The sequence below is a fragment of the Microbispora catharanthi genome (genome assembly GCF_006334915.2).
Classification (GTDB): Bacteria; Actinomycetota; Actinomycetes; order Streptosporangiales; family Streptosporangiaceae; genus Microbispora; species Microbispora catharanthi.
In genome coordinates, this window is record NZ_VDMA02000010.1 from 170,778 (window position 1) to 228,448 (window position 57,671).

The 57,671-nt window shown below is 71.3% G+C and carries 47 protein-coding genes and 1 pseudogene (2 of these 48 cut by a window edge); 28 read left to right on the forward strand and 20 right to left on the reverse strand.

The features are described from left to right. Both FH610_RS20460 and FH610_RS20465 read right to left on the reverse strand, forming a co-directional pair. Positions 1–179, reverse strand: the beginning of a protein-coding gene (locus tag FH610_RS20460; RefSeq protein WP_139576129.1) for a multicopper oxidase domain-containing protein. It extends 799 nt beyond the left edge of the window; the window shows 179 of its 978 coding nt (coding positions 1–179); the start codon lies at positions 177–179; the stop codon falls past the left edge of the window. A 149-nt stretch (positions 180–328) separates the two neighbouring features. Then, positions 329–1,564 (reverse strand): multicopper oxidase domain-containing protein, encoded by a 1,236-nt coding sequence (locus FH610_RS20465; protein WP_139576130.1) that lies wholly within the window; start codon positions 1,562–1,564, stop codon positions 329–331. Positions 1,565–2,370: 806 nt separating this feature from the next. Here FH610_RS20465 and FH610_RS20470 point away from each other — a divergent pair. After that, complete coding sequence (locus FH610_RS20470) at positions 2,371–3,660, forward strand: OmpL47-type beta-barrel domain-containing protein (protein ID WP_139576131.1); 1,290 nt, start codon at positions 2,371–2,373, stop codon at positions 3,658–3,660. An 87-nt stretch (positions 3,661–3,747) separates the two neighbouring features. Here FH610_RS20470 and FH610_RS20475 read toward each other — a convergent pair whose 3' ends face one another. The 4 genes from FH610_RS20475 to FH610_RS20490 form a co-directional block, all read right to left on the reverse strand. Beyond that, on the reverse strand, positions 3,748–5,277 hold the full coding sequence (locus FH610_RS20475) for a glycoside hydrolase family 3 protein (protein ID WP_139576132.1): 1,530 nt from the start codon (positions 5,275–5,277) through the stop codon (positions 3,748–3,750). Positions 5,278–5,398: 121 nt separating this feature from the next. Further along, positions 5,399–6,250, reverse strand: a complete 852-nt coding sequence (locus FH610_RS20480) for a carbohydrate ABC transporter permease (protein ID WP_139576133.1) — start codon at positions 6,248–6,250, stop codon at positions 5,399–5,401. Beyond that, positions 6,247–7,263 (reverse strand): carbohydrate ABC transporter permease, encoded by a 1,017-nt coding sequence (locus FH610_RS20485; protein ID WP_139576134.1) that lies wholly within the window; start codon positions 7,261–7,263, stop codon positions 6,247–6,249. Before FH610_RS20485 ends, FH610_RS20480 begins: the two co-directional genes overlap by 4 nt. Before the next feature lie 3 nt (positions 7,264–7,266). Continuing rightward, entirely contained in the window at positions 7,267–8,598 is a 1,332-nt protein-coding gene (locus FH610_RS20490) for a sugar ABC transporter substrate-binding protein (protein ID WP_139576135.1), read from the reverse strand. A gap of 215 nt (positions 8,599–8,813) precedes the next feature. Between FH610_RS20490 and FH610_RS20495 the strand changes: the two genes are divergently transcribed. Together FH610_RS20495 and FH610_RS20500 are read left to right on the forward strand one after the other, a co-directional pair. Next, positions 8,814–9,989, forward strand: coding sequence for an ROK family transcriptional regulator (locus FH610_RS20495; RefSeq protein ID WP_139576136.1), 1,176 nt, complete (start codon positions 8,814–8,816; stop codon positions 9,987–9,989). Positions 9,990–10,005: 16 nt separating this feature from the next. After that, positions 10,006–10,689 (forward strand): M15 family metallopeptidase, encoded by a 684-nt coding sequence (locus FH610_RS20500; protein ID WP_240809080.1) that lies wholly within the window; start codon positions 10,006–10,008, stop codon positions 10,687–10,689. Between the two features lie 83 nt (positions 10,690–10,772). Here FH610_RS20500 and FH610_RS20505 read toward each other — a convergent pair whose 3' ends face one another. Together FH610_RS20505 and FH610_RS20515 are read right to left on the reverse strand one after the other, a co-directional pair. Then, positions 10,773–12,971 carry a cellulose binding domain-containing protein gene (locus tag FH610_RS20505; protein WP_205825921.1) on the reverse strand — a complete coding sequence of 733 codons (2,199 nt, stop codon included), beginning with the start codon at positions 12,969–12,971 and terminating at the stop codon, positions 10,773–10,775. A gap of 671 nt (positions 12,972–13,642) precedes the next feature. After that, positions 13,643–18,700, reverse strand: a complete 5,058-nt coding sequence (locus FH610_RS20515; RefSeq protein ID WP_139576137.1) for an Lhr family helicase — start codon at positions 18,698–18,700, stop codon at positions 13,643–13,645. Positions 18,701–18,826: 126 nt separating this feature from the next. Between FH610_RS20515 and FH610_RS45260 the strand changes: the two genes are divergently transcribed. From FH610_RS45260 to FH610_RS20545, 7 genes are all read left to right on the forward strand, one after another. Further along, positions 18,827–18,961, forward strand: coding sequence for a hypothetical protein (locus FH610_RS45260; protein WP_276607695.1), 135 nt, complete (start codon positions 18,827–18,829; stop codon positions 18,959–18,961). A gap of 45 nt (positions 18,962–19,006) precedes the next feature. Next, positions 19,007–19,495 carry a VOC family protein gene (locus FH610_RS20520; protein WP_139576138.1) on the forward strand — a complete coding sequence of 163 codons (489 nt, stop codon included), beginning with the start codon at positions 19,007–19,009 and terminating at the stop codon, positions 19,493–19,495. A gap of 80 nt (positions 19,496–19,575) precedes the next feature. Continuing rightward, positions 19,576–19,770, forward strand: a complete 195-nt coding sequence (locus FH610_RS20525) for a DUF3046 domain-containing protein (protein ID WP_139576139.1) — start codon at positions 19,576–19,578, stop codon at positions 19,768–19,770. 206 nt (positions 19,771–19,976) lie between these two features. Further along, positions 19,977–20,408: a cytochrome d ubiquinol oxidase subunit II gene (locus FH610_RS20530; RefSeq protein ID WP_139576140.1), complete on the forward strand. Its 432-nt coding sequence runs from the start codon at positions 19,977–19,979 to the stop codon at positions 20,406–20,408. Continuing rightward, a complete protein-coding gene (locus FH610_RS20535) occupies positions 20,405–20,713 on the forward strand; it encodes a winged helix-turn-helix domain-containing protein (RefSeq protein WP_139576141.1) in 309 nt (102 codons plus the stop codon). Before FH610_RS20530 ends, FH610_RS20535 begins: the two co-directional genes overlap by 4 nt. Continuing rightward, a complete protein-coding gene (locus FH610_RS20540; protein WP_139576142.1) occupies positions 20,706–21,584 on the forward strand; it encodes an ABC transporter ATP-binding protein in 879 nt (292 codons plus the stop codon). The genes FH610_RS20535 and FH610_RS20540 overlap by 8 nt, the downstream gene beginning before the upstream one ends. Further along, entirely contained in the window at positions 21,581–22,666 is a 1,086-nt protein-coding gene (locus FH610_RS20545; protein WP_139576143.1) for an ABC transporter permease, read from the forward strand. The genes FH610_RS20540 and FH610_RS20545 overlap by 4 nt, the downstream gene beginning before the upstream one ends. A 22-nt stretch (positions 22,667–22,688) precedes the next feature. Here the strand turns inward: FH610_RS20545 and FH610_RS20550 are convergent, their stop codons facing one another. After that, complete coding sequence (locus FH610_RS20550; protein WP_139576144.1) at positions 22,689–22,964, reverse strand: hypothetical protein; 276 nt, start codon at positions 22,962–22,964, stop codon at positions 22,689–22,691. 330 nt (positions 22,965–23,294) lie between these two features. Here FH610_RS20550 and recA point away from each other — a divergent pair, with 330 nt between their 5' ends. From recA to rny, 3 genes are all read left to right on the forward strand, one after another. Then, entirely contained in the window at positions 23,295–24,395 is a 1,101-nt protein-coding gene (gene recA, locus FH610_RS20555; RefSeq protein ID WP_030506474.1) for a recombinase RecA, read from the forward strand. Between the two features lie 353 nt (positions 24,396–24,748). Beyond that, a complete protein-coding gene (recX, locus tag FH610_RS20560; protein ID WP_396779671.1) occupies positions 24,749–25,354 on the forward strand; it encodes a recombination regulator RecX in 606 nt (201 codons plus the stop codon). A gap of 280 nt (positions 25,355–25,634) precedes the next feature. Beyond that, positions 25,635–27,257, forward strand: coding sequence for a ribonuclease Y (rny, locus tag FH610_RS20565; RefSeq protein ID WP_139576146.1), 1,623 nt, complete (start codon positions 25,635–25,637; stop codon positions 27,255–27,257). A 352-nt stretch (positions 27,258–27,609) separates the two neighbouring features. Here the strand turns inward: rny and FH610_RS20570 are convergent, their stop codons facing one another. The 6 genes from FH610_RS20570 to FH610_RS20595 all read right to left on the reverse strand — a co-directional run bounded on the left by FH610_RS20570 (position 27,610) and on the right by FH610_RS20595 (position 33,657). Continuing rightward, positions 27,610–29,565: a S9 family peptidase gene (locus FH610_RS20570; protein ID WP_139576147.1), complete on the reverse strand. Its 1,956-nt coding sequence runs from the start codon at positions 29,563–29,565 to the stop codon at positions 27,610–27,612. A 53-nt stretch (positions 29,566–29,618) separates the two neighbouring features. Continuing rightward, positions 29,619–30,356, reverse strand: coding sequence for a transporter substrate-binding domain-containing protein (locus FH610_RS20575; RefSeq protein ID WP_161628038.1), 738 nt, complete (start codon positions 30,354–30,356; stop codon positions 29,619–29,621). 87 nt (positions 30,357–30,443) lie between these two features. Beyond that, positions 30,444–31,322, reverse strand: coding sequence for an amino acid ABC transporter permease (locus tag FH610_RS20580; protein WP_139576149.1), 879 nt, complete (start codon positions 31,320–31,322; stop codon positions 30,444–30,446). Beyond that, positions 31,319–31,990 carry an amino acid ABC transporter permease gene (locus tag FH610_RS20585; RefSeq protein WP_139576150.1) on the reverse strand — a complete coding sequence of 224 codons (672 nt, stop codon included), beginning with the start codon at positions 31,988–31,990 and terminating at the stop codon, positions 31,319–31,321. Before FH610_RS20585 ends, FH610_RS20580 begins: the two co-directional genes overlap by 4 nt. Positions 31,991–32,023: 33 nt before the next feature. Then, entirely contained in the window at positions 32,024–32,857 is an 834-nt protein-coding gene (locus FH610_RS20590; protein ID WP_139576151.1) for a glutamate ABC transporter substrate-binding protein, read from the reverse strand. A gap of 44 nt (positions 32,858–32,901) precedes the next feature. After that, positions 32,902–33,657, reverse strand: coding sequence for an amino acid ABC transporter ATP-binding protein (locus FH610_RS20595; protein ID WP_139576152.1), 756 nt, complete (start codon positions 33,655–33,657; stop codon positions 32,902–32,904). Between the two features lie 174 nt (positions 33,658–33,831). On the opposite strand from FH610_RS20595, the gene FH610_RS20600 reads away from it, so the two are divergent. Further along, the gene (locus FH610_RS20600; RefSeq protein ID WP_139576153.1) at positions 33,832–34,476 is read left to right on the forward strand and encodes a hypothetical protein; all 645 of its coding nucleotides are present in this window, start codon (positions 33,832–33,834) and stop codon (positions 34,474–34,476) included. Positions 34,477–34,501: 25 nt separating this feature from the next. Here FH610_RS20600 and FH610_RS20605 read toward each other — a convergent pair whose 3' ends face one another. From FH610_RS20605 to FH610_RS20615, 3 genes are all read right to left on the reverse strand, one after another. Continuing rightward, positions 34,502–35,140 (reverse strand): response regulator transcription factor, encoded by a 639-nt coding sequence (locus FH610_RS20605; protein ID WP_139576154.1) that lies wholly within the window; start codon positions 35,138–35,140, stop codon positions 34,502–34,504. Then, positions 35,112–37,235: a sensor histidine kinase gene (locus FH610_RS20610; protein WP_139576155.1), complete on the reverse strand. Its 2,124-nt coding sequence runs from the start codon at positions 37,233–37,235 to the stop codon at positions 35,112–35,114. The genes FH610_RS20605 and FH610_RS20610 overlap by 29 nt, the downstream gene beginning before the upstream one ends. 232 nt (positions 37,236–37,467) lie before the next feature. Next, positions 37,468–38,883, reverse strand: a complete 1,416-nt coding sequence (locus FH610_RS20615) for a sensor histidine kinase (protein ID WP_139576156.1) — start codon at positions 38,881–38,883, stop codon at positions 37,468–37,470. Positions 38,884–39,243: 360 nt separating this feature from the next. Here FH610_RS20615 and miaB point away from each other — a divergent pair, with 360 nt between their 5' ends. The 3 genes from miaB to FH610_RS20630 all read left to right on the forward strand — a co-directional run bounded on the left by miaB (position 39,244) and on the right by FH610_RS20630 (position 42,727). After that, positions 39,244–40,704 (forward strand): tRNA (N6-isopentenyl adenosine(37)-C2)-methylthiotransferase MiaB, encoded by a 1,461-nt coding sequence (gene miaB / locus FH610_RS20620; protein WP_276607697.1) that lies wholly within the window; start codon positions 39,244–39,246, stop codon positions 40,702–40,704. Between the two features lie 155 nt (positions 40,705–40,859). Next, entirely contained in the window at positions 40,860–41,102 is a 243-nt protein-coding gene (locus tag FH610_RS20625) for a hypothetical protein (protein WP_161628039.1), read from the forward strand. 674 nt (positions 41,103–41,776) lie between these two features. Then, positions 41,777–42,727 (forward strand): ribonuclease Z, encoded by a 951-nt coding sequence (locus tag FH610_RS20630; protein ID WP_139576159.1) that lies wholly within the window; start codon positions 41,777–41,779, stop codon positions 42,725–42,727. Here FH610_RS20630 and FH610_RS20635 read toward each other — a convergent pair. After that, entirely contained in the window at positions 42,700–43,404 is a 705-nt protein-coding gene (locus FH610_RS20635) for a class III extradiol dioxygenase subunit B-like domain-containing protein (protein WP_139576160.1), read from the reverse strand. The two genes, FH610_RS20630 and FH610_RS20635, sit on opposite strands and share 28 nt — an antisense overlap. Positions 43,405–43,446: 42 nt before the next feature. Between FH610_RS20635 and FH610_RS20640 the strand changes: the two genes are divergently transcribed. The 11 genes and pseudogenes from FH610_RS20640 (at position 43,447) to FH610_RS20690 (ending at position 56,436) form a co-directional block, all read left to right on the forward strand. Next, positions 43,447–43,980: a methylated-DNA--[protein]-cysteine S-methyltransferase gene (locus FH610_RS20640; protein ID WP_139576161.1), complete on the forward strand. Its 534-nt coding sequence runs from the start codon at positions 43,447–43,449 to the stop codon at positions 43,978–43,980. Between the two features lie 28 nt (positions 43,981–44,008). Further along, positions 44,009–44,920 carry a tRNA (adenosine(37)-N6)-dimethylallyltransferase MiaA gene (gene miaA, locus FH610_RS20645; RefSeq protein ID WP_139576162.1) on the forward strand — a complete coding sequence of 304 codons (912 nt, stop codon included), beginning with the start codon at positions 44,009–44,011 and terminating at the stop codon, positions 44,918–44,920. A gap of 9 nt (positions 44,921–44,929) precedes the next feature. Beyond that, the gene (dapF, locus tag FH610_RS20650; protein ID WP_139576163.1) at positions 44,930–45,742 is read left to right on the forward strand and encodes a diaminopimelate epimerase; all 813 of its coding nucleotides are present in this window, start codon (positions 44,930–44,932) and stop codon (positions 45,740–45,742) included. A gap of 72 nt (positions 45,743–45,814) precedes the next feature. Next, positions 45,815–46,582, forward strand: a complete 768-nt coding sequence (locus FH610_RS20655) for an SCO6745 family protein (protein WP_139576164.1) — start codon at positions 45,815–45,817, stop codon at positions 46,580–46,582. Between the two features lie 66 nt (positions 46,583–46,648). Further along, the gene (locus tag FH610_RS20660) at positions 46,649–48,925 is read left to right on the forward strand and encodes a tetratricopeptide repeat protein (RefSeq protein ID WP_139576165.1); all 2,277 of its coding nucleotides are present in this window, start codon (positions 46,649–46,651) and stop codon (positions 48,923–48,925) included. Between the two features lie 69 nt (positions 48,926–48,994). Beyond that, on the forward strand, positions 48,995–49,756 hold the full coding sequence (locus tag FH610_RS20665; protein ID WP_240809082.1) for an SDR family NAD(P)-dependent oxidoreductase: 762 nt from the start codon (positions 48,995–48,997) through the stop codon (positions 49,754–49,756). 326 nt (positions 49,757–50,082) lie between these two features. Continuing rightward, a pseudogene (locus FH610_RS20670) lies at positions 50,083–51,105 on the forward strand (quaternary amine ABC transporter ATP-binding protein); the annotation flags it as partial. Between the two features lie 366 nt (positions 51,106–51,471). Beyond that, on the forward strand, positions 51,472–53,409 hold the full coding sequence (locus FH610_RS20675) for an ABC transporter permease (RefSeq protein WP_139576167.1): 1,938 nt from the start codon (positions 51,472–51,474) through the stop codon (positions 53,407–53,409). Beyond that, on the forward strand, positions 53,406–54,386 hold the full coding sequence (locus FH610_RS20680) for an ABC transporter substrate-binding protein (RefSeq protein ID WP_139576168.1): 981 nt from the start codon (positions 53,406–53,408) through the stop codon (positions 54,384–54,386). Before FH610_RS20675 ends, FH610_RS20680 begins: the two co-directional genes overlap by 4 nt. Positions 54,387–54,548: 162 nt before the next feature. Beyond that, positions 54,549–55,499 carry an ABC transporter substrate-binding protein gene (locus FH610_RS20685; RefSeq protein WP_139576169.1) on the forward strand — a complete coding sequence of 317 codons (951 nt, stop codon included), beginning with the start codon at positions 54,549–54,551 and terminating at the stop codon, positions 55,497–55,499. Positions 55,500–55,740: 241 nt separating this feature from the next. Further along, entirely contained in the window at positions 55,741–56,436 is a 696-nt protein-coding gene (locus tag FH610_RS20690; RefSeq protein ID WP_139576170.1) for an HNH endonuclease family protein, read from the forward strand. Positions 56,437–56,445: 9 nt separating this feature from the next. On the opposite strand, the gene FH610_RS20695 is transcribed toward FH610_RS20690, so the two are convergent. Beyond that, a protein-coding gene (locus FH610_RS20695; RefSeq protein ID WP_139576171.1) for a hypothetical protein crosses the window boundary here: on the reverse strand, positions 56,446–57,671 show its 3' portion. 247 nt of this gene lie beyond the right edge of the window; only the last 1,226 of its 1,473 coding nucleotides appear in the window; its start codon lies off the right edge, out of view — the gene reads right to left on this strand; it ends in the stop codon at positions 56,446–56,448.

Consider the following 57,671-nt stretch of genomic DNA (forward strand, 5'->3'; position numbering starts at 1 on the left):
GTGATGCGGCGGACGTCGCCCGGCTCGCCCGCGGTCTTGCCGGCGGTCTTGCCCGCGGGCTCCGCGGTGGCCTGACTGGCCACGGCGAACGGCGCGATCGCGGCGGCTGTCGCCGCGGTGGTGGTGAAGGCGCGCCGGGAGAGCAGGCGTCGCGTCACATCAGTGCTTTTCTCGGTCATGGTTCCCAATCGGTGACGGCGCTCGCCCGGGCGCGGCGAGCGGGGGGTGGTCCGTGATGCCGGCGGATACGACATGGGGGTCGGGGTCGAGGCGCGGCCATGCCGGTCTGGAGGAATTCGCGCAGGAAAGAAGGAATTTCGAAGCCGGGTCAGCCGCAGCTGATCGCCGTGTAGTCGGTCTCGTATGACGTGGTGACCTTCTTGCCATTGATGAACGACGTCCCGGTCACGGTGGCCTTGCCCGCGCCGATCTGTTTGGCCCGCGTGTTGAAGGACTGGTACGCCTGCTTGCCCGGGGCCACGTCGGCCACGGTCTTGGAGCCGTACGGGGTGGTCAGTGTCACGGTCGCCGGCACGTCGCCGTCGTTGACGGCCGTGACCGCGACGTACACCGACGTGCCCACGCAGCGGGACGAGGCGGTGACGGTCAGCGGCACGCTCTCGCTCGCGCCGGTCACGGTGAACGTCCCGGCCATTCCCATGTCGGAATAGCTCTGTACGTGGCAGTGGTACATCCACTTCCCGGGGCCGACGTATTCACCGGCGATGACCTGGAAGCCGAACGATTCGGCGGGTCCTGTGGTCTTGGTGTCGATGATCCGGCTTTGGTCTTGCGGGTCTTTGAGCATGCCGGTGCGGTTGTCGGCCCAGCGGTGTCCGTGGATGTGGAAGGTGTGGAAGAAGTTGCCGTGGGCGATGACGATGAACTCCACGCGTTCGCCGAGTTCGGCGGTGAAGTCGGGTGCCTGGGTGAGGTTGTTGGTCTTCATGTCGTTGAAGACGACGGTGAAGGTCTTGTCGGGGAGTATGTCGCCTGTGCGGCGTACCACCAGTGGCCCGTAGAGTCCGCGCAGGATGCCGCCTGTGCCGTGGTCGGTTCCCACGACGTGGTCGTGGTAGTGCCAGTAGCCGGCGCTGCCGGGTGCGATGGTGCCGTCCGGGCGGGTGGCCGGGGTGTGGGTGCGCCAGGTGTAGACGTACCGGCTTCCCGGTTCCACCACGCTGTTGTTCATCCGCGTGCCGTCGCTGGTCGTTTCGTAGTCGACTCCGTGCGCGTGCAGGCTGGCGGTGACGTCGGTGTTGTTGACCAGCTCGATTTCGAGGGTCTCGCCCTCGATCATCTCGATGAGGGGGCCGGGGATCGTGGGGTTTCCGGGCTCCAGGCCGTAGCCCATCTGACCGTCCGGCAGGTTGTCCGCGTAGAGGGTGATGCGGCGGACGTCGCCCGGCTCGCCGGCGGTCTTGCCGGCGGTCTTGCCCGCGGGCTCCGCGGTGGCCTGACTGGCCACGGCGAACGGCGCGATCGCGGCGGCTGTCGCCGCGGTGGTGGTGAAGGCGCGCCGGGAGAGCAGGCGTCGCGTCACATCAGTGCTTTTCTCGGTCATGGTTCCCAATCGGTGACGGCGCTCGCCCGGGCGCGGCGAGCGGGGGGGGTGGTCCGTGATGCCGGCGGATACGACATGGGGGTCGGGGTCGAGGCGCGGCCATGCCGGTCCGGAGGAATTCGCGCAGGTCTAAGGGCACTTCCACCGATGTGTAACGGGTCTTTAGCTGATTTCTTCGGTAAGTATGGTAACGAACTAGTCAACTTAGTAATTGATGTGGACTAAATGCAGCCAGACTGTTACGTTTCCAGCCGAAGCGCCTGAGGAGCGGCCACCAGCCTCTGAGGGGATGTAGGACGTCACGGCACCGCTGCCGTCACCGGGAATGATCGATCGGCGCAGGGACGAGGAGCTCGACAAGGTCGGCGCCACGTCCGACATCGGCGAGCCCAGTGACCACTGCGGCTGATCAGGTAGTTCTTCCGAAGGTTGCTGTTGCCCCCCACAACCGAAGGAGCGGACGATGGGCCGAAGAGACCTCTTCGCACACCCCGGCCACCCGCCTGGCGCCGCGCCGTGATCACAAGGGGAACGTCGCCCTGACTCTGGGCGTGGCGACGCCGCCCGTCATGGCCGCCCGACCTACCACCGCTTCGAGGCCGACACCGCCTGGCCGAGTTCCGCGACGCCCGTGCGCGCGAGCTCTCCCGCCCGGCACGCCCTCGGAGTGACGCCGGCCGTAGCGCGATGTCCGCCGGCCGACGCATCAGATCATGAGAGGTACACGGTATATGCGCATCAGATCTTTCTCGGGCTTCCTCAGTGATTTGCGGAGGGCGCTCAGAACCCCTGCCACGCTCGGACGCATGGCCCTGGTGATCGCGGCAGTGGCACTGCCGACGGTGTGGCTGTCGGGAGTCGGAGCCGCGGCGCAGGACCAGAGTCAGCAAGTCGGCCAGGCGGCGGAGCAGACGCTCGTCTGGACCGCCGACAACGATTACACCCAGTACAAGTCCGCGCCGACCACGGCGACGGCCGGCCCTGCGACGATCATCTTCGAGACCAACGCGTCGACCGGCAACACCTCCGGGATGACGCACACGCTGACGTTCGACGTCTCCAGCCCCGGCTACAACCACGACGTCAACGTCAACATCGTCGCCAGCCCCTTCGACACGAGCGGGGGCAGGCACGAGGTTCAGGTGAACCTCACCCCTGGAACGTACCGCTACTACTGCGCGATCCCCGGTCACTCGGGAATGGTCGGCGAGATCGTGGTCACCAGCGCCGGTCCCACCGACACGACGCCGCCGCAGGTGTCGGCTTCGGTGTCGGGCGAGGAGAACGCCGATGGCGACTACGTGGGTTCCGCCGCGGTGACCGTCTCGGCCACCGACACCGAGTCCGGTGTGGACACGGTGGAGTACGCCCTGGACGGTGGCGCGTTCCAGGCCTACACGGCTCCGGTGCCGGTGAACCAGGTCGGCGAGCACACTGTGCGGTACCGGGCCGCCGACAAGGCCGGCAACACCTCTGAGGTGCAGTCGGTGACGTTCACGGTGGTGGCCCCGCAGCCGAAGGACACCACCCCGCCGACGGTGTCGGCGGCTGTGTCCGGCACGAAGGATGCCGATGGCGACTACGTGGATTCCGCCACGGTGACCATCTCCGCGACCGACACCGAGTCCGGTGTGGACACGGTGGAGTACGCCCTGGACGGTGGCGCGTTCCAGGCCTACACGGCTCCGGTGCCGGTGAACCAGGTCGGCGAGCACACCGTGAGCTATCGGGCGACCGACAAGGCCGGCAACACCTCCGACGTCGCCACGGCCGACTTCACGGTCGTCGTGGCGCCGCCGCCCGCCGAGACGCCGCTGACCGTTACCGCCTCGTCCCGCTGCGTGGGCACGTCGGTGTACGTAGCGGTCACGGCCGTCAACGACGGCGACGTGCCGGCGACCGTGACGCTGACCACCCCGTACGGCTCCAGGACCGTGGCCGACGTGGCCCCGGGCAAGCAGGCGTACCAGTCCTTCAACACGCGGGCCAACCAGATCGGCGCGGGCAAGGCCACCGTGACCGGGACGTCGTTCATCGACGGCGAGAAGGTCACCACGTCCTACGAGAGCGGCTACAACGCGATCAGCTGCGGCTGACCGGGCCGGCGTGGCGATCACGGTGTACGTACCGGGGACGCCGCCGAACCGGGGCCGACCGGCCGATGGGCCGGTCGGCCCCGCCCTCTATAGCCCGGCCACCGAGGGACCATCGCTCAGCAGCTCCACCGCGGCCTGGGCGTTGGCGCGGGCCGCGCCGTACGTCGCGATGTAGGCCCCCGCGTCGGGCCGCCAGATCGGCAGGCCCATCTCCATCACGACGGCGTCCGGGCGGGCGGCGAGCAGCTCCGAGATCAGCGCGCGGCTGTCCGGGTGGCGGTGGGCGTCCTTGACGACCACGATCAGCGAACGCTCCAGGGCCCGGCCGAGCAGCGCCCCCGCGTCGGCCTCCGCCGGCGTGACCCGGACGATCTCGGCCTCCGGCAGCCACGGCGCGACCCCCCAGGGCACCTCGCCCACCGCGATCGTCGGCGGTGTGTCGATCTCGACCACGAACGGATCGACCAGCGGCCCCGCCGAGCCCGTCAGCGACACCGCGCGCCGGGCGGCGTGCAGGCCGACGGCGTCGCCCTCCGCGCCCTCCCCGGCCGGCCCGCTCCCTGATGGCAGGTGCGCGCCGGCGAACCAGTCGCGCAGCCGCTCCACCCGCGCGGCGGCCTCTTCCAGCCGCTCGGCCGTGAGCCTGCCCTCGGCGACGGCGTCCACGATGTGGTCCACCATGCTCCGCACGTCCTCCGACGTGGGCAGCGGCCCGAGGCACAGCAGGTCGGCGCCCGCGGCCAGGGCCCGCACCGCGCCCTCCGCGAGCCCCACGTTCTTGCTGATCGCGTGCATGTCGAGGGCGTCGGTGAGCACGACGCCGTCGTAGCCCAGCTCGCGGCGCAGCAACCGGGTGAGCGCCCGGGCGCTGAGCGTGGCGGGCAGGTCGCCGGTCAGCTCGGGAACGGCCACGTGCGCCGTCATGATCGACTTCACTCCGGCCTCGATCGCCGCGAGGAAGGGGACCAGCTCACGCTCTCTCAGCAGGTCGAGCGAGGCGTCCACCCGCGGGATCTCCAGGTGGGAGTCCTGATGGGTGGCGCCGTGGCCAGGGAAGTGCTTGACGCAGGCGGCGATCCCCGCCGACTGCAGGCCGCGTACGGCGGCGACCGTGTGCCGTGCCACCAGGCCCGGCGACGAGCCGAACGACCGGGTGCCGATGATCGGGTTGTCGTCGGCGGTGTTGACGTCGGCCACCGGGCCCATGTCGAGGTTCACCCCGCACCGCGCCAGGTCGGCGGCCATCGCGTGGTAGACCCGCTCGGTCAGGGCCACGTCGTCCACCGCGCCGAGCGCCGCGTTGCCCGGGTAGGCGCTTCCGGTGTGGTAGGCCAGCCGGGTGACGTCCCCGCCCTCCTCGTCGAGGGAGACGACCGGGCGGCCCGCCTCGTTCAGGCGGGCGCTGAGCGCGGCGACCTGCTCGCCGCCCGCGACGTTGAACCCGAAGAGGCAGACGCCGCCCAGACCGTCCTCCAGGCCGCGCAGGACCCAGTCCGGCGCGGTCGTGCCCTGGAACGAGATCAGCAGTGCGCCCGCCGCGAGCCGGTGCAGGCCCGGGTCGCCGGTACGCGTGGACAGGTCGGCGGCCCCCGCCAGGGGGTCGCGGGTGGCGGACATGGTGTCTCGGCTCCTTAGGTGACAGTGGGAGTGAGGACGCGCGGCAGGGCTCGTACGGCCACCGGGTGCGGTGGCCGTACGAGCGGCCTTCAGGAGAGTGGGGTGCCGGTGAGCGGTGGGGTTATCCCTTGACCGCGCCCGCGACGAGGCCGGAGACCATCCGCCGCTGGACCAGCAGGAAGAAGACGAGGACCGGGATGGTCATCAGGGTGGAGGCGGCCATGATGCCGCCCCAGTCGGTCGAGCGCTGGCCGACGAAGAACTGCAGCGCGACGGGCATCGTGTACTTGCCCTGGTCGCCGATGAGGGTCAGGGCGTAGACGAACTCGTTCCAGGTGGTGATGAACGCGAAGATGCTGGTGGCGACGAGGCCGGGCGCGACGAGCGGGAACAGCACCCGCCAGAACGTGGTGAACCGGCCCGCGCCGTCGATCCAGGAGGCCTCCTCCAGCTCCTTGGGCACGGCCGCGACGAACGTGCGCAGCATCCAGACCGAGAACGGCAGCGTCAGGCCGACGTTGATGATGATCAGGCCGAGCAGCTGGTCGTACAGGCCGAGCCGCTTGACCATGGTGAACAGCGGGATCAGCAGCGCCTCGGCCGGCACCATCTGCACGATCAGCAGCAGGATCAGGAACGAGGTGCGGAACCGGAAGCGGAACCTGGCCACCGCGGTCGCCGCGAGCAGCGCGAACACCGCGCCGAGCACGACGGCGCTGAGCGCCACGAGGGTGCTGTTGAACAGGTACTGCCAGATGGAGTGGCCGGCGACGCCCTTGGTGAAGACCCGCGAGATGTGGTCCATCGAGGGCGGGCTGGGGAACGGGATGAAGCTCGTGGTGAAGATCTGGTCGTTCGGCTTGAAGGCCGTGGTGACCATCCAGTAGACGGGGAAGACCGCGAAGAGGAACACCACGACCCCGGCCGCGTTCAGCGCGGCCCGTCCGAGCCTCCTGCGGGCGAGCGGGCTCATCGGATGTCGTCCTCCGTCTTCACGATCTGACGCACGTACACGAAGGTGATCAGCAGCAGGATCACGGTCAGCACGACCGCGATGGCGGCGCCCAGGCCCATCTTCGGCGGGCTGCTGAACGCCTCGGCGTAGCTCCACAGCGACAGGTTGAACGCGTCGCGGTTCACCGTGCCGCCGGCCAGCAGGTAGAGCTGCGTGAAGACCTTGAAGTCCCAGATGATCGACAGCACGACCAGCACCGAGAACACCGGCTTGAGCAGCGGAAGCGTGATCCTCCTGAACGTGCGGACCGCGCCCGAGCCGTCCATCTTCGCCGCCTCGTACAGCTCCGAGGGGATGCTCTTGAGCCCCGCGAGCACCGACACCGCGATGAACGGGAACGACGCCCACACCACGGCCACGATCAGCACGAAGTAGAGCGTGAGCGTGTCGTTGAACCACGGGTGCCCGCTCCAGTCGGCGCGGCCGAACAGCAGGTTCGACAGCCAGTCGGGCAGGAGGTTCAGCGTCCAGTTCACGATGCCCGAGTCGGAGTCGAACAGCCACTTCCACACGATCGCCTGAGCGGTGGGCGGGGTGGCCCAGGCGGCCATGATGCCGACGATCACGAAGGTCGACATCTTCGGGCCGAGCTTGTTGAGCAGCAGGCCGACGAGGGTTCCGAGGATGAGCGTCAGCGCGACGGTGACGACGGCGAAGAGCACCGTGTTGCGCAGCGACGACCAGAACAGGTCCGAGTCGAGGATCTGCGAGTAGTTGTCCCAGCCGATGAACTCGGCGGGCGCGGGGTTGACGGCCTTGATCTGCCGGAGCCCGACCTTGTGGAAGGACATCTCGACCATCTGGTACAGCGGGTAGAGCAGCAGCACCGCGATGACCAGGAAGCCGGGCAGGAGCAGGACGTACGGGACGGCCTTCGGGGAGAGCCCCGGCCTGCGCGCCCGCTTGCGACTGCGCCGCGACGGGGCGGAGGTGTCGGCTCCGCCCCGGGCGAGGGTTGACGAGTGAGTCATGATCTACTGGTTGAGGATCGTCTCAAGCTCGGTGTTCGCGTCCGTCAGAGCCTGGTCGACGCTCTTCTTGCCCTCGATCACTTCACGCGCCGCGTTCTGCAGCACGGCCTTGGTGTCGTTGGCCTCCGCCCAGTTGGGGCTGGCCGGGAAGCCCTTGGCGACCTTGAAGGTGTCCGTGAACGGCTTCTGGGCGGGGTCGCCGCCCATCTCCGCGAGCGCGTCGGGGTAGAGCGGGAGCAGGCCGCCCTCCTTGGCGTACCGGACGCCGAACTCCTTGCCCGCGGCGAGCTTGACGTACTCGAGGGCGAGCTCGGGGTTCTTGGCGTCCTTCCAGACGGCGATGTCGTTGCCGCCCTGGAAGGCCGGGGCCGGGCCGGAGCCGTCCTTGGCGGGCAGCGAGAAGAAGCCCATCTTCGACTCGTCGACCTTGCCCTTGCTCTGCTCCTTGATCGCGGCGATGTCCCAGCCGCCGGTGACGTACATGCCGACCTTGCCGGCGGCGAAGCGCTGGGCGATGTCGACGGAGTTCTGCGTCAGGCGGCCCTTGCCGGACACGCCGTCCTTGGCGACCAGGTCCGTGTAGAACTGGAAGCCCTCCTTGAAGGCCGGCTGGGTGAGCTGGCCCACCCACTTGCCGCCCTCGAACTTGGCGAAGTCACCGCCGGCGGACCAGACGAACGGCGACAGCGACATGTTCGCGTCGGAGCCGCCGTTGAAGGCGAAGCCGTCGACGTCCTTGCCCTGCTTGTCCACGATCTTCTTGCCCGCGGCGACCAGGTCGTCCCAGGTCTTGGGGACCTCGATGCCGAGCTTGTCGAACCAGTCCTTGCGGTAGAGCACGGCGCGGGTGCCGCCGCCCCACGGCACGGCGTAGATCTTGCCGTCGATGGTCTCGTAGCTCCACAGGTTCTGCGGGATCTGCTGGAGCTCGGAGTCGCCCTTCGCGGCGTCGGTGATGTCGGCGAGCGCGTCCTGCGCCACCCAGGCGGCGACCTGGTCGTTGCCGAACTCGGTGACGTCCGGGCCCTCGCCGCCGGCGAGCGCGGTGGTCCACTTCTTCTGGGCGTCGGGCCAGGGGATCCACTGGACCTTCGCCTCGGCGCCCGTCTTCTCCTTGAACGCGGCGTTCAGGTCGTCCATGTACTTGGTGAAGACGTCGGTGGGGGCACCGAGTCGCCACACGGTAAGAGTCTGGCCGGCGAACTTCGGACCGCTCGCGGCCGCGGAGGCCGACGGGGCGGTGGTGCTACCGGAGTCGTCGCTTCCGCAAGCGGCGAGTCCCAGGGCCAGGGCAGCGGTCGCGGTGGTCGCGACCGCGATCTTCACGATCTTCACGATGGGTCTCTCCCTTCCCGGCTTCGCGTCGGGGGTGCGCCTCGTGGGGGGTGTCGGCGGACCGCTCACCTGCTGGAAGGCGCTCTCCTTTCGGTCGGCGCTCTGGCGTCCCGAGGCTGATCGGTTGCCTCCGGGCTGGCAGGCGATAAACTAACAAGAAACTTTCTTATAAAAAAGACCGCGTTAGCGGATCGTGACGAGAGGGGAACCAGCCGGTGCCTCAACGACCGGGTACGCCTCGGCTGCTTCGGCAGATCAACGACCGCGCGGCATTGGAACTCCTCATCTCCAGAGGCCCGCTGACCAGGGCCGAGTTGGGAGAGCTTACCGGGCTGTCCAAGGTCACATCCGGCCAGCTCCTGGCCCGGCTGGAGACGCGCGGGCTGGTCACGGCCGCGGGGGAGCGACCCGGCGGACGCGGCCCCAACGCCGCGCTGTACGGGGTCAACCCCTCCAGCGCGTACGTCGCCGGGCTGGAGGTGCTGCCGGACAGCGTCACGGCCGCGGTCGCCGACATCACCGGCACGGTCGTCGCCCAGGTGACCGTGGACCCGAGCGAGGCCCGCGATCCCGTGGGCATCGTGCACGAGGCCGTCCAGCGGGCCTGCGGGACGGCCGGGATAGAACTCACCCGGCTGCGCTGCTTCGTCATCGGCACGCGCGGAGTGGTCGATCCGCTCACCGGCGACGTGCGCTACTCCGTCGACCTGCCCACCTGGCACGTCGGCATCCTGGCCGGGCTGCGCACCCTGCTCGGCGAGTGCGTGATCATCGAGAACGACGTCAACCTGGCGGCCCTCGCCGAGCAGACGTACGGCGCCGCGCGGGGCGCCGACGACTTCGTGATCCTGTGGACCGGCATCGGCCAGGGCCTCGGCGTCATGCTCGGCGGCCGGCTGCATCGGGGCATCACCGGCGGCGCGGGCGAGATCGGCTGGCTGCCCGTCCCCGGGGAACCGCTGCCGAGCGCGGTCACCGCGCCGCAGACCGGCTCCTTCCAGCGCCTCGTCGGAGGAGAGGCGCTGTGGAACCTGGCCCGCGCGCACGGCCTCGCCGCCCCGGACGTGCGGGACGCCGGGGTGGCCGACCTGGTCCGTACGGCCATCGACGCCGGCAACGAGGACTTCGTCGAGGACCTGGCCGGACGGCTCGCCGTCGGGGTCGCGGCGGTCTCCGTGGTCCTCGACCCGGGACTCGTCGTGCTCGGCGGTGACGTGGGCAGGGCCGGCGGCGTTCACCTCGCGGAGCGCGTCGAGGAGGCGGTGGCCCGGGCGTGTCCGAGCCGTCCCACGGTGGTGGCGACCGGAGTGGAGGGCAATCCAGTTCTCATGGGTGCGATCGTCGCGGCATTGGACCGAGCGCGTGAAGAGGTCTTTTCGGACACCGTCTGACGATAGGTTGATCCTTGTGCCCGACTCTCCGCGTGATCGCTCCGCCGTGCCCGGCCTCGCCGAGGGTCCGGTGCTCATCTCCGACCCCCGCGTGACCTCGATCCGCGTGAGCGAGTGCGGGGAGAAGCTGAGCGACGTACGGGGGCGGCTGCGGGTGGACGGGCGGCTCGCCGACCCCGCCGGGGCCTACGCCCACCTGCGCGAGGGCCTGCTCGCCCGTCTGGAGGAGGCGCAGGAGCGCCTGCCCGCCGGGTGCAACCTGGTGGTGGTCGAGGGTTACCGCCCACCGGCGCTGCAGACGAAGTACTTCGAGGATTACAAGGACGAGTTGCGGGCGGCGTTCCCCCGGATGTCGGGCGCGGAGCTGCACGTCGCCGCGAGCCGGTACGTCTCGCCGATCGAGGTGGCCCCGCACACGGCGGGCGCGGCCGTCGACCTCACGCTGTGCGACGACGACGGGGTGGAGTTCGACATGGGCACGGCCGTCAACGCGACTCCGGAGCAGAGCGGCGGCGCGTGCTACACCGACGCCCCCGTGGGCGCCGAGGCGCGGCGCAACCGCGACGTGCTGCGCGCTGCCCTGGAGGCGGCCGGGCTGGTCAACTACCCGACAGAGTGGTGGCACTGGTCGTACGGCGACCGCTACTGGGCCATGACCCGCCGCGCCCCCGCCGCCATCTACGGCCCGGTCGAGCTGTAGGGACGGCCCGATCGACGGTGCGGGGGTCAGGCGGGCGCCCGCGCCGGGGTGCCGGCGCGGGCGGTTCGGTACGACGGTGTGGCTCAGGTGAGCTGGATGTAGTCCAGTTCGGCATAGCCGGTGCCACCGGAGAAGCCGGGGGAGCCCTTGGCCAGGCGGATGACGTTGTATCCGGCCTTGAGACCGACACTGGTGCTGACGGTGGCGCCGAACTGGCCCCACCCGGAAGTGGCCGGGTAGCTGACGGTGCTCCACGACCCACCGTTCACGGCCAGGCCCTGGGTGGCGGTGGCGTCGTCGCCGTTGGCGTAGCCGATGGTCATCGTGTACGTCCGGGCGGTCGGCACGTTCACCACGAAGTCCACGTAGCTGTCCGTCCGGTGCGTGCTCGTGTTGTTGTCGATGCGGCCCACGTAGCCGCCCTCGGACGCGCTGGAGCCCGTCTGCCGCTGGGCCCGGAAGACCGACGCGTTCTCCGCCTCGTAGCGCTGCTGGTAGGACGGCACCCCACTGGCCGGCTGGACGACCACGTGGTACGCGTTGGAGGTAACCATGTTCGGTACCGTCACCAGTAGCTGGTCGCCGGTCACCCGGTAGACGATGTCGGAGATGGCGGTGGCCGCCGGGACCGAGGTGAAGCGGTTCGGCGTGTGCGTGGACTCAAGCGTGACCCGGACGGAGGGACCGAGCGCGCCGATGCCCGTCAGGCGGACGGTGTTGGTGCCGGACTCGTCGCCCAGGACCACGTTGACGATCTTGCGGGTGGAGTCGTAGGAGGCGAAGCCGTCCAGCCCGGTCTGGCCGGGCGGGGTGGTGGTGACCATGCGGCCGGCCATGTCGCCGTACCACTTGTACAGCCACCAGGTGCCGGTGGGCTGGCTGTTGTTGACGACCAGGCCGTTCATGGTGCCGTATTCGTACCAGAACGCCCGGTGCGCCGTTTCGACGCCGGCGCGCTCGAACTTGGCCACGTAGCTGGCGATGCGGCCGGGGACGTCCACCTCACTGGTGGCCGCGTACTCGTTGATCGCGATGCGGCGGGGGCTGATGCCGAGCGAGGACTCCAGGGAGCGGTAGTCGGCGATGTGCGCGGCGATGGCGGTGGGGTCGCCCAGCTCGTGCCAGCAGATGATGTCGGGCAGGGTGCCCGCGGCCTTGGCGCTGCTCAGGAACGACGACAACCAGGAGCGGTTGTAGTAGGCGATGCTCGGGCCGACGATCGGCGTCGTGGTGTCCAGCGCCCGGACCGCTCGGTAGGTGCGCGTCCACCCGTCGTTGAACGACCCGGCGGCGGAGGTGTTCCAGGTCCAGTTGGGCTCGTTCCACAGCTCCCAGCCCTCGATGTTGGTCACCGAGGTCGCGTTGAGCCTGGCCCGGACCATCGTGTTCACCTTGGCCAGCCAGTCGTCCCAGCTCACCCACTGGTAGGGGAAGTTGGGGTAGATGTCCGGCATCCGGATGTACTCCCCGGCCCCGACCCGGGTGGCCTGCGGCGCCACGAGCAGCGAGTCGCCTCCGGGCGGCTGGCCGTTGGGCCTCTGGCCCACGCCGGGGGCGGGCTGCGTCAGCGAGTTGACCTTCAGTGGCAGCAGCGCGGAGTCGGCCGGGCGGCTGTTTTCCGCCAGGCCGTACAGACCGCCGGTCGCGACATGCGTGACCGGCCGGAACGGGGAGCCGGCTGCCACGGTGAGCACTTTCCCCACGGGGTTCGTCGGCGGCGTGGTGCCGGAGGGGCTGACCGAAGGGGTCGGCGACGGGCTCGCGGACGGGCTCGCGGAGGGGCTCGCGGAGGGGCTCGCGGACGGGCTGGGCGACGCACTCGGACTCGAGTCGGGTGACCGCGTGGGGCTCGCCGACGGGCTGGCGACGGTGCCGGTGCAGGAGGTGCCGTTGAGGGCGAATTCGGTGGGAACGGGGTTGGAACCGTTCCAGGAGCCGTTGAAGCCGAAGCTGGTCGTGCCGTTGGTGGGGATGGAGCTGTTGTAGCCGGCGTCGCTGACGGTGACCTGCGCTCCCGACTGCGTGTGGCTGCCGTTCCAGAGCTGAGTGATGGTCTGCCCGGCATCGAACGACCAGGTCAGCTTCCAGCCGTTGACCGGATCACCGATGTTGTTAACGCTAACATTCGCACCGAAGCCGCCCGGCCACTGATTGGTGATCGTGTAGGTGACCTGACAGCCGGTCGCGGCCTGGGCGGTCAGGGCGGGCGCAACAGCGCCGGCGGTCCCGGCGCAGACGACGGCGGCCAGCGCCAGTCCTAACCGGTGGGAGAAGAGTCGCATCTGTCTCCTTGAAGACGGTGGGTGGAGTGACGGGAGAAGGGAGCCCATGAGAGAGCCGCTGGCGTGGAGCAGTGAGCGGGCGTGGCGTGACGCGGCGGAGCGGCCGTTCTGATCCGGGCGGTTGACGCCAGCAGGCGGCGATCGACCGGACCGCCACCCTCGGCCGGCTCGCACGCGTGCCGGCTCATCCGCTCCGCGAGATCCCGCCCGGACGGTTCCGGCGGGGATGACAACAGCTGGGACATCGGTTGCCGGATAGTTGCCGAGAGAAGGGGAGGAGACCGGACAGGAAAGCCCTCAGGCACTTCACCTGCCGGGTTTGCTGCCACCGCCGCTCCCGATGAGTCCGACAAACGATTTCCTTCGCGGAAACTTTGCGTTTCCCGGCGGACCGTACGCAGGGGGCGGGCCAAGCGTCAACGGACATGTCGGCGGCGGACGGCCGGACAGTCGGTATGGCACCGTTCCTGTGCCGCCCACGGGAGGTGTCGCGCCTTCGCGCGATCACAGGATCGGCTGAAAATTACATGTCCGAGGAAGACGGCCGGCACTGCCGTGCCTGCTTGCGCCTGCGCGGGTGGCGGCCGGAAATCGCGCGTCGCGCTCTGTCCGAACCCACCGGTGGCCGGAGCCCCAGGCGGTGCCTGCCGAGCCGTGGCGGAGGGGTGGATTCAGGCGCGGATGCGCAGGCCCCGGGGGGTGGGGTGGAAGCCCGCGGCTTCGAGCGCCGCCGCGAGCGGAGAGTCGGCGATGGCGGTGCCGTCGGCCCGCTCGACCGTCAGCTTCCCCAGGGCTCCCCGCTTCACGGCGACCGCCAGGGCCAGTACGGCGGACCGCAGGTCCTCCTCCGGCCCGAACGACAGCAGGGTCTTCCCGCCGCGCTCGACGTAGAGGATCAGCGCGCCCTCCACCAGCACCACCAGTGCGCCGGCCTTGCGGCCCGGCTTGTGGGTCACGTCGTCCGTGCGGTCCGGCCAGGGCAGGGCCGCGCCGTACGGGTTGGCCGGGTCGGTCGCCGCGAGCACGACCGCGCGGCGGGGCGGCGGCGGGGCGGGGATCGACCACAGGTCCTCAACCGGAGCGGGACGCGTGGAGGACATGGCGCGCATGCGGTCGACCGCGCCCGGCAGGGCGAACTGGGCGCCGCCCAGACCTTCGACGAAGTAGCCCCGGCGGCACCGGCCGCTCTCCTCGAACGCGCGCAGCACCTGGTAGACGGCGGAGAAACCACCGGGGAGGCGCTCGGCTGAGACGCCGCCCCGCGTCAGCACGCCGTGCCGCTCCAGCAGGACTTCGGCCTGCGCGTGGGCCCGCTGGGTGGCGTCGGCCGACGGCGAGGGCAGCAGCCACCATCGGCCGCTCACGGTCGGCGGGCCGCTTCTCGTCGGCAGCACCGCGCGGCGGCGCCTGGTCGCCGACGGCCGGTGAGCGGGCCGCCCGGTGCCCAGCGTCGAGCGAAGCGGGGCGAGCGTGTCGCCGGTGACCCGGCCCGCCCAGACGAGGTCCCATAGGGCCGCCGCGAGCGTCGTGTCGTCCGGCACCGCGCTCGCACGCGCGACACCCGCCGCCTCGTCCGGAACGCGGCCGAGGATTCTGGCCCGGCGGGCCGAGGCGGCGTCCTGACCGGACGGGGGCGGCACCTGCTCGCCGAGCGCCGCCGCCGCGATCCGGTTGGACAACTCGCGGAAGAACAACGCGCCGCCCCCGCTCAGGATCTCCAGGACCTGCTCGTGCAGCGGAGTCACGGTGATCTCCGACGGCGCGGGGAGCAGCAGGGGCGCGGTGTCGGCGAAGTAGAGGCCGACCCACCCGTCGCCGCCGGGCAGGGAACCCTGGCCCACCCAGACGACCTCCCCGGACGAGGTCAGCTCGTCGAGCAGGGCGGGGGAGTATCCGGGCACTCGCGCGGGGAGCACCAGCGACTCCAAGGCGGAAGCGGGGACGGCCGCCCCCTGCAGCCGTTCGATCGCCGTGATCAGAGCGTCCATGGCCCGCGCCGGGCCGTGGCCCTGGCCGTTCCGGGCGTCGGGCCCCGAGAGCCCGGTCCGGCCGCCGTTCCCGCCCTGCCCGCCGTCGGTCGGCGTGACGCCCTGCGGGACGACGCCGTGCCAGGCGGGCAGGAACGCCGCCAGCGTCTCCGGGGGGACCGGTTCGACCTCCTTGCGGAGCCGCGCCAGCGACCGGCGCCGCAGCAGCCGCAGCACCCCGGCGTCGCACCACTCCTCGCCCCGGCCCCCGGGGCGGAACTCGCCCGCGACCACCCGGCCCGCCGCCGCGAGACGGCGCAGCGCCTCGTCCACCACCGCGACGCCCACGCCGAAGCGCGCGGCGGCCGTGCCGGAGGAGAACGGCCCGCGGGTGCGGGCGTGGCGCGCGACCAGATCGCCGAGCGGATCGGGGGCGGCGGCCCGGCCCGGCCCGCCGGACCCACCGGCGAGGGGCGCTTCGAGGAACTCGTGCGGGACGCCCACCGGCAACGGCACCCCGAGCGCGTCGCGCAGGCGCCAGGCGTCCTCCACCGCGGCCCATTGCTCGTGGCCCGCCACGCGTACCCGGATGGCCCGGCGCGCCCGTTCCAGGTCGGCGAGCCAGCCGGGATCTCCTTCGCGGATCGAGACGTCCTGGGCGAGCAGCGGGCCGTGTGAGCGCAGCAGGTCGGCGAGGTCCTCGGCGTCGCGCAACGGCCTGTCCAGCCGCGCCAGCTCCCGCTCGGTCTCGGCGACGACATCCTGGTCGAGCAGCTCCCGCAGGTCGGCCTGCCCCATGAGCTCGGCGAGGAGCGCGGTGTCGAGGGCGAGTGCCTGCGCCCGCCGCTCCGCCAGCGGCGCGTCACCCTCGTACATGAACGCGCCGATGTAGTTGAACAGCAGCGACGCCGCGAACGGGGACGCCTGGGAGGTCTCCACCTCGACCACCCGCACCCGGCGGGCGGCGACGTCCCGCATGAGATCCACCAGGCCCGGCACGTCGAAGACGTCCTGCAGGCACTCGCGCATCGTCTCCAGCACCACCGGGAACCCGGCGTACTTGCTCGCGACGCCGAGCAGGTGGGCGGCCCGCTGGCGCTGCTGCCACAGAGGGCTGCGCCTGCCGGGCGAGCGGCGGGGCAGCAGGAGGGCGCGTCCGGCGCACTCCCGGAACCGGGAGGCGAACAGGGCGGAGCCCCCCAGCTCCTCGATCACGACCTGCTCGATCTCCTCGGCGTCGAACACCGCGACGTCGGTCGGCGCGTCCTCGAAGGTGTCGGGCACGCGCAGCACGACGCCGTCGTCGGAGTGGACGGCCTGGACGTCGACGCCGTACCGCTCGCGCAGCCGCCGCCCGATGGCGAGCGCCCAGGGGGCGTGGACCCGCGCGCCGAAGGGGGAGTGGATCACCACGCGCCAGTCGCCCAGCTCGTCGCGGAACCGCTCGACCACGAGCGTGCGGTCGTCGGGCACATAGCCCGTCGCCTCCCGCTGCTCGGTGAGGTAGGAGAGCAGGTTGCCGACGGCGTAGTCGTCGAGGCCCGCCGCGCGGATCCGCTCGCGCGCCGACGCCGCGTCGCCCCGGCCGCCCGCCCCGGCGGCCGACAGCTCGCGGAGGAACGCGCCGATCGCCCGGCCCAGCTCGGCGGGCCGGCCCGGCGCGTCTCCGTGCCAGAACGGCAGCTTGCCCGGCTGCCCGGGGGCGGGGGAGACCAGGACCCGGTCGGCGGTGATGTCCTCGATCCGCCATGAGGTCGCGCCCAGCACGAACACGTCGCCGACGCGGGACTCGTAGACCATCTCCTCGTCCAGCTCGCCCACGCGCGACGCCTTGTCGCCCACCAGGAACACGCCGAACAGCCCGCGGTCGGGGATGGTGCCCCCGTTGGTCACCGCCAGGCGCTGGGCCCCGGGACGGCCCTGGAGGGTGCCCGTCACCCGGTCCCACACGATGCGCGGCCGCAGGTCGGCGAACTCCTCGCTCGGGTAGCGCCCGGCGAGCATGTCGAGCGTCGCCTCCAGCGCGCTGCGCGGCAGCGTGGCGTACGGCGCGGCCCGGCGCACCAGCGCCTCCAGAGAGTCGACCGTCCACTCGTCGAGCGCGGTCATCGCGACGATCTGCTGGGCCAGCACGTCGAGGGGGTTGCGCGGATAGCGGATCTCCTCGATCTGCCCCGTGCGCATGCGCTCGGCCACGACGGCCGTCTGGACCAGGTCGCCCCGATACTTGGGGAAGATCACGCCGCGGGACACGGCCCCGACCTGGTGCCCGGCGCGGCCGATGCGCTGCAGGCCGCTCGCCACGCTGGGCGGCGCCTCGACGCAGGCCACCAGGTCGACCGACCCCATGTCGATGCCCAGCTCCAGGCTGGAGGTGGCGACCACCGCGGGCAGACGGCCCGACTTCAGCGCCTCCTCGATCTGGGAGCGCTCCTCCTTGGAGACGGAGCCGTGATGCGCCCGCACCACCTCGGGGATCGCGCCGCCCGAGGCTCCCGCCTGGGCCATCATCTCCGACGGCATGGCCGGAGGGCCGGTGCGCCGGGCATCCCCGCGCCGGGCGTCAGGCCGTAGGGCGTCCGTCCGCCCGGTGCCCCCGGGCTCGCTGTCCTCGGGCTCGCTGTCCGCGCGTCGGGCGTCAGGTCGTTCGTGCTGGTCCGACCATTGCGCGTGCAACTCCTCGAAGGCATCCGACCAGTGGGCCGGATCTCCCGAACCCGGGCTCGCACCCTCGCCCGGCGCGGGTGCGGTCCGCCGTTCCCAGGCGAGCTCGTTGAGCCGGGTGCACAGGCGCTCCGACAGACGCCGTGAGTTGGCGAAGACGATCGTGGACCGATGGGCTTCGATCAGGTCGAGAAGGTGCTCCTCGACATGCGGCCAGATGCTCCTGCGGTGCTCCGGCGACTCGCCGTCAGCGCCGGGAGGTGGCGGCGCCAGCTCGGTCATGTCCTCCACCGGCACCACGACGTCGACCTCGATGACCTTCTCGGAGGGCGGCTGCACGACCGTGGCCGGGCGGGACCCGCCGAGGAACGTCGCCACCTCCTCGACCGGCCGCACGGTCGCCGACAGCCCGATGCGCTGGGCCGGAGCGGGCAGCAGGGCGTCGAGCCGCTCCAGGGTCAGCGCGAGGTGCGCCCCGCGCTTGGTCCCCGCGACGGCGTGGACCTCGTCCACGATCACGGTCTCGACGCCGCGCAACGCCTCGCGCGCCTGCGAGGTGAGGATCAGGAACAGGGACTCGGGCGTCGTGATCAGGATGTCGGAGGGCCGGGCGGCGAAACGGCGCCGCTCCTCGGCCGCGGTGTCTCCGGAGCGGATCGCCACCGAGATGTCGGGGGCGGGCAGGCCCATCCGCAGCGCCGTCTGCCGGACGCCCGTGAGCGGGGCCCGCAGGTTCCGCTCGACGTCCACCGCGAGGGCCTTCAGGGGGGAGACGTACACGACCCGGCAGGGCCGGGGCGGCTCCCCGTCGTCCTTCCGGCCGCGCCGCGCACCGCGGCGGCCGCCGGGCCGCCCCACCTCGGCTACCGGCGAGGCCGGGCGCGTCGTGTGCTCGACGGCGAGGCGATCGATGGCCCACAGGAAGGCCGCGAGCGTCTTGCCGGACCCGGTGGGAGCGACCACGAGCGTGTTCTCACCCCGCGCGATCGACGACCACGCGCCCTCCTGCGCGGCGGTCGGCGTCGCGAAGGCGCCGGCGAACCACTCCCTGGTCACAAGGCTGAAGCCGTCGAGCGCACCCACCTGCCCATCATGCATCGCCCCACCGACAGAAAACGCCGCGCCGCCATCCCGCCACCAGGCCACAGGCAAGTGCGGGGCAAGCCGGCCCAGGCAGGCTGATCCCGTACGACACGACCACGACCTTCGACGAAGGGAAACGAGATGTTCCGCAGGACAAGCCGCACCGACCGGCAGGACCTCGCCCACCAGGCCCGCCTGGCCCGCGAGTCGCGGTACGAGGCGCTGCGGGCGGAACGCGTGGAATGGGTGAGCTGGCGAAGATGGCTGCTCCCCTGACCCCGGACAGCATGAGATGCCGCCATCAGGCCAAACTTCCTCAGTATGGAAATCGACTACGCGGCCATCGAGGCGGAGCGCGCGCGGATCCGCGAGCGCTACCTGAGCGAGCGCCGTGCCGCAAGCAGCGCGAGGGGCCTGCACCACTTCGCACTGATCTCGTCTGACGTCGAGCGGACGATCCGCTTCTACCACGAGCTCCTCGAGTTCCCGTTGACCGAGATATTCGAGAACCGCGACTACCGCGGGTCCAACCACTTCTTCTTCGACATCGGCAACGGCAATCTGCTGGCGTTCTTCGACCTCCCCGGCCTCGACCTGGAGCCGTACAAGGAGGTCCTCGGCGGGCTCCACCACATCGCGATCTCGGTGGAGCGGGCGACGTGGGAGCGCCTGCGCGGCAAGCTCGACGCCGCCGGTGTCCCCCACCAGGTGGAAAGCGGTAGCTCGATCTACTTCCAGGACCCGGACGGCGCCCGCCTGGAGCTGCTGGCCGACCCGCTCGGCGAGATGTACGGCACCCGCGTCATGTGACGCCGTCTCCTGCCGGTGGGCAGCGACCGCGACGCCGCGGCCGGGACGGGACATCCGGGCCGCGGCGTCATACTGAACGCATGCGCCTCACAGACTTCTGGAACAGGATGCGCCGCCACTTCGGCGAGGCGTACGCGGAGTCGTGGGCGAAGGACTACGTGATCGCCGGGCTCGGCGGGCGTACGGTCGAGCAGGCCCTCGCGGAGGGCGTGGCGGCCAAGCGGGTCTGGCAGGCCGTCTGCCAGGAGGTCGACGTGGACCCCAGGCTGCGCTGACACTCCCTGTCCCGCCTACCGGCAGACCGCGCCGGGGGCTACCGCTCGGCGGCGGTCTCCGTCGACTCCACCCCGTGACCGCGGCGGCGTGATCCCGTCACGTGCCGCTCCGTCCATGAGTCATGCCCTCCGTCGTCCACGGCATCTACTTGAATGCCGGTTGAGTGCTTGCTAGCGTGTTGAGCAGATGAACACGGAGGAAGCACATGAGCGGAGACGACTTCACTCCCGATAAGGCTCTCCAGGAGATCGGGCGCGTGGGGCGGCGGGTCCGGCGTTCCTCGCGCGGGCCCGGACGGGCATACCTGTTCGTGGGACTGGCCACGATGGTCTACTGGCCGGCGATGTTCCTCGGCGGCCATCCGTTGCCGTTGCTCGCCGGGCTCGGGTGGATCGTCCTGACGGTCGCCCTGTGCGTGTACTGGGTCCGGCTGCGGGTGCACGACCGGCTGATGCGGCGGATCAACGGGCCGGTCTCGGCCGCGTACGTGGTGACGATGATGCTGCCGTTCGTCTTCGGCGTCTGGCTGCGGCCCGACCGGCCCACGGCGGGCTGGACGGCGGCGCTCGTCGCGCTGTCGGTGCTCGCCGGGCTGCCCCTGGTGTACGGCGGACTCCGCGTGATGAGGAACCGATGACGGCTCACCCGCGTCACGAGCTCGACGAGATCATCCACGCGCCGGTGCGGCTGTCGATCATGGCGGCCCTGGCGGCGGCGGACAAGGCCGACTTCCGCTTCCTCCGCGACACCATCGAGGTCAGCGACTCGCTGCTCAGCAAGCACATCCTCACGCTCGAAGAGGCCGGCTACGTCCGGGTGGAGAAGACCTTCGTCGGCAAGCGCGCACGCACCTGGCTCTCGCTCACCGACCAGGGGCGTAGGGCCTTCGAGACATACATGGACGTTCTGCGACGAATTGTGGAGGCGACCCCCCGTGCTTGAGATCGACGGCCTGCGCAAACGCTACGGAGACAAGACCGCCCTCGACGGGGTGGGCTTCACCGTACGGCCGGGCGAGATGTTCGGGTTCGTCGGCGCCAACGGCGCGGGCAAGACGACGACGATGCGGATCGTCATGGGCGTGCTCGACGCCGACTCCGGCGAGGTGCGCCTGGACGGGCGCCCGGTGACGTACGACGACCGCCGCACGTTCGGCTACATGCCGGAGGAGCGCGGCCTCTACCAGAAGATGAAGGTCGCCGAGCAGATCGAATACTTCGGGAGGCTCCACGGGCTCGCCCCGGCCGCCGCGCGCTCGGCCACCGCCGCCCTGATCGAGCGGCTCGGCCTGGTCGAGCGGCGCGACGACGCCGTGGAGGCGCTGTCGCTCGGCAACCAGCAGCGGGTGCAGCTCGCCGTCGCGCTCGTCCACCAGCCGGCGGTCCTGATCCTCGACGAGCCGTTCTCGGGCCTCGACCCGCTGGCGGTCGACGCGCTCGCGGAGGTGCTCAAGGACCGCGCCGCCGCGGGTGTGCCGGTGATCTTCTCCAGCCACCAGCTCGACCTGGTCGAACAGCTCTGCGACTCGGTCGGCATCATCTCGGCGGGCCGCATGGTGGCGTACGGACCGGTCGGCGAGCTGCGCGAGCGGGAGGGCCGCGGGGTGCTGCGGGTCGTGGTCGGGGACGCCGCGCCCGGCTGGGCCGACGGCCTGCCCGGCGAGCTCACCCGCGAGGGCGACCGTGACGTCCTGCTGTGCGAGGAGGGCGACGACCAGGACATCCTGCGTACGGCGATCGGGGCGGGCAGGGTGGAGCACTTCGGCCGCAGGCAGCCGACGCTGGCCGAGATCTTCAGGGAGGCGGTGGCATGAACGGCCTGTGGCTGGTGGCCCAGCGGGAGATCCGCACGCGCGTCAGGACGAAGTCGTACCTGATCAGTCTGGCGGTCAGCGCGGTCCTGGTGGCGGCGCTCGCGTTCCTGCCCAAGGTCTTGGGCGGCGACGACACCTACGACGTCGGCGTGGTGGGCGACGCGCCCCCGCCCGCCGCCCAGCTCGCGTACTCCTGGTGGCCGGACGAGGCGGCCGCCCGGAAGGCCGTGGTCGACGGGGACCTCGACGCGGTGCTCGTCAACGGGGACAAGGTCCTCGCGAACGGCGAACTCGACCAGCGGCTGGGGCTGATCCTGGAGAGCGCCCACCGTGACGCCCAGATCAAGGCGTCCGGTCTCACGATCACGCCGCTGACGGTGGAGTCGGTCGGCGCGGACGCCCGCTACCAGGGCGTGCGCACCGGCATCGCCACGCTGATCGTGATGGTGCTGTTCTTCCTGCTCATCTACTCCTCGATGTTCGTCGCCATGGGTGTGGTGGAGGAGAAGGGCAGCCGCATCGTGGAGATCCTGCTCACCTCGGTGCGTCCCTGGCAGCTCCTGGGCGGCAAGATCGTCGGGCTGGGCGCGCTGGGGCTGGTCAACCTCGTCGTGGTCATCGCCGCCGGTCTGGCGGCGTCGTTCGCGACCGGCTTCACGGCCGACCTGCCGCCGGGAATGGGGGGAATCGTGGTCAGCGCGGTCGTCTGGTTCGTGCTGGGCTACGCCTTCTTCTCGGCGCTCGCCGCCGCCTTCGGCTCCCTGGTGTCGCGGCAGGAGGAGCTCAACACCGTCCTGACGCCGATGACCATGCTCATGATGTTCACCTACCTGACGGCCTACTTCGCCGCCGTCGAGCCGACGGGCACGGTCGCGCGCGTGCTGTCGTTCGTGCCGCCGTTCTCCTCGATGGTCATGCCCGTGCGTACGGCGGCCGTCGACGTGCCGCTGGGGGAGATCCTCATCGCCGGAGCGCTCATGGTCGTGGCCGTGGTGGCCGTCCTGCTGGGCGCGGCCCGCGTCTATCAGCGGGCGGTGCTCCGCACCGGCGCCCGGGTCAAGCTGGGCGAGGTCGTCCGCTGACGGCCGGGGCGCCGACGGAGGATCAGGGGCGCCGGGAGAGCGTACGGCCGATCAGTTCGGCCGCACGGCCGGGGTCGTCGGCGCTCTCCTGGCCGCCCGGCGCCCACAGGAACATCCAGCCTCCCTTGGCGGGCGTCGCGAAGACGATCGTCTGCCTGCCGGTGCCCGGGTGCCAGACGGACAAGACCGGATCGTCCGTGCCGAGCAGTCGCGCGGAGAGACCGTGCTCGGGGAGCCGCGCCGCGAGCGCCTCAAGGCGGGCCAAGCGCTGTCCGCTGTAGTCGCCGGTGCCCGTCACGTGGCCCCTCCAGCGGGGAGATCCAGCTTTGCTACAAGGATCGTCCCAGGTCAGCGCGCTGGCAACCATGGCAGAGTAACGCCCGGGAATGTAACGGCGCGGTTGGTACGCCGTTCGTCCCCGGGTTGGCGGCGGTTCGGGCATGTGATCGAACAGTCGTTCGGCTATATTGGACTGGTCGCCGCCGGGGTGCGCGCCGTCAGGTCGCCGGGGCGCGACAGGCTCCCGGCCCGCCTTCCGGGGCGGGCTGCGGGAAGCTCCGGAAAATGTCGGTGGCACCCCGTAGCTTTTCGGTGACCGAGCAGACGACCACCCTTCAGGGGGCACCCAATGGCAATCAACGACCGCGAGAAGGCCCTTGAGACCGCCCTCGCGCAAATCGAGCGGCAGTTCGGCAAGGGCAGTGTCATGCGCCTCGGAGACGACGCGCGTGCCCCGATCGAGGTCATCCCCACCGGTTCTATCGCTCTCGACGTCGCCCTCGGCATCGGCGGCTATCCCCGCGGCAGGATCGTCGAGGTGTACGGCCCCGAGTCTTCCGGTAAGACGACGGTCGCCCTGCACGCCGTGGCCAACGCCCAGAAGGGCGGCGGCATCGCCGCGTTCATCGACGCCGAGCACGCCCTCGACCCCGAGTACGCCAAGAAGCTGGGCGTCGACGTCGACGCGTTGCTCGTCTCCCAGCCGGACACCGGTGAGCAGGCGCTGGAGATCGCGGACATGCTGATCCGCTCCGGCGCCGTCGACATCATCGTGATCGACTCGGTGGCGGCCCTCGTGCCGAAGGCCGAGATCGAGGGCGAGATGGGCGACAGCCACGTCGGTCTCCAGGCCCGCCTCATGTCGCAGGCCCTACGCAAGATCGCCGGTGCGCTGAACCAGACCCGGACCACCGCCATCTTCATCAACCAGCTCCGCGAGAAGATCGGCGTCATGTTCGGAAGCCCCGAGACCACCACGGGTGGTAAGGCGCTGAAGTTCTACGCGTCGGTGCGGCTGGACGCGCGCAGGATCGAGACGCTCAAGGACGGCACCGAGCCGGTCGGCAACCGGACCCGGGTGAAGGTCGTCAAGAACAAGATGGCCCCGCCCTTCCGCCAGGCCGACTTCGACATCCTTTACGGCATCGGCATCTCCCGCGAGGGCGGGCTGATCGACATGGGGGTCGAGCACGGGTTCGTGCGCAAGGCCGGAGCCTGGTACACGTACGAGGGCGACCAGCTCGGGCAGGGCAAGGAGAACGCCCGCAACTTCCTGAAGAACAACCCCGACATCGCCAACGAGATCGAGAAGAAGATCAAGGAGAAGCTCGGTGTCGGGCCGCGGCTCGACTCGCCGAGCGAGCCCCCCGCCGCTCCGGCGGCGCCGCCCGCCCCCACGTCCGGCCGGGGCAGCAAGGCGGCCAGCGCGCCCAAGCCGGGTGACGTCTGAGCGCAGGCATGAGGCGCGACGAGCCCCCCGGCCCTGACGACGGGATCGGGCCGGGGGACTGGAACTCGGGACCCTGGGGGCCGGCCGAAGAGCTGCCCGGATCGGCTGAGGACGCCTCCGCGGCGATCGCCGCCCTGCGTGAGGAGATTCGGCGCGCGGAGAGCGGGCGTGCGGAGATCGGGCGTGCGGAGGCGGGTCAGGAGGCCGGCCGGGCCGGACGCCGGCGCCAGGGACGTGGCGGCCGGCGAGGAGACCCGGCAGGCCTGGGAGAACGGACAGCTCGGGGAGAACAGGCAGCTCCGGGAGACTGGGCAGGGCTGGGGGAACAGGCAGCTCCGGGAGACCGGGCAGGCCTGGGGGAGCGGGGAGCGCCGAGAGGTCGGGGAAAGCGCGGGAGGTCCGGCGGGTGGCTTCCCGACGGGCCGCAGGAGGGCACCGCGGCGGGCGAGGGCCCGCCGGCCGACCCCGAGGCGGTGGCCAGAGCCATCTGCCTGCGCCTGCTGACGATGGCACCCAAGACCCGGGCCCAGCTCGCGGACGCCCTGCGCAAGCGGGACGTGCCCGAGGAGGCGGCGAACGCCGTGCTGGAGCGGTTCTCCGAGGTCGGGCTCATCGACGACGAGGCGTTCGCCGCCGCGTGGGTGAGCTCCCGGCACACCGGTCGCGGGCTCGCCCGCCGCGCGCTCGCCCAGGAACTGCGGCGGCGCGGCGTGGCCGAGGAGACGGTCAAGGACGCCGTCGGACGGCTCGATCCGGACGAGGAGGCCGAGACCGCACGCAGGCTGGTCGATCGGAAGCTGGCCGCCACCCGCGGGGTGGAGCCGCAGGCGCGCATGCGACGATTGGTCGGCATGCTGGCCCGCAAGGGCTACTCGCCGGGACTGGCCTTCCGCGTGGTCCGAGAGGCGATCGAGGCCGAGGGCAGCCCGTCAGATGGGCTTCCGGATACCTTCGAGTGAGCCATAGCACCACGCAAAAGTCACTTGACAGGGCATCTTTGCTTGCTCGTTACCTCTCTGACGCTTAATCTCGACCGCAGTGAGGAGTTACTCCGCGCAGCGCGGATTGCCATAACGGTGTACCACGACGGACGAGAGACATTGACCGGCCTTCGGGCCATATGGGTCGCCCCTCGGGGCGCCTGGGCATTGCGACGATATTTGTCCTGGTGACGCCACCGGGCGCTGCCGTGCTGCGCGTGTGACCTCTGCCAAGAGTTGTCGTGAGGGGTGAGCGCGCATGGACACGATCGTGATCGTTCTTGCGGTTGCGGTAGTGCTGCTGGCTCTCGTGATGATCGCCGCCCTCGTCATAGTCATGCGCCGCACCGGAGCCGTCGCACCGCCCGGCCCCTCGCCCGAGCAGCTTGCCGAGGTGAAGGCCGAGGTCAACGAGGAACTCGAACGGGCCAGACGCGAGGCTGAGGAGATCCGCACGAAGGCGGAGCGTGACGCGGGGGAGATCCTCAAGAAGTCGGAGACACTCGCTGAGAGCGCAGCGCTGATGCGCAAGGAGGTCGAGGAGGAGGCGCGAATCCTCAAGACGGAGCTCAAGGAGCTGCGCTCCGACCTCGAACGCCGCGAGAACCGGCTGGCCGAGCGCGAGCAGCGGCTCGACGAGGAGGCGCGCAGGCAGACCGAGCGGGCCCGCAAGCTGGCCGAGACCGAGACCGAGCTGGCCGACCGCCGCGAGGAGCTGGAGCGGGTGGCCGAGCGGCGGCAGGAGATCCTGGAGCGGGTCGCCGGACTGACTGCCGAACAGGCCAAGTCGGAGCTGGTCAAGGAGATCGAGAACCAGGCCAAGCGCGAGGCCGCGCTGATCGTCCGGGAGATCGAGAGCGAGGCCCGGAAGGAGGGCGAGAAGCGCGCCTGCAAGATCGTGACGCTGGCCGTGCAGCGGGTCGCCACCGAGCAGACGGCCGAGTCGGTGGTGAGCGTCCTCCACCTGCCCGGCGACGAGATGAAGGGCCGCATCATCGGCCGCGAGGGCCGCAACATCAGGGCTTTCGAGTCCACCACCGGGGTCAATCTGATCATCGACGACACGCCGGAGGCGGTGCTGCTGTCGTGTTTCGACCCGGTCCGTCGGGAGACGGCCAGGCTGACTCTGGAGAAGCTCGTGCTCGACGGCCGGATCCACCCCCAGCGCATCGAGGAGGCGTACGAGCGCAGCAAGGCAGAGGTGCGGGACCTGTGCGTGCGGGCGGGAGAGGACGCGCTGGTCGAGCTGGGCATCACCGAGATGCACCCCGAGCTGGTCACGTTGCTGGGCCAGCTCCGCTATCGCACCTCCTACGGCCAGAACGTGCTCAAGCACCTGGTCGAGTCGGCGCACATCGCCGGGATCATGGCCTCGGAGCTGCGGCTCGACCGTGACCTCGTCAAGCGCTGTGCGCTTCTGCACGACATCGGCAAGGCGCTCACCCACGAGGTCGAGGGCAGCCACGCGATGATCGGGGCGGAGATCGCCCGGCGGTACGGCGAGCACGAGGACGTCGTCCACGCCATCGAGGCGCACCACAACGAGGTGGAGGTCAGGACCGTCGAGGCGGTCCTCACCCAGGCCGCGGACGCGATCAGCGGCAGCCGCCCCGGCGCCCGGCGCGAGTCCCTGGAGGCGTACGTCAAGCGGCTGGAGCGCCTGGAGGAGATCGCCCAGTCGTACGACGGCGTGGACAAGGTCTTCGCCATGCAGGCGGGCCGGGAGATCCGGGTGATGGTCCGGCCCGAGAACGTGGACGACATCCAGGCCCAGGTCATCGCCAGGGACGTCGCCAAGCAGGTCGAGGAGGAGCTGACCTACCCGGGCCAGATCCGGATCACCGTGGTCCGCGAGTCCCGCGCCACGGAGTTCGCCCGGTAAGGCCTCGGCCGTCACGCCTCATCCAAGCGCCTGTCATGGCGAAGGGACCTGGCTGATCCCTCTCGTGAGGGCGGGTGGTCGAGCCCCACACCCGCCGGAACCCAGGACGGCCCCCGACCGGGTCACCTGCCCGCCAAGGCCGAGGGCCCCCGCCCACTGCTGGGCGGGGGCCCCGGTCGTGCGTGGGACGCCCCGGTGGGACGCCCCGGTGGGACTCCCCGGTGGGACGCCCCCTGATCAGATCAGAGCGCGTCGGCGAGGTCGTTGAGCGCCTTTGTCGACGCGGACCAGCGCGTCGAGATCGACCGCATGCGCACACTTCTCGCCGAGACGGACGGGTGACCGGCCCCGCTCATCGGAAGATCTGCAGGTAGAACGACAGCTCGGCGGCGAGGGCCGCCGCCTTGGTCTCCAGCCGCCGGAACCCGTGGGCCTCGCCCTCGAACGTCAGATAGGTGCAGGGCACGCCGCGCGCCATCAGACGCTCGGCGAACGACTGCGACTGGGCCGGCGGCACGACCGGGTCGGCGAGCCCCTGCATGAGCAGCATCGGACAGTTCACCTGGTCGGCCCGGGCCAGCGGCTCACGCTCGCCGTAGCGGTCCTCGGGACCGACCAGCCACTCCACATATCGCGACTCGAAGTCGTGGGTGGCCGCGACGAGCGGCCCGAGCGCGCTGACGCCCGCCACCGAGACGCCGCCCGCGAATACGTCCGACGCGCCGCAGGCGGCCATGACCGTCCACCCGCCCGCGCTCGCACCGCGTACGGCGATCCGGGCGGGGTCGGCGAGGCCCTCGGCGACCAGCCACTTCGCCGCGGCGATCACGTCCTCCACGTCGGTCACGCCCCACCGGCCGCGCAGGCGCTCCCGGTAGGCCCGGCCATACCCGCTGGATCCGCCGTAGTTGACGTCGATCACGCCGATGCCGCGGCTGGTGAAGAAGGCCTTCTCCAGACTGAGCTCGCTCGTCGCGTGCCCGGTAGGCCCGCCGTGCACGAAGACGACGTAGGGCGCGCCGCCCACGTCCGGCTGTTCCGGCGGATACAGGTACGCGTGGACCCGCGTGCCGGGCCCGGCCTCGAACCCAACAGCTTCGAACTCCACGGCCCGGGGCACCGGGAGGACGCCGGCGGGAACGTCCTCGATCTCCCGCCGCAGTTCCTCGGCCCGACCGGCCCGACCGGCCCGACCGGCGCGACCAGTGCCACCGGCGGCGTCGGCGGCGTCGATCCGGACGACCGAACGCGGCGCGCCCGCCCGGTAGCCGAGGCCGACGAGCACGTCGCCGTCCGCGTCCAGCACGGGCGCCCACCCCTGAAAGGGGACGCCGAGGTCGGTCACCGCGCCCGTCTCCGGATCGAGGACGCCCAGGCGCAGGTCGCCGCGTCCGTGCAGCACGGCGAGCCGCCCGTCGGCCAGCACGGCGTACGGCAGGCCGCCGAGTTGCCACAGCGGTCCGGCGAACTCCTCCTCCGAGGGGCAGAGGGCCTCGCATGACGATCCGGAGATGTCGGCCCGGTAGAGGTTCCACCAGCCGGATCGGTCGGAGACCGCGTACAGGCTCCGCTCGTCGCACCACAGCGGCGCGAGGACCGACTCGGCAGGCCCACCCATCACCGTCCGCGTGGCGCCGTCGGACAGCCGCGTGACCCGCAGCTCGGTGCCGGTCCAGGGCATGTGCGGGTGGTTCCAGCAGATGTAGGCGAGGTGCCGGCCGTCGGGGGACGGCGTGGGCGAGGCGTAGAAGTCGCTGCCGGTGACCTGGTCGGTGACGTCGCCGGCCCCGGTCAGCGCCACCGACACGATCGATCGGGTGACCTTGGCGTCCTGGTGGTGGCGTTCCCGGACGCACCACACCCGGGGCCCGTCCGGGCCGTCCTGGACCCGCAGGTCGGCGTAGCGCAGCGCGCCCGGCTCGTCGGGCTCCGGCGTGACCGGCCGGGGCCGCTCCGCGCCCGAGCCCGGCTCGCCGCCGGCCCGGGGCCGGGCGAGATAGAGCCGCTGATCGGGGTGGTGCGCGAAGACGAGCCCGTGGCCGGGGACCACGACATACGACCGTCCGCCGTACTCGTGGACGCGCGTACGGGCGTCCCAGGGCGCGGGAAGCAGGTCGGTGAGAGCGCCGTCGGCGGCCCGGTGGACGACCGTACGGCGGCCGCCCTCTGCGGCGCGGTCCTCCTCCCACCACGTCTCCCGGCCCAGCACGGTCGGGAAGCCGAGCCGCAGACCGGCGCGTGCCACGTCGGTGGTGGAGATGGGCGACAGCCGTGGCGAGAACGGCCTCGGGCCAGGCGTGGGGGGCATGACCGCATCCTGCCGGACGAGCCCGCTCCCGCGGGTGCGAATGCGGCAACGCATCAGTCGAGGGACGGGGGAGTGGTGTAGCGGGTGGCGAGCGCGCCGAGCTGGTCGATGACCGTCCGCTTCCAGGTGCCGTCCTCGAACATCCGGCGCAGCGCCTCCTCGACCTGGTCGCGCAGTGCGGCCGTCCCGGTGGCGATGCCGTACTTCTCGGTGGCCAGCGACCTGCCGCTGAAGCGGAACCTGCCGGGGTACTGCGCCGACAGCCCGGCGAGCACGGGGGCGTCGGCCACGATCGCGTCGGTCCTGCCGGAGGCCAGCAGCGGCGCACAGGCGGCGGGCAGGTTCGCCTCGGCGAGGAAGAACTGCCGCCAGCGGGTGCCGAACCTCTGCACGAGCGGCTCGGCGGACTCCCGGGTGGCGCAGACGCGTTTGCGGGCGAGGTCGCGCGGGCGGCGGATGGACAGGTCGTGGGCCCGGACGAGGACGTCGGTGCTGGTGACGAGGTAGGGGCCGGCGACATACCGGGAGCCCGGCGGACCGGTGGCGCCGACGACGAGATCGGCCCGCGCGGTGTCGAGCGTGTAGACGACCTGGTCGTCGCGGTAACCGAGCGCCCGGGCGACGTACTGCGCGACCTCGATGTCGAAGCCGCTGTAGCGCCCGTCGGGAAGCCTGGTGACCAGGCCCGGCTGCCCGGGACGCACGCCGACCACCAGCGTGCCGTCGTTCCCGCATCCACCGGTCAGGAACGCGGCCGCCAGGACGCCGACCACGGCAACGCCACGCCACACGCGCTCAATATCGAGGTCGCGTGCGTCCCCCCGCCAGCAGCGACACGGCAAAGAACCCTTGACTCACGCGGCGTCCGGCGGGAGGGGTCAGCTCATCAGCGCAACCTCGCCGCCCGCGGCCGCCTCGGCGGCGGCCGGGTCGGCCGCGATCTTGCGGCTGCGCCTGCTGCGCCGTTCCAGCCAGGTGGCGAGGTAGCCCAGCGCCAGGTTGATCGCGATGTAGACCACCGCGATGACGATGACCGAGGGGATCAGGTTGGCGTAGTTGGCCGGCACCACGCGGGCGCCCGCGTTCAGCAGGTCGGCGTACGCCACGACGAACCCGAGCGCGGTGTCCTTGAGCAGCACCACGAGCTGGCTGACGATCGCGGGCATCATCGCGGTCACCGCCTGCGGCAGCAGGATCAGCCGCATCACCTGGTTCTTGCGCAGACCGATGGCGGATCCCGCCTCGGCCTGGCCGCGCGGCACGGCGAGGATGCCCGCGCGCACGATCTCCGCGAGGACCGACCCGTTGTAGACCGTGAGACCGAAGACCACGGCCGCGAACTCGGTCACGACCAGCCCGGCCAGGCTCCCGCCGTACTGGGCGAAGAAGATCAGCATGAGCACCGGGACCGCGCGGAAGGCCTCGACGATCACCGCGGCCGGGATCCGCACCCAGCGGTGGTCCGACAGGCGGGCGATGCCGAACACGGCCCCGAACAGCAGCGCGAGCACCGCGGCGACCGCGGCGGCGGCCAGCGTGTTGAGCAGCCCGGGCAGGATCAGCTCGGTCCAGGTGTCGGCCCGCAGGAACGGCTGCCACAGCGTGCCGTCCCACTGGCCCTTCTCGTCGAACTTCGTCCAGACGAAGTACGCGACCAGCAGCAGGACGACGCCGAACGCGAGGGTCAGCACGTTGTTGCGCAGGCGGGCGCGCGGGCCCGGGACGTCGTAGAGGACGCTGGCGCCGCGCCCGGTCATCGGACCACCGCCAGGCGCCGGGCCAGCCGGCCGGACAGCAGGTTCATGGGAAGGGTCAGCACGACGAACCCGGCGGCGAAGCCGAGGAAGATGGGAATGATCGCGTCTCCGTGGGCGTCGAACAGGTTCTTCATCCGCAGCGCCGCCTCCATGACGCCGATCGCGGCCGCGACCGTCGTGTTCTTGACCAGCGCGTTCAGCAGGCTCCCGAGCGGCGCGATGACCGTGCGCACCGCCTGGGGGAGGATCACCAGGCGGAGCGTCTGCAGGAACGTCAGCCCGATCGCCCGGGCCGCCTCCGCCTGCCCGAGCGGCACGGTGTTGATCCCTGACCTCACGACCTCGCACACGAAGGCGGAGGTGTAGGCGGACAACCCGATGATCGACAGCCAGAAACTGTTGAGCGACAGGTCGTCCCGGGAGAACTGGACGTTCATCACCGTGCCCAGGCCGAGACCGCAGAACACGATGATCAGTGTGAGGGGCGTGTTGCGCAGCACGTTGACGTACAGCGCACCCGCCCCTCGCAGCACCGGCAACGGACTGACGCGCATGGCCGCCAGCACGATCCCCCAGATCAGCGAGATCACCCCGCTGACCACCGTGAGCTTCACCGTCAGCCAGAACGCGCCGAGGATGACGGGAAGCTCGTCGACGACGGCCTCCACCGCCTGCCTCCTTCCAGTGCCGCTATCGGTGCTCTAGTAGCGTTCGACGGACGGCGGAGAGGTGAAGTATTTGCCGAACTCGCCGAGGTTGGCGTCGAGGGCCTTGCGCCAGCTGCCGTCCTTGAAGAACTTCTCGATCGCGTTGTTGATCGCGTCGCGGCCGGCCTTGTCGTCCAGCTTGATGCCGATGCCGTACTTCTCCTCGCTGAACGGCTGGCCGATCAGCTTGAACTTGCCGGGGAACTGGGCGGCGAACCCGGCGAGGATCGTCGCGTCCGTGGAGATCGCGTCGACCTGCTTGTTCTCCAGCAGCGGCAGGCACGCGCCGTACCCCTGCTGCTGGGTGAGGTTCTTGGACTCCCACTCCGCCCCGAACTTGTCGGCGAGGCGCTTCGGCGACGACGAGCCCTGCGCGCCGCAGACCTTCTTGTCCTTGAGGGACTCGACCCCGGTGATCGAGGTGTCGTCGGCGCGGACGAGGATGTCCTGGCCGGTGATCAGGTAGGGCCCGGCGAAGGAGATCTTCTTCTTGCGCTCGTCGGTGATGGAGTAGGTCGCCACGACCATGTCCACCTGGCCCTGCTGGATGAACGGCTCGCGGTTGGCCGACTGGGCCTCCTTGAACGTGATCCCGCTCTCCGGCACGCCGAGTTCCTTGGCGACGTACCTCGCCACGTCGACGTCGAACCCGCCGTAGCTGCCGTCGGGCTTCTTCAGCCCCCAGCCCGGCTGGTCGATCTTGATGCCGATCACGAGCTTCTTGTCGTTCTTGGCCTTGTCGGCTATCGAGTCCGCACCGGAGTTGCCGCAGGCCGTCAGGCCGGTGGCCAGGGCGGCCAGCGCGAGCAGGCCGGCTCCGAATCGCATCCGCGTCACCTTTCGCTTCTTGTGGAGCTTGTCGTGAGCTGGGATCAGTGAGTGAGGATCTTGGAGAGGAAGTCGCGGGCGCGCTCGGTGCTCGGCTGGGTGAAGAACTCCGAGGGCGACCCCTCCTCGACGATCTGGCCGTCGGCCATGAACACGATCCGGTTGGCCGCCCGGCGGGCGAAACCCATCTCGTGGGTGACGACCATCATCGTCATGCCGTCCTTGGCCAGGCCGGTCATCACGTCGAGCACCTCCTGGACCATCTCCGGGTCGAGGGCCGAGGTGGGCTCGTCGAAAAGGATCATCTTGGGGTCCATGGCCAGCGCGCGGGCGATGGCCGCGCGCTGCTGCTGGCCGCCGGACAACTGGGCGGGATACTTGCCCGCCTGAGAGGCGATGCCGACCCGTTCGAGCAGTTCCATGCCCCGCTGCTCGGCCTGCTGCCGGGAGACCTTCCGCACCCGGGTCGGGCCGAGCGTGACGTTCTCCAGGATCGTCTTGTGGGAGAAGAGGTTGAAGGACTGGAACACCATCCCGACCTCGGACCGCAGGCGGGCCAGGGCCCTGCCCTCCGCGGGCAGCTCCCGCCCGTCGAAGACGATGGTCCCGGTGTCGATCGTCTCCAGGCGGTTGATCACCCGGCACAGCGTCGATTTGCCGCTGCCGGACGGGCCGATGACGACGACCACCTCGCCCCGGCCCACGCTCAGGTCGATGTCCCTGAGCACATGCAGGGGACCGAAATGCTTGTTGACTCCCTCCAGCCTGACAAGCGGGTCGGAACCACTGATCTCCGTCATGGTCAACAACGTAGGGGGGTCAATGCCGCCGAGTCACTAACGGGCCGGTACCGAATAGATCACATCCCGGCTGCTCAGGACATCACTCCCGGTTTGTCCGTGCGGCCCGCCCCATGCGGCCCGGGACGCGGTCCCGGTTGGCTCCTGCCGACCTCTCACCGTGTAGGAGCACAGATGCTGAAAAATCCGGACCTATTTCGGAAGACCGTGGCGGCGGCGGCCATGCTGGCGTGGCCCGTCCTGCTCGGCCTGGCCTTCCTGACCTCGCCGCCGGGCACCGAGCACGATCCCGCGGTGTTCCGCGCCAGCCCGGTGCAGGTGCAGGCCAGCGCGCTGCTGTTCCAGTGGGCGACCGTCTGCCTGGTCCCGGTGATCCTCGGGCTCGCCCACCTCCTCCGCACGCGGGCGCCGCGCATCGGCAACATCGGCGCGGCCGTCGGCCTCACCGGCGCGGTCACCGCCACCTGCCTGTTCATGACCGACTTCTACGACCTGGCGCTGGCGCTCACCCTTCCGGACGCCCCGGCCGCCCGGGTGACCGAGGTGGCCGGCGCGCTCGGCGGGTTCGTGTACGGCATCCTCCTGCCGGGCTTCCTCCTCCACGTGGGCCTGCTGGTGCTCCTGACGGGCCTGGCGGCGGTGCGGCGGGCGCCGTGGTGGGTCCCTGCGGCGGCGCTCGCGGGGACCTGCGGGCCGTTCCTCACGATGGGGCAGCCGCCGGCCGTCCAGACCATCGGGTCGCTGTTCCACCTCGCGGCGTTCGGCGCGGTCGCGCTGAAGGTCCTGCGCATGCCCGTGGACGACTGGCGGGCCGCCTGAGCACCCGCGGGCGCCCGCCCGTCCGCTACAGGCCCGACTCCCTGACCCGCATGATCGCCTCGGCCCGGTCGGCCACGCGCAGCTTCGCGAAGACGCTGGACACGTGGTTGCGCACGGTCTTCTGGCTCAGCCCGAGCCGGGCCGCGATCTGGACGTTCGTCAGATGGCCGGCGACCAGGCCCAGGATCTCCCGTTCACGCGGGGTGAGTTCGGGAAAGCTCGGCTCGGGTCTGCGGCCGAGATCGGAGAAGTAGCCCATCAGCCGCCCGGCGAGGGCGGGGCCGAAGATCGCCTCGCCCTCGGCCACGGCCTGGATCGCACGCACGAGCTCGGCCCGCCGCGCGCCCTTGAGCACGTATCCGCGGGCCCCCGCGCGCAGTGCCGCGAAGACCGCGTCGTCGTCGTCCGCCATGCTGAGCACCAGGACCCGCACATGCGGGTTGTCCCTCGTGATCCGCTCGGTCGCGGCCACCCCGCCCATGCCGGGCATGGCGAGGTCCATCAGCACGACGTCGGGCTGCACGCGGGGGAGGAGGGCGAGGGCCTGCTCGCCGCTGGCCGCCTCGTCGGCGACCTCCATCTCCTCCACCGGCCGAAGGAGCGCGCGCAGCCCCGCCCGGAAGGCCGCGTGATCGTCAACCAGCAGCACGCGGATCGGTTCCATCGCCCGCCTCCCGTCTCGTGTCCTGCGCCGTGTTCTGCGCCCTGTTCAGGCGTGTGCTCTGGGCCGTGTTCTCGGCTGTGCTCTCGGCCGTGTTCCGGGCCGGAAGGCGGGCCAGCACGCGCGTCCCGCCACCGGGCCGCGGACCGATCACGCAGGTGCCGCCGAGCTCGGCCGCCCGCTCGCGCATCGACGCAGTGCCGACCCCGCTGCCACCGCCGTCCGCGTGCGGCTCGCCGCCCTCGTCGGCGATCTCCACTTCGAGCACGCCGGCACGAGTCCCGCCGGTCATGCCGAGCCGTACGCGCACCCGCCCGGCTCCGGCGTGGCGGCGCGCGTTCGCCAGCGCCTCGGCCGCGATCCGGTACGCCGCCACCTCGACGGCCGCGGGCAGCGCCGGAAGGGATCCGTCGATCTCGACGTCGATCTCGACGCCGGGCAGCCGGGCCGCGTGCGACCTGATCGCCCCGGCCAGGCCCAGCGTGTCGAGGGCCGGTGGCCGCAGCCCCTCCACCAGCGTCCGTACGTCGCCCATCGCCGTGCGGGCGTCCGTCATGATCTCTTCGAGCATCGCCAGGGCGTCCGGGTCGCGCACCATGTCCTGCACCATGTCCCGCACGGCCTCCGCGCGCATGGTCAACGCGGCCAGCGTCGGCCCGAGGCCGTCGTGCAGGTCGCGCCGCAGCCGCCGCCGCTCCTCCTCGCGGGCCGCCACGAGCCGCTCACGCGAGCGCTGCAGGTCGGCCGACAGCCGTACGGCGTGCACGGCGATCCCCGTCTGGCGGGCGAGGTCGGCGAGAACCCGGCGGTCTCTCGCGCCGAGCCCGCTCTCGCCCGGACGCGGAGACAGGACCAGGTCGCCCACCGGCTCGCCCCTGTGCACGAGCGGCAGCCGTACGGCGCCGGGGGAGGGCACGCCGTACGCGTGGGTCGGCCCTCCGGCCACCTCGACCGCGACGTGCGGCAGGCGCAGCGCCTCCGCCACCGACCGGGCCGCCGCGGCCAGCACCGCACCCGGCTCCGCCGCCTCCTCCAGGCGCCTGCCCAGCAGGGCCAGCGCCGCGTACGGGTCGTCGCGCCTGCCGTACATCACCAGATTGACGGCGCGTTGCAGCCGCTCGCGCAGCGGCGCGAAGACGAGGGCGACCACCCCGGCGGCGGCCACCGACACCGGCAGCCCGCCCGCCGTGCGAAACACCGCGCCGAGATAGGTGACCACGAGCACGTAACCGCCGAACACGCACGCCGACAGCAGCACGTAGACGAGCGTGCGGTTGATGACGAGGTCGATGTCGAACAGGCCGTGCCGCAGCACCGCCACCGCGCCGGCGGCCGGCAGCAGGCACGCCGCGAACGTCCCCAGAACCTCCCAGAACGGGCTGGTGATAGGCCAGATGGAGCGCGGGTCACCGTCCGACAACCCCGCGGCCACCCGCCCCGCGACGATCAGCCCGGCGAGCCCCGCGGCGTACCCGAGCCACTTGAGCTGGATCCGCTCGTCGGCGTCGCCGCGCCCGGCCCGGCGTACGAGACCGGCCGCGCCCGTCACGAACAGGGCAGCCATCAGCCCGGTCGTCAGCGGCTCGACGAACGGGGAGACCACGGCGAGCGCGGGCACTCCAAGGGGGTTCGGCAGCGGCGTGCCCCATCCGAGCTGATGGCTGGGGCCGGGCAGCAGGGCGCTCAGCGCGGTCGTCACGGCGGCGACCGCGGCGAGCGCCCACAGGGTCGCCCGCCACCTGGGCGACGACGGCCGTCCCGACGGGAAGAAGGCGGGCACGGCGGCGACCGACAGGTTGGCGGGGACCCACAGCCACGTCTGCGGCCAGGCCATCGAGGTCGCGAACGGCAGCCCGGCCAGGGCGTAGTGCCCGGTCGCGTCCAACAGCGCGAAGCACAGGCCGCAGACCGCCATCAGCCAACCGACGGCGTTGCCCGGACGTTCGGCGGTGATCAGGCCGCCGACCAGCGCGCAGACGGTGACGAAGAGGAGGTGGCTCTGGGCGAACAGCCCGGCGCCGTTGCGGTGACCGAACACCAGGGCCGCGACGACCAGGAGCAGGCTGAGCGCGCAGACCGCCCACGCCGTACGCCGCACTGCCCGCCTCCTTCGCGCCTCCGGCGCGACCGCCGAGTCGGGCTCAGGCTAGCGACCGAAATGCCCAGACGAACAGGACGATGTCCCAGGACGTCCGGGGCCTCGCGGCGCCGGGACCTGGTCGACGGACGGCGTCGCCGGCCGGTTGATCGTCAGGCGTCGCGGTCCCGGGTAGCGGCTCATCGTGGGACAGTGCTCATCGTGGGACAGGGGCTCATCGTGGGACAGGGGCTCATCGTGGGACGGGGAAACTGAAAAGGCCGGCGTGACCGGCACGATGCTCGCTTCGTCCGGCGATCTCAGGCGCTTCGCGGACGGGGAGGCGCAGGACGAACCGTGCTCCCCGTTCGCTGTCCTGGATGGTCAAGGTGCCCTGATGTGCTTCTGCGATCTCCCGTGCGATCGCCAGCCCCAACCCGGTCCCCCCTGAGTCCCGGTCGCGTGAGGCGTCCAGCCGGGTGAAGCGGTCGAAGACCGTTTCCCGGTGTTCGGGGGCGATGCCGGCGCCGTCGTCGAGGACCTCCAGCGTCGCCGTCGGCCCGTCGGCCCGCACGCTGACCGTGATCTGTGAGGTGGCGTGCCGTTCGGCGTTGTCGAGCAGGTTCACCAGGAGCCGGGTGATCCGCAGCCGGTCGCAGTCGACGAAGACGTTCTGATGGAGATCCCTCACGATCTCCATCCGGTAGGTGCGGCGGTCGAGCTCGCCGCGGACCAGCCGGCCGAGGTCGGTCGGAGTGAGGTCGAGGGGGGCGCGGGCGTCCAGCCTGGCCAGGGTCAGCAGGTCGGTCACGATCGCCTGCAGCCGGTCCACTCCGGCGAGCACCGCCGCGGTCGTCCTCGGCCAGTCGGCGTCGTCCGGATGCATGAGGGCCTCTTCGAGTTGGGCCCGCATGGCGGTGAGGGGGCTGCGCAGGTCGTGAGAGGCGTCCGAGGTGAACTGCCGCAGTTGCTTGTACGCGCCCTCGAGCCGGTCCAGGGTGTCGTTCACCGTTCCGGCCAAGAGCTTGATCTCTTCCTGGTTGTTGTGCGCCACGGGGACCCGGCGGTGGAGATGGGTGGCGGTGATCTCCGCCAGTTCCGTGCGGATGGCGTCCACCGCGGTCATATCCCTTTTGGCCACATGGAAGGTCCCGGCTGCCGTCATCGCGGTCATCAGCAGGGACATGCCGATCGCGAAGGACAGCGCCGCCGTGTTCCCGTACCAGGAGACCGTGGGCACCGCCACATAGAGGAGCCAAGGCCCGTCCGGCTGATAGACCTTGTAGGAGAAGACGGTCATACAGCCCTTCAGCCCGGCCGGAGGGCACAGCACCCGTTCGGAGTGCACGCTTGTGCTGGTCGCGTGGAAGGTGGCCATCGGGGGCTTGCGGGCGAGTTGCGGTGTCGCCGCGACGACCTGGTGCTGTGTGTCCAGGACCTGGATCGCGATGTCCTTGCCCGCCGGCAGCACGGAGGGGAGGAACCCCTCTCTGATGAGGGGCACCACCCGGTCCCACGCCCCGGTGACACGAGCCCGGGCCGCGTCGGCGTCCTTGCCGCCCACGACGACGAGGAAGAGCAGGCTGACCCCGGCGCAGACCAGTGCCGCGACGGCGGAGTAACCAACCGTCCTGCGGACGAGAACGGATGATCGGTTCCAGTTCGACATCGGTTCAGGCCAATCCGTGGGGAGTGTGGGTCTCGTGCCTTCACAAGGGCACCACACAGACATGAATGGTTCAATAAAGCGAACTTTTCGCTTTTCACAAGCCTGGGTAATGGCAGATGCGAGCCCTGGTCATGACACGGATCCGCACCCGTGGTCCGGCCCGCTCTGGGAGGGCTCGGCATGCGGCGACAACGCCGCTGTCGTCGCCGCTTGTACGCGATCGAGTGCGCGACGTTCCGGTACGGGCGGGGGTGGGAAAGCGCCTACCCTTGTAGTGCGATGACTGCGACCACACAGACTGTGACGACACAGGGCGCCGAAGGCGCGACGACGACACAGGGCGCCGAGCGGACCTACGAGGTGCGGACCTACGGCTGCCAGATGAACGTGCACGACTCCGAGCGGCTGTCCGGGCTGCTGGAGGACGCGGGATACGTCCGCGCGGCCGAAGGGGACACGCCGGACGTCGTCGTGTTCAACACCTGCGCCGTACGCGAGAACGCCGACAACCGGCTCTACGGCAACCTGGGCCACCTGAGGCCGATCAAGATGGCCCGCAAGGGCATGCAGATCGCGGTCGGCGGGTGCCTGGCGCAGAAGGACCAGGGCGAGATCGTCCGCCGGGCCCCCTGGGTGGACGTGGTCTTCGGCACCCACAACATCGGGTCGCTGCCGGTGCTGCTGGAGCGGGCCCGGATCGCCGAAGAGGCCCAGGTCGAGATCAAGGAGTCCCTGGAGACCTTCCCCTCCACGCTGCCGAGCCGCCGCGAGTCGGCCTACGCGGCCTGGGTGGCGATCTCGGTCGGGTGCAACAACACGTGCACGTTCTGCATCGTGCCGTCCCTGCGCGGCAAGGAGAAGGACCGCCGTCCCGGCGACATCCTCAGCGAGGTGCGCACCCTGGTCGACCAGGGCGTCCTGGAGATCACCCTGCTGGGCCAGAACGTCAACACCTACGGCGTGGAGTTCGGCGACCGGCTGGCGTTCGGCAAGCTGCTGCGGGCCTGCGGGGACGTCGAGGGCCTGGAGCGGGTCCGCTTCACCTCGCCCCACCCGGCGGCCTTCACCGACGACGTCATCGCCGCCATGGCCGAGACGCCGAACGTGATGCACCAGCTGCACATGCCGCTGCAGTCCGGCTCCGACCGCATCCTCAAGGCCATGCGCCGGTCGTACCGGTCCGAGCGCTACCTCGGGATCATCGAGCGGGTCCGGGCCGCGATGCCGGACGCCGCGATCTCGACCGACATCATCGTGGGCTTCCCCGGCGAGACCGAGGAGGACTTCCAGCAGACCCTCGAGGTCGTGCGGCGGTCGCGCTTCGCCAACGCGTTCACGTTCCAGTACTCCATCCGTCCCGGCACCCCGGCCGCGACCATGGAGGACCAGGTGCCCAAGGCCGTCGTCCAGGAGCGGTACGAGCGCCTGGTCGCCCTCCAGGAGGAGATCTCCTGGGAGGAGAACAAGAAGCAGGTCGGGCGCACTCTGGAGGTGTTGGTCGCCGAGGGCGAGGGCCGCAAGGACGACGCCACCCACCGCCTGTCCGGCCGGGCCGCCGACAACCGCCTCGTCCACCTCGCCGCGTCCGATGTCGCCGCCGACGCCCGTCCGGGCGACATGGTCACGGTCGAGGTGACCTACGCCGCGCCGCACCACCTGGTGGCCGACAAGGTCCTGTCCGTGCGGCGGACCCGCGCGGGCGACGCGTGGGAGGCGCGGCAGGCCGCGCCGCAGCGGGGCAGCGCGGTCAGCCTGGGCATGCCCACCATCGGCCGTCCCGCTCCGCTGCCCGCGGAGCCGTCCGCCTGCTCGGCCGTCTGACGGGCCGAGTCCGGCGACGGCCGGGTCACCCGCCGAGGCGGCGCAGGACCTCATAGCAGTAGGCGCGCCGCAGGTCGTCGTCGAACCGCAGGCAGGGGTCCTGGATCCGGGTGCGTGTCACGCCGTCCGCGTCCTTGGCCGCTGTGTTCTCGGCGGTGTTCTCTGCCGCCGGGGCGCCGGTCGCGGAGTTCCGTACGGCCGGCTTCGAGGCGTCCGGCGGAGCGACGCGGGCGGGCCGGGGCCGGTGCGTCTCCCTCGTCCCGGCGCGACCTGCCGTGCCGGTCGAGTCGCTTCCGCCGCTCCGAGACGACGAGACGGGCGAGGGCGGCCGGGACCGGGAGGAGGGGCCCGCCGTCCGGTCAGGGCGCCCGGACGACCGCGACGCTCCGGTCTCGTGACCGGGCGGCAGCGCACCGCCTCGACGTGGCGGCCGCTCTCGCTCCGGCTGTTCTCTCCGCGATTGTCCGCTTTCTGCACTTTCCGGGTCGTCTCGCGTCGCCGTTTCCTCCGTCTCCTCCCGGTGCTCCGCCGCGCGTTCCGGTTCCGTTTCCTGCCGCTCGGATCCGGGTTTCCGCGGGGCGGTCGCCGGCGAGAAGAAGGGGCCGGCGCCGGGAAATCCCGGCGCCGGACGTGCCGGTGAGGCCGCAGTGCCCAGATCGGCGGCAACCGGCCGAGCGGCGGAGGGCGCCGGATCCCGCGCGGGCAGGACGGCCAGGACGACGCCGAGCCCGGCGATCGCGGTCACGCCGATCACGCCCGTCAGGGCGAGGACGGGATGGCCGTCGCGCCGGTGCCGTGGGGTGGGGGAGAAATCCGGCAAGGTCGTGTTCTTCCATGCGGCGGTCGGTTGTTTCCGATTTCTCAGTCTGCCCGCCGCGGGCGAATTCCAGCGGTGGTTCCGTCGATTTCCGGGAACTCCAAATACGCCACCCGGCCATTATTTAGAGAAATATCCCGAATGATGGTGAATATTGACTGAGCCACGCCATACCAGGTGAAAGGCCGCGCATGACGGTGCTTCCGTCGGAGCGCGGCAGGGCCCGATCGCCGGACACGTCTTAACATCGGCGATGTGTCCGTTCGTGAACTGGTCGTCCTCGGCACCTCGAGCGCGGTGCCCACCCGTCACCGCAACCACAACGGTTATCTGCTCCGCTGGGACGGCGAGGGGTTCCTGTTCGATCCGGGAGAGGGCACCCAGCGGCAGATGCTGCACGCAGGGGTGAGCGCGCACGACATCACCTGGATCTGCGTCACCCACTTCCACGGCGACCACTGCCTGGGAGTGCCCGGCGTGGTCCAGCGGATCGCCAGGGACAAGGTGAACCACGAGGTGCGGGCGGCCTACCCCGCGAGCGGCGAGACGTACTGGCGCAGGCTGCGCAACGCGTCGGCCTTCGCCGACACCGACGTGATCGCGCCCCGACCGGTCTCCGGCGAGGTGGTCCGGTGGCCCTCGGGACCCGTGACGCTGACCGCGCGGCCGCTGTCGCACCCCGTCCAGTCGTACGGCTATCGCGTGGACGAGCCGGGCGGGCGCCGCATGCTGCCCGGGGAACTGGCCAGGCGGGGCGTGCGCGGGCCGATGATCGGGGAGCTCCAGAGGCACGGCTCGCTGACGATGCCGGACGGCTCGACGGTCACGCTGGACGAGTGCAGCGCCCCCAAGCCGGGACAGAGCGCGGCCTTCGTGATGGACACCCGCGTGTGCGACGGGGCGTTCGCCCTGGCCGACGGCGTCGACCTGCTGGTGATCGAGTCGACGTTCCTGTCGGACGAGAGCGCGATGGCCGCGCAGTACGGGCACCTGACGGCGGCCCAGGCGGGTCAGATCGCGGCCGCCTGCGGGGTCCGGCGGCTGGTGCTCACGCACTTCTCCGAGCGGTACACGACGGCGGACGAGCCGCGCTTCGTGGACGAGGTGCGCAAGTCCTACGCGGGGGACGTCGTGACGGCCCGCGACCTCATGCGCGTCCCCGTGCCGAAGCGCGCGGACTACCAGGCCCAGCGGGCGGCGAAGTAGCCCACGCCGTAGGGCGCGTCGTCGTAGAGCAGCTCGGAGGCGGCCGGTGGGGGCGCCTCCTGCGCCGCGCCGCCGAGGACCTGGAAGGCCGCCCGGCCCGCCGCCCACAGTTCCCGCGCCTCGTCCGGGTCGAGGCCGAGCAGACGCCCGGCGTCGCCCGAGGCGAGCGCGCCGGCGAGCATCTCGTCGTACGGCACGGCGTCGGGATGGACGTAACCCGGTGCCTTCTCGGTGCGCCTGGCCGAGCCGTCGCCCATGACCAGCAGCGCCACCCGCCGCGCCGACTCCGCCAGACGGCGGCCGAGCGCGGCGCACTCGGCGGGCGGCGCGTCGAATCCGACCGCCTCGAACCGCAGCGCGGGCAGGCCGTCCCCGGACGCGTGCGCCCGCTCCAGCAGCCAGCGGCCGATCGTGAGCGACAGGGGCAGGACGAGATCCCCCGGGCCGACCCGGACGTCGGGGCCCCACGGGCGCAGCGTCCCCGCGGCGTCCTCGGGGAAGGACGCGGTGACCTCCGCGCCACCGGCCACGGCCAGCACGTCGGGGCGGGCGTCCAGGAGCGGGCCGACCGCCGCGGCGCAGGCCGCGCGCAGGTCGTCGAGCTCAGGCGCGGCGGCCCCGGCGACCTGTGGGACGAGCAGCGGAGGATGCGGGCAGACGGCAGCGGCGACCAGCACCCGATCACCCTACCCCGCCCGGCCACGCGCAGAATGGGACGTATGGACAGCAGCACGGTGGCGTTCGCGACCGTACCGACCAGGCTGGGTGACGTGCTCGCCGCCGTCACCGAGGACGGGGTCGCCGCGACGCATTTCCAGGACGGCCCCCCGCTCAGGGAGCGCATCGCCGATCGCCTCGGGATGGCCGTCGCCGACGACCCGGACCGTACGGCCGCCGCAGGGGAGGAGCTGGCGGCGTACTTCCGGGGCGAGCTGAAGGAGTTCCGCGTGCCGGTGGACTGGCGGCTCATGTCGCCGCTGCAGCGGCAGGTCCTCGGCACGTTGTTCGCCACCGTCCCGTACGGCGAGGTGGTGACGTACGGGGAGCTGGCGTCGCGGAGCGGCACGGGGGTCCCGGCGCGGGCCATCGGCTCGATCATGGGCGCCAATCCGATCCCGATCATCGTGCCGTGCCACCGGGTCGTCGCGAGCAACGGGCTCGGCGGCTTCAGCGGCGGCGAGGGAGTGGAGTCCAAGCGGTGGCTGCTCACCCTCGAAGGCCACCTGCCTCCCACCCTCGACTGGGACATCTGACCTCCTCGCCGCTGGGACACTGGAGGGTGTGGGGCAGCTACCTGTGATCGCCGTCGTGGGCGCGACCGCGGCGGGAAAGTCCGACCTGGCCGTCGAGCTCGCGCGCCGTCTGGGCGGCGAGGTGATCAACACCGACTCCATGCAGCTCTACGAGGGCATGGACATCGGCACGGCCAAGCTGACCCAGGAGGAGCGGCACGGCGTCCCCCACCATCTGCTGGACATCTGGCCGGTGACGCGGACCGCCAGCGTGGCCGAGTACCAACGCCTCGTCCGCCCCCTGATCGAGGACCTGCGCTCCCGCGACCGGGTGCCCGTGCTGGCGGGCGGCTCCGGGCTCTACGTGCGCGCCGCGATCGACGACCTGGAGTTCCCGGGGACCGACCCGGACGTGCGCGCCCGGCTGGAGAAGGAGCTCGCCGCGACCGGCCCGGCGCCCCTGTACGAGCGGCTCAAGGGCCTCGACCCGGTGGCCGCGGAGAACATCCTGCCGAGCAACGGCCGCAGGATCGTCCGCGCGCTGGAGGTCATCGAGCTGTCCGGGCGGCCGTTCTCGGCCACGATGCCGTCGTACGACGCGGTCTACGACAGCGTGCAGATCGGCGTCGAGGTGCCGCGGCCGGTCCTCGACGAGCGGATCGAGCGCCGGGTCGCCCTCATGTGGGAGGCCGGGCTGGTGGACGAGGTGCGCGCGCTCGCCGCGCGCGGCCTGGCCGAGGGCAGGACCGCCGGCCGGGCGCTCGGATACGCGCAGGTGCTGCGCTTCCTCTCCGGGGAGTGGTCCGAGGACCAGGCGCGGGAGGAGACGGTGCGGGCCACCCGCAGGTTCGCCCGGCGACAGGAGTCGTGGTTCCGCCGCGACCCCCGGGTGGTCTGGCTGCCGTTCGACGCGCCCGACCTGGCCGACCGCGCGATCGCCGTGATCACCGGCGCCTCCTAGACTGCTGCCATGCGGTTTGTGAAGGGCCACGGCACCGAGAACGATTTCGTCATCCTGCCGGACGCCGACGCCACGCTGGTTCTGTCCGCGGCGGACGTCGTCGCGCTCTGCGACCGGCGCGCGGGCATCGGCGCCGACGGGGTGCTGCGCGTCGTGCGCACCAAGCTCTGCCCCGAGGCGGCCGGGCAGGCCGGCGAGGCGGAGTGGTTCATGGACTACCGCAACGCGGACGGCGGCATTCCCGAGATGTGCGGCAACGGCGTCCGGGTCTTCGCCCGCTACCTGGTGGACGCGGGCCTCGCGGCGCCCGGCGAGTTCGCCGTCGCCACCCGCGGGGGCCTCAAGCGCGTACGGCTCGGGGTGACGGGCGACGTGACCGTGGACATGGGCAGGCCGCGGGTGCTGGGGAACAGCCGCGCGGTCGTCGACGGGCGCGAGTGCCGCGGCGTGAACGTGAACATGGGCAACCCCCACCTGGCGTGCGCCGTGGAGGAGTCGGTGGCCGGGTTCGACCTCGGCCGCGAGCCGGACTTCGACCGCGCGGACTACCCGGAGGGCGTCAACGTCGAGATCTTCAACGCCGTGGGCGACCACAAGGTGACCATGCGGGTGCACGAGCGGGGCTCGGGGGAGACGCGCTCGTGCGGCACCGGGGCGGTCGCGACGGCCGTCGCCGCCGCCCACGCCGCCGGGGAGACCACCGGCACCTGGGAGGTCCGGGTGCTCGGCGGCACGGTCACCGTCACGTTGGAGGAGGACACGAGCTACCTGTCGGGGCCGGCCGTCCTCGTCGCCTCGGGGGAGTGGCCCGCCGTCCTCTGATCGTTTCAGGCACTTGCAGAACCTTGTTCTGATGCGCCACCCTGGGTCTGGGGATTAGACCGAGGAGGGCGTATGGACCCGCGTGACGCGGTGGTGGAGACGAAGGCGGCCATCGGGGCCCTCGGCGGGGGCTTCATGATCTCCCGGGAGGTCAAGGCGCTGTGCGAGCGCCACGGCCTCGGCCCACGGGAGATGTACTTCCGGGGCAGGTGCGGCGTCCTCGGCGAGGTGGACGCCGACGTCGTGCTCGCGGCGGTCGTCTTCTTCCCGGCCGGGCACGTCCGCGAGTCGTGGGAGGGCGGGCGCAAGCTCCCGGCCGAGGAGGCCGCCGCGCTCTACGCCGGCGCCTGCCACGACTGGGGACGGCGCAGGCTCGCCGGGTTCGGGAACGCCGACCGGCTGGCGGAGCTGCTCGCCGCCGTCGCCGACGGCGCCGACCCGTTCTGCGCGCCGCTGTTCGCCGGATGGCGGGCCATGCCGCGGCCCGGCGGCGGGCCCGCCCTGGCGGCCCACCTGCTGCACGTCGTGCGGGAACTGCGCGGCGCCCGGCACGCGACGGCCGTGGTGGCGCACGGACTCGGCCCACTGGATGCCACCCTCGTGGGCGCGGACAACACCGGGACCCCGATCCCGTACGACCGCACCTCCGACGTCGCCCGCTTCCTCGCCTGGCCCGAGCCCTACGCGGAGCCGTCGGCGGAGGCGGCGGAGCGCAGGGCCGGGGCGGAGGAGCTGACCGACGACCTCGTCGCCCGCGCGTACGCGGCGCTCGGCCCGGCGGAGCTCGCCGAGCTCTGCGCCCTCCTCCGGGAAGCGACCCAGGCGACCCGGGCGCGCTGACGCGCCGGTGAGCCGAAGGCCGCGTTCGTTTGGGTCATGGTCGGCGACCTGGCAGACTGACTGCTCATGGACGTGGACATCTGGGCCTGGGTCGGTGGCACCCAGCGTGAACTGCACGAGGCGGGCAACACGGGGCTGGCCATGGCGCTGGGTGACGTGCCCGCGCAGGCGCTGGAGGGCCGTTTCACCCAGCTCGACGTCGTGGCGCCGGCGATCGCGCAGAACGCCGAGACGCTGGAGAAGCCGTGGCTGGAGTTCTTCGCGCGCTACTGGCACCTGCTCGGCCGGGTGGGCGACCGGGCGATCGGCGCGGCCGCGCTCGACGACGCCGTCGCGCTGGCGGACTTCGCCCAGCGTGACGACGTCCGCGACTGTCCCGCCGCCCCCGGCGCCGTGGAGGTCCTGGCGATGGCCCAGGCCAACACCGACGGCCCCGGCTACGCCGAGGCTCGGCTGGCCGCCCTCGGCGCGGCCCTCGACGGCGTCGGCCCGGACTCCCTCGCCTTCTCCGGGCTGGCCACGCAGTACGTCGCCGCCCTGATCGACGCGGGCCAGGCGGCCGAGGCCGTCGCGTACGCCGAGGCGGCGGTCGAGCGCCTGCGCGGCGAGGGACGCGAGGCGAGCTGGGAGCTGGGCGCCGCCTCCGCGCGGGCGCTGCTCGCCGCCGGACGCCCGGACGACGCCCTGGCCGCGCTCGACGCCTCGACCGGTTTCAAGCCGGACGACCCGGTTGCGAAGGGCCGCCGCGAGACCCTGCTCAGGTCGCAGGTGCTGGCCACTCTCGGCCGTGTGCAGGAGGCCGTGGACGCGCTGCCCGACCTCGACGTGGTGGGCGACCACGCGCGCGAATGGGTGGAGTGGGCGCGCACCGTCCGGATGCTCACCGAAGGCATCGCCAACACCTGGCAGCTCGGCCGCATCCTGCGGCAGTGGATCGCCTACTTCGAGAGCGTGGGCGGCCACCGCGCCAGGTTCGAGCTGGCGCTGACGGCCGGGCACCTGGCGGTCGCCCGGCAGGGCCTGTGGCAGGCCCGCCTGCTGGCCGACTACGCCGAGGCCGCGATCGCCGACCTCCGCCTCACCGAGGGACTCGCCGAGCGGGTGGCCGAGCTGCGCGCCGCGGCCGACGCCGCCAAGGAGCTTCCGCCGCCCGGCCCCCGCGACGAGCTGGTGGCCTACTTCGACGCCGCCGACGGCCGCACGGCCGACCCCGAGCGGTGGGTGGGCTGGCTGTGGCCGCTGTCCGGCACCGACCTCGAGGCGACCCGGCGGCACACCACGACGCTCGGGTTCCTCGGTTACGCCCCGGTGGGCGCCGACGTCTACTGGAAGACGATCGTCGAGGACGGCGACCCGGCCGCCGCCGGCGACGAGGACATCTCCTACCTCACCGGCCTGCTCATCGAGGCCGGGCAGGACGAGCGGGTGGAGACCCTGGCGGCCCGGCTGCCGGAGACCCGTTCGCACCTCGCGCTCGCCCGGCTCCACCGCGCGCGCGAGCGCTGGGAGCAGACGGCGGCCGAGGCCGAGCAGGCGGTCGCCCACGAGGGCGGGCTGGAGGCGCGCCGCCTGTGGTCGGGCGCCGTCCAGCAGCTCGGCGACAACGTCAAGGCGGCCGAGATCCTCAAGCCGCTGCTCGACTCCGGCGAGGGCGAGGAGGAGGACGTCTGGCGGATCATCGTCCTGTCCACCGCCGTGGAGGACTGGGCGACCGTCCGCGCCGCGGGCGCCAAGCTCGGCATGCCGATCGAGCCGGGCGAGGGCCCGATCGAGGAGGAGTGGCACCTGGTCCGGGTGATCCTCCCCGCCCCCGACGGCAGCCAGCGGGAGGTGCTCGCCGTACGGACCGGCCCGGCCACCGCGCGCCTGGCGATCCCGCAGCCGCGCGGCATGGAATACAACGCGGGCGACGTCGTCGTGATCGACCCCCGGCCGCTTGAGCCGATTCCCGAGAACGAGCAGGAGCGGGAGAGCTTCGTCATCCCGTTCGCCGGGGTGACGATGCTGCGCCCGGGCGGCTACACGAGCTGGTTCTTCGACGGCGCGGCGCCGTCGGAGGACGAGTGGGCCGAGTTCAACGAGGTCCTCGCCGAGCGCGGCTGGCCGATGTGGGTCTACAGCGACGAGAACTACCGCGTCACCCACCCGGCCACCGGCGAGCAGCTTCCCGGCGTGTTCGGCTGGATCGCGATCCCGCCCGCCGTGCGGCCAGCGGAGCTGGACGCCGTTCTCGACGACGTCACCGAGCAGTGGTCGCACCCGCTGGCGTGGCTCGACCTCGCCCGTGAGGTCGGCATCGAGGCCGAGCGGCACGAGCGGATCTCCAAGGAGTACGGCCTCTGATCCGCCCGCCCGCCACCCTTTAAAAACCTTGCTCTAGAGTCGGGTTCGATTCTTGAGCGAGGAGGCGGCGTGATCCTGGACCGGTTCCGTCTCGACGGCAAGGTGGCCATCGTGACGGGGGCCTCGTCGGGGCTCGGCGTCGCCTTCGCCAGGGGCCTGGCGGAGGCGGGCGCCGACGTGGCGATCGGGGCCCGCCGTCCCGAAGGGCTGGAGCGGACCCGGCGGCTGGTCGAGGAGACCGGCCGCCGCTGCCTGGCGGTCCCGACCGACGTGTCGGTCCCCGAGGAGTGTCAGGCCCTCGTCGACGCGGCCATGGGCGAGTTCGGCCGCGTCGACGTGCTGATCAACAACGCGGGCGTCGGCACGGCCGTGCCCGCCCTGCGGGAGGCGCCCGGCGAGTTCCGCCGCGTGCTCGACGTCAACCTGAACGGCACCTACTGGATGGCCCAGGCGTGCGCCCGGGTCATGCGGCCGGGATCGTCGATCGTCAACATCGGCAGCGTGCTCGGCGAGACCACGGCCGGGCTGCCGCAGGCGGCCTACAGCGCGTCGAAGGCCGCCGTCGTCGGCCTGACCCGCGACCTCGCCCAGCAGTGGACCTCGCGCCGGGGCATCCGGGTCAACTGCCTGGAGCCGGGTTTCTTCGACTCGGAGATGACCGCGCAGTATCCCGACGGCTACCTCGACCGCATGCGGGAGCAGCGGGTCCTGATGAAGCGCTCGGGTGACCCGGAGGAACTCGTCGCCGCCGCCGTCTTCCTCGCCTCCGACGCCGGCTCGTACGTCACCGGAGCGGTGCTCCCGGTCGACGGAGGCATTCTCGCCACCTGAGCCCGGCCCGGGTGCCACCTCGCCGGGGCGGGCCCTCACGCCGTGCCGCCGCGCCCTCACTGCCCGGTAAGGCCCGTGGGGCAAAAGATCACCGGACGATCACGATATGGAGATTAGGTGGCATTTTTCACCATATGAGGGCAGCAGGGCCCTAGCCTCAGACCTGTTGTCAAAACAGGATCCGTGTTGCGCGTAGCGCAACGCCTGTGCGTGTGCCCTGAGGAGTCGTTGGCCCCCCGCTCTTCATTCACGGCGTGCGAGCGGCAGCCCTCGCGCCGTGCTTTGGCGTTTCCGGGCGTCCACGCCGCCTCGCGGGCGAGCGCCAAGTGAGGGGAATCAGAGTGGGCACAGCCGCGATCGAGGTTCGCGGGCTCTGGAAGATCTTCGGTCCCAAGGCCGACCGGATCATCGGCAGCCCCGACGCCGAGCTTGAGCCCGCGCGACTGCGGGCGAAGACGGGGTGCACCGCCGCCGTCAGGGACGTCAGCTTCGAGGTACGCCCCGGCGAGGTCTTCGTCGTCATGGGCCTGTCGGGCAGCGGCAAGTCGACGCTCGTGCGCTGTCTCACCCGGCTGATCGAGCCGACGGCGGGCGAGCTGCGCATCGACGGCCAGGACGTGCGCGCCATGTCGGCCAGGCAGCTGCGGGAGCTTCGCCGTCACCGGGTGAGCATGGTCTTCCAGCACTTCGGGCTGCTGCCGCACCGGAAGGTCGTGGACAACGTCGGCTACGGCCTGGAGATCCAGGGCGTCGGAAAGACCGAGCGGCACGAGAAGGCCCGGCGCATCCTGTCGCTGGTCGGGCTGGAGGGCCACGAGGACTCCTATCCCGAGCAGCTGTCGGGCGGCATGCAGCAGCGGGTGGGGCTGGCCCGGGCGCTCGCCGTCGACCCCGAGGTGCTGCTGTTCGACGAGCCGTTCAGCGCGCTCGACCCGCTGATCCGCCGCGACATGCAGGCCGAGGTCATCCGGCTGCACCGCGAGGTCGGCAAGACCATGGTCTTCATCACCCACGACCTGTCCGAGGCGCTCAAGCTCGGCGAGCGCATCGCGATCATGCGGGACGGCGCGATCGTGCAGGTGGGCACCCCCGAGGAACTGGTCGGGGCGCCCGCCGACGACTACGTGGCCGACTTCGTGCGGGACGTTCCGAGGGCGCAGGTGCTGTCGCTGCGCTGGATCTCCCGCGCCCCCGAGCCTGACGAGCCGCTCGACGGTCCCGAACTTCCCGCCGACACCGTGATCCACGACGCGGTCCCGGCCGCGATGGCGTCCGCCCGGCCCATCCGTGTCGTCGCCGACGGCGAACTGGTCGGCGTGGTGAGTCGTGTCGACCTCCTCGGCGCGGTGCGGCCCGAGACCCAATCCGTGGTCGTCTCCGCCCCCGCCGAAAAGCCCGCCGACGAGTCCGACGAGTCTGATGAGTCTGACGAGTCCGCCGAGAAAGCTGCCGAGGAGCCGACCGAGGAAGCCGCCGGCTCGGAGGAGTCCGGAGGCGACGAGCCCGTCGCTCCCGGCGGGGCAGGCGAGGACGCCCCCGCCGTCGAGGCCGTTCAGGAGAAGCCGTCCGGTGAGGACGTTCACCAGGAGCCGCCCGGCGAGGACGTCCAGGAGGAGCAGCCGGCGCGGGACGAGGGCGACACCTCCGCGCCCGCCAAGGCGAGGACTCGTGGGGGCGCGGCGGTCGCCTCCGCCAGCGCGCCCGGGGAGGCGTAGATGGTGAGCGCGCCTGTTCAGGTGGCGCCGCCCGTGCAGGCCCCGGCGCGGGTCAGGCGCCTGCCGCGGTGGGTCGCGCCGGTCGCCGCGGTCGTCGCCGTGGTGGCCCTCTACGTGGCCTTCCGCGGCAAGGCCACGCTGCCGCACGACGACGACGCCGGCCTGTTCCACTGGCTCAACGACGCCCGCGACTGGGTCGACGCCAACCGCAACAGCAGCCCGATCTTCCTGTACGTCGTCAACTACCTCCGCCTGGGTGCGGCGGAGGTCTTCGCGCTGATCCAGGGTGCCCTGGTGGCGCTGGGGTGGCCCGGGCTCGTCGGCCTGGCCGCCGGCCTCGGCTGGCTCGCGGGCGGCTGGCGGATCGCGCTCGTCTCGCTCACGGGCTTCGCCGGCCTCGGCGTGCTCGGGTTCTGGGAGGCGAGCGTCGAGACGCTCGCGCTGACGCTGTCCGCGGTGGTGCTGTCGCTGCTGTTCGGCATCCCGCTGGGGATCTGGGCCGGCCGCTCGCCCCGCGTCCGCCGGATCGTGATGCCGGTGCTCGACGTCATGCAGATCATGCCGACGTTCTCGTACCTGTCGCCGATGGTGCTGCTGTTCCTCATCGGGTCGGCGTCGTCGACGATCGCGACGATGATCTACGCGATGCCGCCGGCGATCAGGATCACCGCGCTGGCCATCGAGCGGGTCTCCGGCGTGACGGTGGAGGCGTCGGAGTCGCTGGGCGCCACCCGCTGGCAGACGCTGCGCAAGGTCCGCCTGCCGCTGGCGCTCAACACGATCATGCTGGGCGTCAACCAGACGATCGCTGCGGCTCTGTCGATGGTGCCGTTGACGGCGTTGATCGCGGCGCCGGGTCTTGGCGAGGACCTGCTCCGCGCGCTCGCCCGGGTCAACGTGGGCGCCGCGCTGGTGCCCGGCGTCGCGATCGTGCTGATCGCCATCGTGCTCGACCGCATGACGCGGGCGGCGGCGCAGCGGCGCGAGGGCGGGAGCCGGGCGAGGATCGTCCGCTGGGGTGGTTTCGCCGTCCTCACGGCCGCAGGGCTCGCCCTGACCCCCGTGCTGGCGCAGGAGTTCCCCGAGCAGTGGCAGGTGCAGATCGTCCGGCCGATCAACGACGTGGCCGACTGGATCGAGGCGCACTGGTACACCTTCACCGGCTTCCTCAACGACACCGTCGCGTACGGCCTGCTCAACCCGCTGCAGGACGTGCTGACCAGCGCTCCCTGGTGGCTGGTCACGGCGGCGGTGCTGGCGTTCGCCTGGCGGGTGAGCGGCGTGGGCCCCGCCCTGGTCGCCGCCGCCTGCCTCCTGGGCGTCGCCGCGCTCGGCCTGTGGGAGCACGGCATGGAGACGCTGACGATGGTTCTGGTCGGCTCGTTGATCACGATCGCGGTCGGGCTCGTGCTCGGCGCGGCGGCGGCGCGGGTGCGGTGGTTCGCCGCCGTGCTGCGGCCGCTCCTCGACGCCGCGCAGACGATGCCGTCGTTCTCCTACCTGCTGCCCGCCGTCGCGCTGTTCGGCAACGGCCGCTTCACCGCGATCGTGGCCGCGTTCATCTACGCGGTGCCGGTGGTCGCGCGCCTGGTCGAGGACGGCCTGCGGGCGGTCCCCGCGACCGTCATGGAGGCGGCGAAGTCCGCCGGTTCCACCGACCGGCAGCTGCTGTGGAAGGTCCAGCTTCCGATGGCCCGCGGCTCGCTGCTCCTGGCGGCGAACCAGGGCATCGTCATGACGCTGGCGATGGTGGTGATCGGCGCGCTGGTCGGTGCGGGGGCCCTCGGATACGACGTCGTGGCCGGGTTCGCGCAGCAGGAGGACTACGGCAAGGGCCTCGCGGCCGGCGTCGCCCTGGTCCTCCTCGGAATCATGCTCGACCGGATCACGCAAGGCGCCAACGGGCGCCGCTCTCCCCACAAGAAGAGGAACGCATGAAGAAGTTACGCCTAATCGCAGGGGTTCTCGTTCTCGGCCTCAGTGCGGCCGCCTGCGGAGGCGCCAAGGTCGAGGACAACTCCGCGGCCGCGCCGAGCGCGAGCGCCGCGGGCTCCGCGGGCGCGTCCGCGGCGGGCACGGTCAAGATGGCCATCAACGGCTGGGTCGGCTACGAGGCCAGCGCCGCCGTGGTGTCCTACCTGCTGGAGCACGAGCTCGGCTACAAGGTCGAGAAGGTGACGCTCGCCGAGGAGCCGTCCTGGCAGGGCATGGAGTCGGGCGACGTCGACGTCATCATCGAGAACTGGGGCCACCCGGACCTCAAGAAGAAGTACATCGAGGAGAAGAACGTCGCCGTCGAGGCGGGCAGCACCGGCAACAAGGGCGTCATCGGCTGGTACGTGCCCGAGTGGATGGCGCAGAAGTACCCCGACATCACCGACTACAAGAACCTGAACAAGTACGCCGACCTGTTCAAGACCTCCGAGTCGGACGGCAAGGGCCAGATGCTGGACGGCGACCCGTCCTTCGTCACCAACGACGAGGCGCTGGTCAAGAACCTGAAGCTCGACTACAAGGTGGTCTACGCGGGCAGCGAGGCCGCGCTGATCAAGGCCGCCAAGCAGGCGACCGAGCAGAAGAAGCCGCTGCTCATGTACTTCTACGAGCCGCAGTGGCTGTTCAACCAGGTCAAGCTGGTGAAGGTCAACCTCCCCGCGTACACGGAGGGCTGCGACAGCGACCCCAAGAAGGTCGACTGCGACTACCCGCCGTACGACCTCGACAAGATCGTGAGCAAGAAGTTCGCCGACACCGGCGGCAAGGCGTACGAGCTGGTCAAGGCCTTCCAGTGGACGAACGACGACCAGAACGCGGTCGCCGACGACATCACCAACAACGGCATGTCGGCCGAGGACGCGGCCAAGAAGTGGGTGGAGGCCAACACCGCCAAGTGGCAGGCCTGGATGCCCAAGTGATCCGGGTCGTGTCCCCCGTGCGCACGTCCGGGCGCTGAGCGCTCGTCGGCCGCGATCTCCACGATCGCGGCCGATCCCGCTTGTTGTGGAATACTCTGCCGGTGTCGCCGCGGCCCCGCCGCTCGCGTTCGCCGCCCCGTACGACATCAGATGAGGCTAGATATGAGGATCCGTCTCCTTGCCGGCGTGCTGACGCTCGCGCTGGCCATGACCGCCTGCAGTGGCGGGAGTTCGGATGACGCCGCCGGAGCAGGCGCCGGGGGCGGCACGAAGACCGTACGACTCGCGATCAACCCCTGGATCGGCTACGAGGCCAGCGCCGCGGTCGTCGCCTATCTCCTCGAGCACGAGCTCGGCTACAAGGTCGAGAAGATCGAGAGCGCCGAGGCGGACTCCTGGAAGGGCTTCGAGAAGGGCACGGTCGACGCCGTCCTGGAGAACTGGAGCCACCCGGAGCTGAAGAAGGAGTACATCGAAGACAAGAAGGTCGCGATCACCGCGGGTGAGGACGGCAACAAGGGCGTCATCGGGTGGTACGTCCCCGAGTGGATGGTCCAGAAATATCCGGACATCACGGACTGGCACAACCTGGTCAAGTACAAGGACCTGTTCAAGACCGACAAGAGCGAGGGTCTGGGCCAGTTCCTCGCCGGCGACAAGTCCTTCGTCACCAACGACGAGGCGCTCATCAAGAACCTGAACCTGCCCTACAAGGTGGTCTACGCCGGCAGCGAGGACGCGCTGATCGCGGCGGCTCGCAAGGCCACCGAGAACGAGACCCCGCTGCTGATGTACTTCTACGAGCCGCAGTGGCTGTTCAACCAGCTCAAGCTCGTCAAGATCAACCTTCCGCCGTACGCCATCGGGTGTGACGACAACGTCAAGACGATCAAGTGCGACTATCCGCCCTACCTGCTCGACAAGATCGTCAGCGTGAAGTTCGCCAAGACCGGCGGCAAGGCGTACGAGTTCATCAAGAACTGGACGTGGACCAACGACGATCAGAACGCCGTGGCCTACGACATGTCGGTGAACAAGATGAGCGCCGAGGCGGCCGCGAAGAAGTGGGTCGACGCCAACAAGATCGTTTGGCAGGACTGGATCCCGGCGTGATCCACCGGATCTGATCCGTCGGGCCGTTCACCGGGCCCGTTCAAGGGGCGTGGCGCGCACGGCGTGCCGCGCCCCTCGTCGTACGTCGCGGCTCTCCTGCGCGCCTCCTTTGCCACTTTTTTACTCTTTGCTATATCTGAGAGGGATATTTCATTACCTAGGGGTGGCAGTGGGCGGGCGTGGTACCCGGCTGATCGCCGGAATCTCGGTGGCGGTGGCCGTACTGGCGGGTTGCGGGCCGATGCCCGAATTAGACGGCGACCCCACGGGCAAGGGCGGCGGCGCGAAGAGCGACTCGGGTACGGAGCGGGGCGTCAACCCGCTCGACAACCCCGACGGCACCGGCCCCGGTCTGAAGGCGATCTCGTCGGACAAGGACCGGGCGAAGGCTCGCGATCTGATCGACAAGGTGGCGACGAAGGGCCGGGGGGCGAAGACCGGCTACGACCGCGACAAGTTCGGCTACGCCTGGGCCGACAACGTGGACGACGTGCCGTGGGGGCGCAACGGCTGCGACACCCGCAACGACCTGCTCAAGCGGGACGGCCGGGACATCAAGTATCGCAGCGGGTCGAACTGCGTCATCGCCTCCATGACCCTGTACGACCCGTACACCGGCAAGACCATCGACTGGAGCAAGTCGCATGCGGCGGAGGTCCAGATCGACCATGTCATGCCCCTGTCGTACGACTGGCAGATGGGCGCGTCGCGGTGGAGCGAGAGCAAGCGCAAGCAGATCGCCAACGACCCGCTCAACCTGATCCCCGTGGACGGCTCCACCAACGGCTCCAAGGGCGACTCCGGCCCGGCCACCTGGCTGCCGCCCAGCCGCGACATCCGCTGCTCCTACGCCGTGCGATTCGCCCAGGTGGCCCTCAAGTACGACCTGCCGGTGACCTCCGCCGACAAGGCGGCCATGCTGGAGCAGTGCAGATGAGCCGCCGGCTCACCGATACACGACCTTCTTGACCGATCGGCCGGGGAACACGACGACCAGGTGCTCCTCGGCCGTTTCGCCTCCCCGGGCGTAGACGCGCAGCCGATAGCGTCCGGGGCCCTTCAACGCCAGGTTCGGCAGCCGGGCCCCGGCGCCCTCGTCGCCGCCGTCGGCGTACGAAGGCACCTCCAGGCGCCCGCTGCGGCTGACCAGGCCGACCTCGGCCACCTGCTCCCAGCCCTTCAGCCGTAGCCGGGGAGCGGAGCCGAACGCCTTCACGGTCAGGCACATCGGCTCGTTCTCGCCGTAGGTCATCACGACCGCGGAACTGCCCGCCGCGCCGAGGAACCCGTCGTCCACGCTCGCGTAGGGGTCCTCGCCCTCTGTGGTGTCGTCCGGGTCGTACACGCCGTATCCCCCGCCCTCGAACAGGAAGTACGCGGCCGTGCCCTGCCGCCGGGCCCGCAGCCGCGGCCAGGGGTCCCGGCAGCGGGCGTTGGCCTCCGCGACGACGTCGCTCTCGTGGTCCGCGCGTGCCCCGTCCTCGGGCCGGGCCGCCTCGGGTGGCCCGGCGTCGTACCACGAGTCGCTGTAGGCGGAACCCGCGGTCTCCTCCGGCCCGACCAGCACGAGGAACGGCAGCAGGACCGCCGCAAGCAGGATCGGCCCGGACGGGCGGAGCGGCGTACGCTCCCGGGGCGTGCCGCGTGGGCCGGTGAGTTCGCGGGCGGAGCGGGCCAGCCACACCGCCAGGAAGACGTCGAACTCCTCCAGCATCCCCATCAGCGGCACGGTGGTGGAGGTGAACGCCCAGAGGACGGCCACGGCGGCGAGAGGGGTCGCCAGCGACACCGTGACGTGGCGCCAGCCGGCCGTCACGGTGTCGCGACTCCAGCGGCCGTCGCGGTGCTGGCCGAAGAGGACGGCCACCTGCCAGGCCGTCGCCATCGCGAGGCAGGCGAGCAGGATGAACCGGGGCACCCGCACCCCGGGCACCTCGTCCATCGCGATCATCGCCAGGCCTGCCGACCCCGGCCAGGCGGAGACGAGCGCGAACACCCGGAGCCGTCCGCGGAGGGCAAGTGCGAACAGCACCTGCAGCGGGCACCACAGGGCCAGTGTGAGCGCCTCGCCGACGAGGTCGGGGAGCCGTACGGCCGGCAGCGGGGGGATCAGGGCGTGGGCGACGGCCAGGTAGAGCAGGCGCCGCAGCCAGACCGTCCGCCGGTCGGCGG

Excerpts from the sequence above, each read along its gene's own strand:
- FH610_RS20660 (WP_139576165.1), top strand. The coding sequence starts at position 46,649 with ATGGACGTGGACATCTGGGCCTGGGTCGGTGGCACCCAGCGTGAACTG.
- dapF (WP_139576163.1), top strand. The coding sequence starts at position 44,930 with ATGCGGTTTGTGAAGGGCCACGGCACCGAGAACGATTTCGTCATCCTG.
- FH610_RS20615 (WP_139576156.1), bottom strand. The coding sequence starts at position 38,883 with ATGTCGAACTGGAACCGATCATCCGTTCTCGTCCGCAGGACGGTTGGT.
- FH610_RS20545 (WP_139576143.1), top strand. The coding sequence starts at position 21,581 with ATGAACGGCCTGTGGCTGGTGGCCCAGCGGGAGATCCGCACGCGCGTC.
- FH610_RS20470 (WP_139576131.1), top strand. The coding sequence starts at position 2,371 with ATGGCCCTGGTGATCGCGGCAGTGGCACTGCCGACGGTGTGGCTGTCG.
- FH610_RS20530 (WP_139576140.1), top strand. The coding sequence starts at position 19,977 with ATGAGCGGAGACGACTTCACTCCCGATAAGGCTCTCCAGGAGATCGGG.
- FH610_RS20690 (WP_139576170.1), top strand. The coding sequence starts at position 55,741 with ATGCCCGAATTAGACGGCGACCCCACGGGCAAGGGCGGCGGCGCGAAG.
- FH610_RS20605 (WP_139576154.1), bottom strand. The coding sequence starts at position 35,140 with ATGGAACCGATCCGCGTGCTGCTGGTTGACGATCACGCGGCCTTCCGG.
- FH610_RS20465 (WP_139576130.1), bottom strand. The coding sequence starts at position 1,564 with ATGACCGAGAAAAGCACTGATGTGACGCGACGCCTGCTCTCCCGGCGC.
- FH610_RS20480 (WP_139576133.1), bottom strand. The coding sequence starts at position 6,250 with ATGAGCCCGCTCGCCCGCAGGAGGCTCGGACGGGCCGCGCTGAACGCG.
- FH610_RS20600 (WP_139576153.1), top strand. The coding sequence starts at position 33,832 with ATGCTGAAAAATCCGGACCTATTTCGGAAGACCGTGGCGGCGGCGGCC.
- FH610_RS20505 (WP_205825921.1), bottom strand. The coding sequence starts at position 12,971 with ATGCGACTCTTCTCCCACCGGTTAGGACTGGCGCTGGCCGCCGTCGTC.
- recA (WP_030506474.1), top strand. The coding sequence starts at position 23,295 with ATGGCAATCAACGACCGCGAGAAGGCCCTTGAGACCGCCCTCGCGCAA.
- FH610_RS20515 (WP_139576137.1), bottom strand. The coding sequence starts at position 18,700 with ATGCATGATGGGCAGGTGGGTGCGCTCGACGGCTTCAGCCTTGTGACC.
- rny (WP_139576146.1), top strand. The coding sequence starts at position 25,635 with ATGGACACGATCGTGATCGTTCTTGCGGTTGCGGTAGTGCTGCTGGCT.
- FH610_RS20655 (WP_139576164.1), top strand. The coding sequence starts at position 45,815 with ATGGACCCGCGTGACGCGGTGGTGGAGACGAAGGCGGCCATCGGGGCC.
- FH610_RS20640 (WP_139576161.1), top strand. The coding sequence starts at position 43,447 with ATGGACAGCAGCACGGTGGCGTTCGCGACCGTACCGACCAGGCTGGGT.
- FH610_RS20535 (WP_139576141.1), top strand. The coding sequence starts at position 20,405 with ATGACGGCTCACCCGCGTCACGAGCTCGACGAGATCATCCACGCGCCG.
- FH610_RS20680 (WP_139576168.1), top strand. The coding sequence starts at position 53,406 with ATGAAGAAGTTACGCCTAATCGCAGGGGTTCTCGTTCTCGGCCTCAGT.
- FH610_RS20485 (WP_139576134.1), bottom strand. The coding sequence starts at position 7,263 with ATGACTCACTCGTCAACCCTCGCCCGGGGCGGAGCCGACACCTCCGCC.
- FH610_RS20590 (WP_139576151.1), bottom strand. The coding sequence starts at position 32,857 with ATGCGATTCGGAGCCGGCCTGCTCGCGCTGGCCGCCCTGGCCACCGGC.
- FH610_RS20525 (WP_139576139.1), top strand. The coding sequence starts at position 19,576 with ATGCGCCTCACAGACTTCTGGAACAGGATGCGCCGCCACTTCGGCGAG.
- FH610_RS20520 (WP_139576138.1), top strand. The coding sequence starts at position 19,007 with ATGGAAATCGACTACGCGGCCATCGAGGCGGAGCGCGCGCGGATCCGC.
- FH610_RS20475 (WP_139576132.1), bottom strand. The coding sequence starts at position 5,277 with ATGTCCGCCACCCGCGACCCCCTGGCGGGGGCCGCCGACCTGTCCACG.
- FH610_RS20675 (WP_139576167.1), top strand. The coding sequence starts at position 51,472 with ATGGTGAGCGCGCCTGTTCAGGTGGCGCCGCCCGTGCAGGCCCCGGCG.
- FH610_RS20595 (WP_139576152.1), bottom strand. The coding sequence starts at position 33,657 with ATGACGGAGATCAGTGGTTCCGACCCGCTTGTCAGGCTGGAGGGAGTC.
- FH610_RS20570 (WP_139576147.1), bottom strand. The coding sequence starts at position 29,565 with ATGCCCCCCACGCCTGGCCCGAGGCCGTTCTCGCCACGGCTGTCGCCC.
- FH610_RS45260 (WP_276607695.1), top strand. The coding sequence starts at position 18,827 with ATGTTCCGCAGGACAAGCCGCACCGACCGGCAGGACCTCGCCCACCAG.
- FH610_RS20580 (WP_139576149.1), bottom strand. The coding sequence starts at position 31,322 with ATGACCGGGCGCGGCGCCAGCGTCCTCTACGACGTCCCGGGCCCGCGC.
- FH610_RS20685 (WP_139576169.1), top strand. The coding sequence starts at position 54,549 with ATGAGGATCCGTCTCCTTGCCGGCGTGCTGACGCTCGCGCTGGCCATG.